General features: G+C 70.6%; 50 protein-coding genes and 1 pseudogene (2 of these 51 cut by a window edge). 31 read left to right on the forward strand and 20 right to left on the reverse strand.

The genetic code is table 11. The annotated features are described in order from the left end of the window. A protein-coding gene (gene gabT / locus ACZ7LS_RS27275) for a 4-aminobutyrate--2-oxoglutarate transaminase (RefSeq protein ID WP_382517049.1) crosses the window boundary here: on the reverse strand, positions 1–742 show its 5' portion. Its footprint begins 593 nt before the window's first position; only the first 742 of its 1,335 coding nucleotides appear in the window; its start codon is at positions 740–742; its stop codon lies off the left edge, out of view. A gap of 297 nt (positions 743–1,039) precedes the next feature. On the opposite strand from gabT, the gene ACZ7LS_RS27280 reads away from it, so the two are divergent. The 5 genes from ACZ7LS_RS27280 to ACZ7LS_RS27300 all read left to right on the forward strand — a co-directional run bounded on the left by ACZ7LS_RS27280 (position 1,040) and on the right by ACZ7LS_RS27300 (position 9,271). Further along, positions 1,040–3,244, forward strand: a complete 2,205-nt coding sequence (locus ACZ7LS_RS27280; RefSeq protein ID WP_385133444.1) for an ATP-binding protein — start codon at positions 1,040–1,042, stop codon at positions 3,242–3,244. A gap of 268 nt (positions 3,245–3,512) precedes the next feature. Continuing rightward, entirely contained in the window at positions 3,513–5,141 is a 1,629-nt protein-coding gene (locus tag ACZ7LS_RS27285) for a PucR family transcriptional regulator (RefSeq protein WP_385133447.1), read from the forward strand. A gap of 186 nt (positions 5,142–5,327) precedes the next feature. Next, a complete protein-coding gene (locus ACZ7LS_RS27290; RefSeq protein WP_385133450.1) occupies positions 5,328–6,773 on the forward strand; it encodes an aldehyde dehydrogenase family protein in 1,446 nt (481 codons plus the stop codon). Between the two features lie 165 nt (positions 6,774–6,938). Beyond that, a complete protein-coding gene (locus tag ACZ7LS_RS27295) occupies positions 6,939–8,912 on the forward strand; it encodes an acyl-CoA dehydrogenase family protein (RefSeq protein WP_385133453.1) in 1,974 nt (657 codons plus the stop codon). Positions 8,913–9,088: 176 nt separating this feature from the next. Next, entirely contained in the window at positions 9,089–9,271 is a 183-nt protein-coding gene (locus ACZ7LS_RS27300; protein ID WP_356511489.1) for a hypothetical protein, read from the forward strand. A gap of 84 nt (positions 9,272–9,355) precedes the next feature. Here the strand turns inward: ACZ7LS_RS27300 and ACZ7LS_RS27305 are convergent, their stop codons facing one another. After that, entirely contained in the window at positions 9,356–10,552 is a 1,197-nt protein-coding gene (locus ACZ7LS_RS27305; protein ID WP_382517039.1) for a glycoside hydrolase family 64 protein, read from the reverse strand. A gap of 195 nt (positions 10,553–10,747) precedes the next feature. On the opposite strand from ACZ7LS_RS27305, the gene ACZ7LS_RS27310 reads away from it, so the two are divergent. The 8 genes from ACZ7LS_RS27310 to ACZ7LS_RS27345 all read left to right on the forward strand — a co-directional run bounded on the left by ACZ7LS_RS27310 (position 10,748) and on the right by ACZ7LS_RS27345 (position 19,507). After that, the gene (locus tag ACZ7LS_RS27310) at positions 10,748–11,239 is read left to right on the forward strand and encodes a nucleotidyltransferase domain-containing protein (RefSeq protein WP_382880069.1); all 492 of its coding nucleotides are present in this window, start codon (positions 10,748–10,750) and stop codon (positions 11,237–11,239) included. Between the two features lie 120 nt (positions 11,240–11,359). Beyond that, positions 11,360–12,151, forward strand: coding sequence for a hypothetical protein (locus ACZ7LS_RS27315; RefSeq protein ID WP_385133458.1), 792 nt, complete (start codon positions 11,360–11,362; stop codon positions 12,149–12,151). 71 nt (positions 12,152–12,222) lie between these two features. After that, a complete protein-coding gene (gene dxr, locus ACZ7LS_RS27320) occupies positions 12,223–13,488 on the forward strand; it encodes a 1-deoxy-D-xylulose-5-phosphate reductoisomerase (protein ID WP_385133461.1) in 1,266 nt (421 codons plus the stop codon). Then, the gene (locus ACZ7LS_RS27325; RefSeq protein ID WP_382517030.1) at positions 13,485–14,786 is read left to right on the forward strand and encodes a M50 family metallopeptidase; all 1,302 of its coding nucleotides are present in this window, start codon (positions 13,485–13,487) and stop codon (positions 14,784–14,786) included. The genes dxr and ACZ7LS_RS27325 overlap by 4 nt, the downstream gene beginning before the upstream one ends. A 162-nt stretch (positions 14,787–14,948) precedes the next feature. Next, a complete protein-coding gene (ispG, locus tag ACZ7LS_RS27330; protein WP_129772149.1) occupies positions 14,949–16,103 on the forward strand; it encodes a flavodoxin-dependent (E)-4-hydroxy-3-methylbut-2-enyl-diphosphate synthase in 1,155 nt (384 codons plus the stop codon). 201 nt (positions 16,104–16,304) lie between these two features. Further along, positions 16,305–17,150: a GNAT family N-acetyltransferase gene (locus tag ACZ7LS_RS27335; protein ID WP_382517028.1), complete on the forward strand. Its 846-nt coding sequence runs from the start codon at positions 16,305–16,307 to the stop codon at positions 17,148–17,150. Between the two features lie 16 nt (positions 17,151–17,166). Continuing rightward, entirely contained in the window at positions 17,167–17,748 is a 582-nt protein-coding gene (locus tag ACZ7LS_RS27340) for a GNAT family N-acetyltransferase (RefSeq protein ID WP_382517025.1), read from the forward strand. A gap of 67 nt (positions 17,749–17,815) precedes the next feature. Beyond that, complete coding sequence (locus ACZ7LS_RS27345) at positions 17,816–19,507, forward strand: proline--tRNA ligase (protein WP_382517023.1); 1,692 nt, start codon at positions 17,816–17,818, stop codon at positions 19,505–19,507. Positions 19,508–19,603: 96 nt separating this feature from the next. Here ACZ7LS_RS27345 and ACZ7LS_RS27350 read toward each other — a convergent pair whose 3' ends face one another. Genes ACZ7LS_RS27350 through ACZ7LS_RS27360 form a run of 3 tightly spaced genes read right to left on the reverse strand, consistent with a single transcriptional unit; the run spans position 19,604 to position 21,542 of the window. Then, positions 19,604–20,530 carry an aminoglycoside phosphotransferase family protein gene (locus ACZ7LS_RS27350; protein WP_385133467.1) on the reverse strand — a complete coding sequence of 309 codons (927 nt, stop codon included), beginning with the start codon at positions 20,528–20,530 and terminating at the stop codon, positions 19,604–19,606. A gap of 32 nt (positions 20,531–20,562) precedes the next feature. Then, a complete protein-coding gene (locus ACZ7LS_RS27355; protein ID WP_385133469.1) occupies positions 20,563–21,030 on the reverse strand; it encodes a DUF4439 domain-containing protein in 468 nt (155 codons plus the stop codon). Further along, on the reverse strand, positions 21,027–21,542 hold the full coding sequence (locus ACZ7LS_RS27360) for a hypothetical protein (protein WP_382517016.1): 516 nt from the start codon (positions 21,540–21,542) through the stop codon (positions 21,027–21,029). The genes ACZ7LS_RS27355 and ACZ7LS_RS27360 overlap by 4 nt, the downstream gene beginning before the upstream one ends. Before the next feature lie 204 nt (positions 21,543–21,746). On the opposite strand from ACZ7LS_RS27360, the gene rimP reads away from it, so the two are divergent. From rimP to ACZ7LS_RS27400, 8 genes are all read left to right on the forward strand, one after another. Continuing rightward, entirely contained in the window at positions 21,747–22,244 is a 498-nt protein-coding gene (gene rimP, locus ACZ7LS_RS27365) for a ribosome maturation factor RimP (RefSeq protein ID WP_382517014.1), read from the forward strand. A gap of 2 nt (positions 22,245–22,246) precedes the next feature. After that, complete coding sequence (gene nusA / locus ACZ7LS_RS27370; protein ID WP_382517012.1) at positions 22,247–23,314, forward strand: transcription termination factor NusA; 1,068 nt, start codon at positions 22,247–22,249, stop codon at positions 23,312–23,314. Positions 23,315–23,472: 158 nt separating this feature from the next. Then, entirely contained in the window at positions 23,473–23,763 is a 291-nt protein-coding gene (locus ACZ7LS_RS27375) for a YlxR family protein (RefSeq protein ID WP_129772252.1), read from the forward strand. Positions 23,764–23,912: 149 nt separating this feature from the next. Then, on the forward strand, positions 23,913–27,032 hold the full coding sequence (gene infB, locus ACZ7LS_RS27380) for a translation initiation factor IF-2 (protein ID WP_382517009.1): 3,120 nt from the start codon (positions 23,913–23,915) through the stop codon (positions 27,030–27,032). 139 nt (positions 27,033–27,171) lie between these two features. Next, positions 27,172–27,465, forward strand: a complete 294-nt coding sequence (locus tag ACZ7LS_RS27385) for a DUF503 domain-containing protein (protein WP_249954225.1) — start codon at positions 27,172–27,174, stop codon at positions 27,463–27,465. Positions 27,466–27,505: 40 nt separating this feature from the next. Beyond that, positions 27,506–27,973, forward strand: a complete 468-nt coding sequence (gene rbfA, locus ACZ7LS_RS27390) for a 30S ribosome-binding factor RbfA (RefSeq protein ID WP_382517005.1) — start codon at positions 27,506–27,508, stop codon at positions 27,971–27,973. Next, positions 27,970–28,869, forward strand: a complete 900-nt coding sequence (gene truB, locus ACZ7LS_RS27395; RefSeq protein ID WP_385136525.1) for a tRNA pseudouridine(55) synthase TruB — start codon at positions 27,970–27,972, stop codon at positions 28,867–28,869. The genes rbfA and truB overlap by 4 nt, the downstream gene beginning before the upstream one ends. 253 nt (positions 28,870–29,122) lie before the next feature. Further along, a complete protein-coding gene (locus tag ACZ7LS_RS27400) occupies positions 29,123–30,064 on the forward strand; it encodes a bifunctional riboflavin kinase/FAD synthetase (RefSeq protein WP_382517000.1) in 942 nt (313 codons plus the stop codon). A gap of 632 nt (positions 30,065–30,696) precedes the next feature. On the opposite strand, the gene ACZ7LS_RS27405 is transcribed toward ACZ7LS_RS27400, so the two are convergent. The 9 genes from ACZ7LS_RS27405 to eccE all read right to left on the reverse strand — a co-directional run bounded on the left by ACZ7LS_RS27405 (position 30,697) and on the right by eccE (position 43,201). Then, positions 30,697–31,710, reverse strand: a complete 1,014-nt coding sequence (locus tag ACZ7LS_RS27405) for an ABC transporter ATP-binding protein (RefSeq protein WP_382516997.1) — start codon at positions 31,708–31,710, stop codon at positions 30,697–30,699. Continuing rightward, entirely contained in the window at positions 31,707–32,699 is a 993-nt protein-coding gene (locus ACZ7LS_RS27410) for an ABC transporter ATP-binding protein (protein ID WP_382876018.1), read from the reverse strand. The genes ACZ7LS_RS27405 and ACZ7LS_RS27410 overlap by 4 nt, the downstream gene beginning before the upstream one ends. Continuing rightward, the gene (locus ACZ7LS_RS27415; protein ID WP_382516992.1) at positions 32,696–33,640 is read right to left on the reverse strand and encodes an ABC transporter permease; all 945 of its coding nucleotides are present in this window, start codon (positions 33,638–33,640) and stop codon (positions 32,696–32,698) included. The genes ACZ7LS_RS27410 and ACZ7LS_RS27415 overlap by 4 nt, the downstream gene beginning before the upstream one ends. Beyond that, on the reverse strand, positions 33,637–34,710 hold the full coding sequence (locus ACZ7LS_RS27420) for an ABC transporter permease (protein ID WP_385136521.1): 1,074 nt from the start codon (positions 34,708–34,710) through the stop codon (positions 33,637–33,639). The genes ACZ7LS_RS27415 and ACZ7LS_RS27420 overlap by 4 nt, the downstream gene beginning before the upstream one ends. A gap of 3 nt (positions 34,711–34,713) precedes the next feature. Then, a complete protein-coding gene (locus tag ACZ7LS_RS27425; protein WP_385136518.1) occupies positions 34,714–36,618 on the reverse strand; it encodes an ABC transporter substrate-binding protein in 1,905 nt (634 codons plus the stop codon). Positions 36,619–36,815: 197 nt separating this feature from the next. Then, positions 36,816–40,118 carry an SCO5717 family growth-regulating ATPase gene (locus ACZ7LS_RS27430; RefSeq protein ID WP_385136515.1) on the reverse strand — a complete coding sequence of 1,101 codons (3,303 nt, stop codon included), beginning with the start codon at positions 40,116–40,118 and terminating at the stop codon, positions 36,816–36,818. 637 nt (positions 40,119–40,755) lie between these two features. Next, positions 40,756–40,989, reverse strand: a complete 234-nt coding sequence (locus ACZ7LS_RS27435) for a DUF397 domain-containing protein (protein WP_030351665.1) — start codon at positions 40,987–40,989, stop codon at positions 40,756–40,758. Positions 40,990–41,138: 149 nt separating this feature from the next. Next, complete coding sequence (locus ACZ7LS_RS27440; protein ID WP_382516981.1) at positions 41,139–41,858, reverse strand: hypothetical protein; 720 nt, start codon at positions 41,856–41,858, stop codon at positions 41,139–41,141. Then, a complete protein-coding gene (gene eccE / locus ACZ7LS_RS27445) occupies positions 41,855–43,201 on the reverse strand; it encodes a type VII secretion protein EccE (RefSeq protein ID WP_382877035.1) in 1,347 nt (448 codons plus the stop codon). Before eccE ends, ACZ7LS_RS27440 begins: the two co-directional genes overlap by 4 nt. 183 nt (positions 43,202–43,384) lie before the next feature. Between eccE and eccB the strand changes: the two genes are divergently transcribed. The 7 genes from eccB to ACZ7LS_RS27480 all read left to right on the forward strand — a co-directional run bounded on the left by eccB (position 43,385) and on the right by ACZ7LS_RS27480 (position 50,723). Then, positions 43,385–44,911, forward strand: coding sequence for a type VII secretion protein EccB (gene eccB / locus ACZ7LS_RS27450; RefSeq protein ID WP_385136510.1), 1,527 nt, complete (start codon positions 43,385–43,387; stop codon positions 44,909–44,911). An 8-nt stretch (positions 44,912–44,919) separates the two neighbouring features. Then, positions 44,920–46,176, forward strand: a complete 1,257-nt coding sequence (gene mycP, locus ACZ7LS_RS27455) for a type VII secretion-associated serine protease mycosin (RefSeq protein ID WP_382968506.1) — start codon at positions 44,920–44,922, stop codon at positions 46,174–46,176. 312 nt (positions 46,177–46,488) lie between these two features. Then, positions 46,489–46,884 (forward strand): hypothetical protein, encoded by a 396-nt coding sequence (locus ACZ7LS_RS27460; protein WP_382516970.1) that lies wholly within the window; start codon positions 46,489–46,491, stop codon positions 46,882–46,884. 7 nt (positions 46,885–46,891) lie between these two features. Beyond that, entirely contained in the window at positions 46,892–48,544 is a 1,653-nt protein-coding gene (locus ACZ7LS_RS27465; protein WP_385136506.1) for a hypothetical protein, read from the forward strand. Positions 48,545–48,569: 25 nt separating this feature from the next. Then, positions 48,570–49,880 (forward strand): S8 family serine peptidase, encoded by a 1,311-nt coding sequence (locus ACZ7LS_RS27470; RefSeq protein ID WP_382516967.1) that lies wholly within the window; start codon positions 48,570–48,572, stop codon positions 49,878–49,880. Between the two features lie 119 nt (positions 49,881–49,999). Then, positions 50,000–50,359 carry a WXG100 family type VII secretion target gene (locus tag ACZ7LS_RS27475; RefSeq protein WP_129772127.1) on the forward strand — a complete coding sequence of 120 codons (360 nt, stop codon included), beginning with the start codon at positions 50,000–50,002 and terminating at the stop codon, positions 50,357–50,359. 64 nt (positions 50,360–50,423) lie between these two features. Next, on the forward strand, positions 50,424–50,723 hold the full coding sequence (locus ACZ7LS_RS27480) for a WXG100 family type VII secretion target (protein WP_382516964.1): 300 nt from the start codon (positions 50,424–50,426) through the stop codon (positions 50,721–50,723). A gap of 79 nt (positions 50,724–50,802) precedes the next feature. Here the strand turns inward: ACZ7LS_RS27480 and ACZ7LS_RS27485 are convergent, their stop codons facing one another. Together ACZ7LS_RS27485 and ACZ7LS_RS27490 are read right to left on the reverse strand one after the other, a co-directional pair. Beyond that, positions 50,803–51,312 carry a DinB family protein gene (locus ACZ7LS_RS27485; protein ID WP_385136502.1) on the reverse strand — a complete coding sequence of 170 codons (510 nt, stop codon included), beginning with the start codon at positions 51,310–51,312 and terminating at the stop codon, positions 50,803–50,805. A 69-nt stretch (positions 51,313–51,381) separates the two neighbouring features. Beyond that, complete coding sequence (locus ACZ7LS_RS27490) at positions 51,382–52,068, reverse strand: class I SAM-dependent methyltransferase (RefSeq protein WP_385136499.1); 687 nt, start codon at positions 52,066–52,068, stop codon at positions 51,382–51,384. Positions 52,069–52,204: 136 nt separating this feature from the next. On the opposite strand from ACZ7LS_RS27490, the gene ACZ7LS_RS27495 reads away from it, so the two are divergent. Continuing rightward, the gene (locus tag ACZ7LS_RS27495) at positions 52,205–52,783 is read left to right on the forward strand and encodes a helix-turn-helix domain-containing protein (RefSeq protein WP_385136496.1); all 579 of its coding nucleotides are present in this window, start codon (positions 52,205–52,207) and stop codon (positions 52,781–52,783) included. A gap of 154 nt (positions 52,784–52,937) precedes the next feature. Here ACZ7LS_RS27495 and ACZ7LS_RS27500 read toward each other — a convergent pair whose 3' ends face one another. Continuing rightward, the gene (locus ACZ7LS_RS27500) at positions 52,938–53,606 is read right to left on the reverse strand and encodes a hypothetical protein (protein WP_385136493.1); all 669 of its coding nucleotides are present in this window, start codon (positions 53,604–53,606) and stop codon (positions 52,938–52,940) included. 354 nt (positions 53,607–53,960) lie between these two features. On the opposite strand from ACZ7LS_RS27500, the pseudogene ACZ7LS_RS27505 reads away from it, so the two are divergent. Next, positions 53,961–54,557: pseudogene (locus ACZ7LS_RS27505) on the forward strand (DUF5753 domain-containing protein); the annotation flags it as partial. Beyond that, positions 54,554–54,757 (forward strand): DUF397 domain-containing protein, encoded by a 204-nt coding sequence (locus ACZ7LS_RS27510; protein ID WP_385136490.1) that lies wholly within the window; start codon positions 54,554–54,556, stop codon positions 54,755–54,757. The pseudogene ACZ7LS_RS27505 and the gene ACZ7LS_RS27510, both read left to right, overlap by 4 nt. A 72-nt stretch (positions 54,758–54,829) precedes the next feature. Here the strand turns inward: ACZ7LS_RS27510 and ACZ7LS_RS27515 are convergent, their stop codons facing one another. The 3 genes from ACZ7LS_RS27515 to ACZ7LS_RS27525 form a co-directional block, all read right to left on the reverse strand. Further along, positions 54,830–55,390 carry a hypothetical protein gene (locus tag ACZ7LS_RS27515; protein WP_385136487.1) on the reverse strand — a complete coding sequence of 187 codons (561 nt, stop codon included), beginning with the start codon at positions 55,388–55,390 and terminating at the stop codon, positions 54,830–54,832. 286 nt (positions 55,391–55,676) lie between these two features. Further along, a complete protein-coding gene (locus tag ACZ7LS_RS27520) occupies positions 55,677–56,195 on the reverse strand; it encodes a hypothetical protein (protein ID WP_382664546.1) in 519 nt (172 codons plus the stop codon). A gap of 119 nt (positions 56,196–56,314) precedes the next feature. Beyond that, positions 56,315–57,135, reverse strand: partial view of a hypothetical protein gene (locus tag ACZ7LS_RS27525; RefSeq protein ID WP_385136484.1) — the 3' end only. 1,432 nt of this gene lie beyond the right edge of the window; 821 of the gene's 2,253 nt are visible here — the last part of the coding sequence; the start codon falls outside the window, past its right edge — the gene reads right to left on this strand; the stop codon is at positions 56,315–56,317.

A 57,135-nucleotide genomic window follows, 5' to 3' on the forward strand; every position in this document is an offset into this window, starting at 1 on the left:
ACTTCGCGAGCGCGGGCAGGAAGCCCTTGGCCGGCTCGATGAAGCCGCCCTCGCCGAGCACCGGCTCGATGATGATCGCGGCGACGTTGTCGGCGCCGATCTGCTTGCTGATCTGGTCGATGGCCTGGGCGGACGCCTCGGGGCCGCAGTTCTCGGGACCGGTCGGCCAGCGGTAGCCATATGCGACCGGCACCCGGTAGATCTCGGGGGCGAACGGCCCGAAGCCGTTCTTGTACGGCATGTTCTTCGCGGTCAGCGCCATGGTGAGGTTCGTACGGCCGTGATAGCCGTGGTCGAACACGACCACCGCCTGGCGCCTGGTGTACGAACGGGCGATCTTCACAGCGTTCTCGACGGCCTCGGCGCCCGAGTTGAACAGCGCGGACTTCTTCGCGTGGTCACCCGGCGTCAGCTCCGCGAGCCGCTCACAGACCTCGACGTACCCCTCGTACGGCGTGACCATGAAACAGGTGTGGGTGAAGTCCGCGAGCTGGGCGGAGGCACGGCGTACGACGGCCTCGGCGCTGGCACCGACCGAGGTCACGGCGATCCCGGAACCGAAGTCGATCAGCCGGTTGCCGTCCACGTCCTCAAGGATCCCGCCGCCGGCTCGGGCGGCGAACACGGGCAGCACGGACCCGACGCCGCCGGCGACCGCGGCGGTACGGCGGGCCTGCAACTCCTGAGACTTCGGCCCTGGGATGGCGGTGACGAGGCGGCGCTCCTGCGGAATGGCGGTCATGAGGGGCTCCTGGGGGTGTTTCCGGGGTCTTTTCTTCGGCTTTCTTCGCAGGCTAGGGGTGGCGGAGGGGTGCGGGCATGCGCCGTTCGGTAGAAACCGGGGCGTGTCGTTGTCCGTGACGGACAGATGGCGCCCGCGGCAGGGCCGGGAGGCACGGCGGGGCGGCCCGACACCCGGTGGGCGGGGAACGGTGAACTACCCGTGCGCGGGCACTAGATTGACGCTTGCACACGAGATCGACGCTTGCACACGGCGGACTGCACAGCGCGGGCCCGACTGGTCAGGGGGCAGGGGTTCATGGACACCGACGGCACGCACGACTCACAGGGCACGCGCGCCACCCCTGTGCCGCGGCCGGCGGGGCCGCCGCCCACGCCGCCGCCGATGCCGACGTCCTCGCCGTCGCCGCCGGGCCTGCCGCCGGGTCCGCCGCCCGGTGCCTTCGAACCGTCCGGTGCCTTCGCCCACGGCGTCTTCGAAGCGGCTCCACCGGCTCCACCCGCGCCGGAGCGCGCCCCGGACAGCGGCCCGACCCTGGGCGAGTGGCTGCGGGTACCCCGCGTCGCGGACGCGCCCGGGACATGGGCGTACGGACACCGGCCGCGCCCCCCGGAGGAGCCGGAGCGCACGCCGGTGCGGCAGCTGGTCAGCGGAGCGCTGATCTCGCTCCTCGCGGGCCTGCTGCTCTGGTCGCTGCTGTGGAACGGCTATCTGGGCGGTTTCTGGCTCTGGCCGCTTTATATGTTCACGCCCGATTCCTGGCGCGGCACGATGGCCTCGGTCGTTGCCTCCTACATCTACTACGCGCTGGTCATCGGCGGGCTCCTGGTCCTCTTCGGACGGCTCGGCCGCTGGCCCGAGCTCGCCCGCCGCGTCGTCGGCCGGGTCCCCGGGGTCGCGCCCAAGGAGACCGCGCCACCGCCCCCCGAGCCCGAGGACGATCTCGCCGAGTGGCCCCAGCTCCGGGCCGCCGGCCAGGGCGAGACCGCCACACGGCTCGCCGCCGAGGTGCGGGACGGGCGGATGAACGACGTCGACTACGCGCGGATCCGGCGCGCCTGGCACTCCGTACGGGCCGATCCCTCCCGGCTCACGGCGTTCGCCGAGGCCGTACGGGCCCAGGGCGCCGCGGCCTGCGTCCACCCCTCGGGCACGCGCGACCTGCCCGTCCGCGCCGCCCGGCACGATCTGCTCGTACGGCAGGTCCGGCTCGGCACGGTCCACGACGGGGAACGCAACCCGTATCCCCGGCGCGGCACCGGGATCGCGCTGGACCCGGTCCTGCTGGGGACCTCTCTGCTGGCCGTGGGACCGCCGGGCGCGGGCAAGACCCATGCCCTCGTCCGGCCGGTCGTCGAGTCGCTCTCCCTCCAAGCGCTCGCGGGACAGGCCGTCGTCATCGCCGTCTGCGCCGCCGGAACCCAGCTCGGCCCCGACAGCGCCTACGACGTCGTGGTCCGGCTCGGCGACCCGCGGTCGGTCTACGACCTCGATCTGTACGGGGGGACGAACGACCCGGACGAGGCCGCCGCCGTACTCGCCGAGGGCCTCGTCGGCGATCTCACGGACACCGACGGCAGGCGGGCCACCACCGCGCTCGCTCAGCTGCTCGGCCCGTTCCGCGCCGCGCACGGCCGGCTGCCCGCCGTACCGGAGCTGCGCGAGCTGCTCGACGGCACGCCCGCCGCGCTGGCCGCCCTGCGCGAGGCGCTCGACGCCGGGGGCCACCACGCCATGCGGCGCGAACTCGACACCAGGGAACGCCAGTCCGCGGCCCCCGGGGACGCGGGGAGCGCGCTCGCCGACCGGATCGCGCTGCTCGACCGCCCGGCGTTCGCGGGCTTCTTCGACACCAGCGGCAGAACCCGGCCGTTCTCGCTGCGCACCCTGGAACATCCGCTCCGGGTCCGTATCGACCTGCCGGAACGCGGGCACGCCGAGGCCTCGCGGATGCTGGCCAGGCTCGTCCTCGCCCAGTTCACGGCGAACGCCGCCGTACGCGCCGACCGCTCGCTCTTCGCCTGTCTCGTCCTGGACGACGCGACCCGCACCCTCACCGGCCAGACCCTGCGCGGGGTGCAGCGGCTGCGGTCGGTGAACGCGGGCGCGCTGCTCACCCTGCGCACGCTCGACGATGTGCCGGAGGCGCTGCACACCGCGCTGCTCGGGGCCGTCGGCTGCCGGATGGCCTTCTCCGGGATCACCACCTGGGACGGCAAGCGCTTCGCGGAGGCCTGGGGGACCGAGTGGGTGGAGACCCGGGACGTCACCCAGCGCACGGTCTTCGCCGACCAGCCGCTGACCCGGGCCATCCACGCCTTCCGGAAGCTGGTCACGGGCAAGGCCGTGACGACGGACGCGGTGACCGTACGGAAGGTCGAGCGCGAGCGCTGGTCGGCCTCCGAGCTGGCGCACTCGGTGCCCGCGGGGCACGCGGTGCTGTCCCTGCGGACGGTGGGGGGCGACCACGCGCCGCCCCTGCTGGTGGATCTGCGGAACTGATCCCGCGGCACCGGCCACGCGGAGCCGGTGCCGCCGGCCACCGCCACCCCGGCCACCGCCACCGCGGACGCCGCAACCCGGCCACCGCCACCCCGGCCACCGCCACCGCGGACGCCGCAACCCGGCCACCGCCACCACCCCGGCCGTCGGCTCGTACAAGCTGGCAGAATTGAGGGATGCCGTTCATACGGGACGGCGTAATCGTCCGAGGTGGCGTCTTCCGGCCGCCGCCCTGCCCCTCCATCGCCGAAGGCCCTACGGTTCGACCATGCCGCCCACCCTCGCCTCGCTCGTCCAGCATTCGGCGCTCAACCTCACCGTGCGAGCGGGGGAGGACCGGCTCCAGACGCCCGTGCGCTGGGTCCACGCGAGCGAGCTGGCCGACCCCGTGCCGTACATGGAGGGCGGGGAACTGCTCCTCATCACGGCGACGACCCTGGACGCCGCCGATCCGGAGGCCATGCGGCGCTACGTCCGCAGGCTGGTCGGCGCCGGGGTCGTCGGGCTCGGCTTCGCCGTCGGCGTCAACTACGAGGACATCCCGGAGGCGCTCGTCGAGGCCGCGCGGGAGGCCGGGCTGCCGCTGCTGGGCGTTCCGCGGCGCACCCCCTTCCTCGCCATCAGCAAGGCCGTCTCGGCGGCTCTCGCGGCCGACCAGTACCGCGCGGTCACCGCGGGGTTCGAGGCGCAGCGCGAGCTGACCAGCGCCGCCCTCGCCGAAGGGCCCGCGGCGCTGCTGGCCCGGCTCGCCGCGTATGTGGACGGCTGGGCGGCGCTGTACGACGCGTCGGGCGCGGTCGTCGCCGCCGCGCCCGAGTGGGCCGCGCGCCGGGCCGCCCGGCTGACCGGCGAGGTGGAACGGCTGCGGGAGCGGCCCGCGCCCGCGAGCGCGGTGGTCGGGGCGTCGGGAGACGCGGCGGCCGAGGCACCGGGCGGCGCCGAGGACCGCGTCGAGCTCCAGTCCCTGGGCACGGGCCGACGGATGCGCGGCGCGCTCGCCGTCGGTACGGGAGCCGCGCTGGGCACCGCGGAGCGGTACGCGGTCCACTCGGCGATCGCCCTGCTGACGCTGACCACGGAGCGGTCGCGGGCCCTCCAGGCCGCCGAACAGCGGCTCGGCGCGGCCGTGCTGCGGATGCTGCTCTCCGGCCAGCCCGACCACGCGCGCGCCGTGGCCGGTGATCTCTACGGGGGCCTGCTCGACGCCCCGTTCCGGCTGCTGGTCGCCGAATCGGCCGAATCGTCGAAACCCGCGAAGCAGGCGAAGCCCGTGCCAGATCCGGAGACCGACCATCCGCTCCAGCTGCTCACGGAGGCGCTGGAGGCAGCGGCCGCACGGGCTGGGGAGGCGCTGCTCGCGGTCCCGGACGGCGAGGAACGGCTCATCGTGCTCGCCGTGGACGGCGGGGCGGTGGTCACGGCTTGCGAGGGCTACGCCCGGCGCGAGGCCGAGGACGCGGGGGCCGTCATCGGACTCTCCGCGCCCACGGGCCCGATCGCGGCGGCGGGCGCGTACAAACAGGCCGAGCAGGCCCTCTCGGTGGCGCGCAGACGCGGCCGGGCGCTGGTCGAGCACGAGGAACTGGCGGCGGGATCGATCCTCCCGCTGCTCGCGGACGACGCCGTACGCGCCTTCGCGGACGGCATGCTCCGCGCCCTGTACGAGCACGACGCGAAGGGCCGCGGGGATCTGGTGGCCTCGCTGCGTGCCTGGCTCTCCCGGCACGGCCAGTGGGACGCGGCGGCGGCCGACCTCGGGGTCCACCGCCATACGCTGCGCTACCGCATGCGCCGGGTGGAGGAGATCCTCGGCCGCTCGCTGGACGACCCGGACGTACGGATGGAGCTGTGGCTGGCCCTGAAGACGACGGCGTCCCCCGTACCCGCGAGCGACTAGATCCGGCCCGGGAGCCGGCGCATCCGTCGCGACGCGTCCGTCCGCGACCCCGCGCGGCGGGCGCTTACGACAATGCGTAGCACGCCTCCCACCTCACCACTCCACCCCGGACAAACGACCACCCGCGTCCGCACCCCTACCGTGGAACCAGACACCCCCATCTCTTCGGAAGGGCCCGGACTCGCAATGACTTCCACCCACGCTTTCTGGCTCGCCGGCCGCCAGGCCACCGGCGAGGACACCTTCGACGTCACCTCCCCCTGGGACGGCCGGCTCGTCGGCACCGTGGCCGTGCCGACCGAGGACCAGGTCGAAGAGGCCGTGGCCGCCGCGCACGCGGTCCTGGACGAGTTCGCCGCGACACCCGCGCACGTACGGGCCGCCGCGCTCGACCACGTCTCCCGCAGGCTCGTCGAGCGCACCGAGGAGATCGCCCGGCTGATCTCCGCCGAGAACGGCAAGCCCCTCAAGTGGGCCCGTGGCGAGGTCGGCCGCGCCGTCTCCGTCTTCCGCTTCGCCGCCGAAGAGGCCCGCCGCTTCAACGGCGGGGAGGCCCAGCGCCTCGACACCGACCCGGGCGGCGCCGGCCGTCTCGCCCTGACCCGCCGCTTCCCCCGTGGCGTCGTGCTCGGTATCGCGCCGTTCAACTTCCCGCTCAACCTCTGCGCCCACAAGATCGCCCCGGCCATCGCCGTCGGCGCCCCGATCATCCTCAAGCCCGCCCCGGCGACCCCGCTCTCCGGACTCCTCCTCGGCGAGCTGCTGGCCGAGACCGACCTGCCGGCCGGCGCCTGGTCCGTACTGCCCGTGCCGAACGACCGGATGCCCGCCCTCGTCCAGGACGAGCGGCTGCCGGTCATCTCCTTCACCGGCTCGGACAAGGTCGGCTTCGCGATCATGGACTCCGTCCCGCGCAAGCACTGCACGCTCGAACTCGGCGGCAACGGCGCGGCCGTCGTCCTCGCCGACTACGCGAGCGAGAAGGACCTGGACTGGGCCGCGACCCGGATCGCCACCTTCTCGAACTACCAGGGCGGCCAGTCCTGTATCTCCGTCCAGCGCGTGATCGCCGACGCCTCGGTGTACGAACGTCTCGTCCCCAAGGTCATCGCCGCCGTCGAGGCCCAGGTAACCGGCGACCCCGGCGACGACGCCACCGATGTGGGGCCGCTCGTCAGCGAGGACGCGGCCAAGCGCGTCGAGTCGTGGGTCGACGAGGCGGTACGGGCCGGCGCCCAGCTGCTCACGGGCGGCAAGCGGGACGGAGCGACGTACGCGCCGACCGTCCTGTCCGAGGTCCCCGCGGACGTCACGATCTCCTGCGAGGAGGTCTTCGGGCCCGTCCTCACCCTGCGCCGCGTCGAGAGCGAGACCGAGGCGTTCGAGAAGGTCAACGACTCGAAGTACGGCCTCCAGGCCGGGGTGTTCACCCATGACGTGCAGGCCGCCTTCCGCGCCCACCGCGCGCTGGAGGTCGGCGGCGTGATCATCGGCGACGTCCCCTCGTACCGCGCCGACCAGATGCCGTACGGCGGCGCCAAGCAGTCCGGCGTGGGCCGCGAGGGCGTGCGGTTCGCGATGGACGACTACACATACGAGCGCGTCATGGTGCTCACGGGCCTCGCGCTCTAGGAGGGCCTCCCGGGGGCGCTCCCGGAGCGCCCCCGGCACCCTCGCCACGTACCCGCGGCCCGCGCCACGACTGGTGGGGGTCGCGGGAATCGGGTAGATACGGACGAGTAGACCAGGTCGGCTGAACCGTCTCTGGACCCGACTCCGCGGCGAGGTGAGTTCCTCATGTCCGCCCCATCCGCACCCTCAGCAGCATCCGCACCGCAGGAACCCCAGGGCAACCCCAGGGTCTCCGAGCGGGAAGCCCGCCAGGTCGCCGAGGCGGCCCGGGAACAGGGCTGGCGCAAGCCGAGCTTCGCCAAGGAGATGTTCCTCGGCCGCTTCCGTCTCGATCTCATCCATCCGCACCCGATGCCGGCGTCCGAGGACGTCAAGCGCGGCGAGCAGTTCCTCGCGAAGCTCCGTGAATTCTGCGAGACGAGGATCGACGGCGCGCGGATCGAGCGCGAGGCCCGGATCCCCGACGAGGTGATCAACGGCCTCAGGGAGCTGGGCGCGCTCGGTATGAAGATCGAGACCAAATACGGCGGGCTCGGCCTCACCCAGGTGTACTACAACAAGGCCCTGGCCCTGGTCGGCTCCGCCAGTCCGGCGATCGGCGCGCTGCTCTCCGCCCATCAGTCGATCGGCGTACCGCAGCCGCTGAAGCTGTTCGGCACCCAGGAACAGAAGGACACCTTCCTGCCGCGCCTGGCCCGCCACGACATCTCGGCCTTCCTCCTCACCGAGCCCGACGTGGGCTCCGACCCCGCCCGGCTCGCCACGACCGCCGTCCTCGACGGCGACGCGTACGTCCTCGACGGCGTGAAGCTGTGGACGACCAACGGAGTCGTCGCCGATCTGCTCGTCGTGATGGCGCGCGTACCGAAGACGGAGGCCGGGAAGGGCGGCATCACGGCGTTCGTCGTCGAGGCCGGCTCCCCGGGTATCACGGTCGAGAACCGCAACGCGTTCATGGGCCTGCGCGGTCTGGAGAACGGCGTGACCCGCTTCCACCAGGTCAGGGTCCCCGCCGCCAACCGCATCGGACCCGAGGGCGCGGGCCTGAAGATCGCCCTCACCACCCTCAACACCGGCCGGCTCTCGCTGCCCGCGATGTGTGTCGGCGCGGGCAAGTGGTGTCTGAAGATCGCCCGCGAATGGTCGGCGGCCCGGGAGCAGTGGGGCAGGCCGGTGGGCCGCCACGAGGCCGTGGGCGCGAAGATCTCGTTCATCGCGGCCACCACCTTCGCGCTGGAGGCGGTCGTGGACCTGGCCTCCCAGATGGCCGACGAGGACCGCAACGACATCCGGATCGAAGCGGCCCTGGCCAAGCTGTACGGCTCCGAGATGAGCTGTCTGATGGCCGACGAACTGGTCCAGATCCGGGGCGGCCGGGGCTTCGAGACCGCGGACTCCCTGGCCGCGCGCGGCGAACGTGCCGTACCCGCCGAGCAGATGCTCCGCGATCTGCGCATCAACCGGATCTTCGAGGGCTCCACCGAGATCATGCATCTGCTGATCGCGCGCGAGGCGGTCGACGCCCATCTGGCGGTCGCGGGCGACATCATCGATCCGGACGCGTCGCTGTCGGACAAGGCGCGGGCCGGGGCGCAGGCGGGCCGGTTCTACGCCCGCTGGCTGCCGAAGCTGGTCGCGGGACCGGGGCAGCTGCCCGGCTCGTACGCGGAGTTCCACCCGGCGGGCCACCCCGACCTGTCGACGCATCTGCGCTATGCCGAGCGCAGCGCGCGCAAGCTCGCCCGCTCCACGTTCTACGCCATGTCGCGCTGGCAGGGCCGGATGGAGACCAAGCAGGGCTTCCTCGGCCGGATCGTGGACATCGGCGCCGAGCTGTTCGCCATGAGCGCCGCCTGTGTACGGGCGGAGCTGATGCGGACGAGCGGTGACCACGGCCGCGAGGCGTACCAGCTGGCGGACGCCTTCTGCCGGCAGGCCCGCATCCGCGTCGAGGAGCTGTTCACCCGGCTCTGGTCCAACACGGACGACCTGGACCGGAAGGTCGTGAACGGCGTCCTGGCCGGTACGTACACCTGGCTGGAGGCCGGGGTCATCGACCCGAGCGGCGAGGGCCCCTGGATCGCGGACGCGACCCCGGGACCGTCCCAGCGGGAGAACGTGCACCGTCCCGTCCACTGAGCCGCCGAGGTCATGAGGCCGGCGGGTCGCGTCCGCGTGAGGACGCGACCCGGCCGGTCCGCACGTTTGACCGAATTGTGATTAAAATGTAGGTGAATATGTAGGAATGTGGAGATGCCTACGGAATCTCCCGCCCGCGCCGGGCGGGGTTCATCGACCTCTGTGAGGGGGTTGCCATGGCCAGGGACGCCGACTTCTACGCACATGGCCGGCCGGAGAACCCGCGGCTCCCGGAGGACAGGCCGCGCGGAGGCGGGCCGAAGGGGCCGCCCCCGGTCCACAGCACGGCCTGGAAGGTCATGGCCGTCGCCATCGCGATCGTCGTGATCATCCTGGCGGGGATCCTGCTGTTCCCGTGAGGGCCTCTCGCCCCGCCCACCGCCCCGTCCCGTGACCGGAGTCAACCGACCGGCCACGGGACGGTCACGTTCGCCCGGCCGCTGTCAGTTGAACGGGTCGAGCGTGATGTACGCCTGCTGCGGGTCGCCGTCGTGCACCAGCGACTCATGGGCGCCGACATCGTCGAAGGCGAAGGCGTACGCCTTGCCGTCGGCCATCTGCGCGTGGATCTTCCTGGCGTAGTGGTTGGTCACCGAGTCCTGGTAGAAGTTCGCCGCACTCGTGTCCGGCTGGTTGGGGTTGACCAGGAGCGTGGAGCGGTTGAACCCCGCGCAGAGGGTGCGCGAGATCGGGCCGCGTACGAGGTCGTTCGGCGCGTCGAGCAGCTTGTAGCAGCCGAAGATCGAGTCCGCGTCGGGCTTCTGGAACGAGGTGACGACCGCGCCCGCGCTGTTGGTGAAGTTCATGGTGTTGCCCGAGACCCGGCCGAAGTACTTGGTGTTCGGCTGGTCCGCGAACGGGGTCACCGTCAGCGTCGACGTGCTGTACCTGCTCCACACCCGGTTGATGTAGTCGTCCATCACGGACGCGGGCAGATTTCCGGCCCCGATGCCGTGACCGGGTGAGAGGGCGCGCAGGATCGTGCCGTCGGACCGGGTCTGGATCAGATTGGCCCAGCCGCCGGGCTGGCTCCTGAGGGAGTCGAAGAATCCCTTGTAGCCGCCCGCCTTGAGGTGGCCGGTGGTCTTGGTGGTGCCGTTCGGGGCCTTGACGCCGACGGCGTAGGGCGCCGAGAACATATCGACCTGTGTGCTGTTGATCCACAGCCCAGCGTCATTGAGTGTGTACTCGGTCCAGTTGAAGAGGATGTTCCGGTTCGGGTCGGACGGGTTCTGTACGGCGGGCTGCACCAGCCCGCCGGTCGTCAGCCTGAAGTCGAGCTTCTGGCCGTACGAGAAGTAGACCCTGCCGGAGAACTTCGGCATCCGGATCGTCTTGGACTGCCCGTTGGCGGGCCCGGCGATCGACGCGTCGGGCGCCGGGGTGGGGGGATTGCCGCCCGCGGGCCAGGCGTGGAACGTACCGTTCGCGTCGGCCCAGCCCTGCTGGCCCGTCGTGAGCAGCGTGCCGAGGTTGTAGATGTAGACCGGGTCCGTGCGCCCGGAGCTGTTCGTGATGGTGAGCGGAATGGTCGTGGGAACGGCGGCCTCCGCGGGAGCCGCGGGGCCGGCGGCCGTGAACCCCGTTGCGAAGATCGCCGCGGCGGCGAGTACCGCGAGCAACTTTCTGGTACCAAGCACGCTCTACCTCCTGATGTGTGGGGATGAGAGCGCTCTCATCCCCACAGGCAGGGGGTGAGAGCGCTCTCAGAATCGGGCCGCGGGTGAGGTGTGTCAATGCGCCCGGCCCAACTCGTCGGCGGCGGCCGGCGCGTTCCGGGGCCGCGAAAACGGTTGGCGGCGTCCGGAGTTGGCGGCGTATCGTCCCGCCGCGTGATGACCGCCGCCGACGTACTGTCCGTGCTGGCCCTGCTGCGGGAGGCGGACGCGGACGTCTGGATCGCCGGAGGCTGGGGCATCGACGCCCTGCTCGGCGCCCAGACCCGCCCCCACCGCGATCTGGACCTCCTGCACCGCGCCGGCCAGGAACCCCGGGTCGTCGAGGCGCTGTCCGGCGCGGGCTTCGCCGAGACCCTGGACTGGCGCCCGGTGCGGTTCGTCCTCGCCCGCCCGACGGGTGAGGAGATCGACTTCCACCCCCTCTCCTTCGCCCCGGACGGCTCGGCGCTCCAGTCGTCACCGGACCCGGAGAAGCCCTACGTGTACCCGGCGGAGTGCTTCACCACGGGCACCATCGGGGGGACGGCGGTCCGGTGCATCTCGGCCGGGCGGCAGGTCCTGTTCCACCAGGGGTACGAGCCGGCCGACCGGGACCGCCACGACATGGCCATGCTCCGCGAGAAGTTCGGCATCACGACGCACTTCTGAGCGCCGGCTCCGGGCGCCGGCTCCGAGCGCCGGGCCGGGCCCCCCGGGATGTCGTCGCATGCCCCACAATCGGGAGTCGCGCCGTCAACTCGGCGCGGTGGACCGACAACGGGGGCAGGCATGTTCGAGGCCGGGAAGCGGCGGGTACGACGGACGCGGCGGGGGCTCGGGGCGGTGGCCGCCGGGCTCGTACTGGCCGGGGCGGCCGCGTGCGGCGGGGACGGGCAGGGCGCCGACGACGCCAAGGGCGGGAAACCGGGCGGGAATACGGCCGGCAAGCCCTCCGCCACCGCCTCCGGGCCCGCCCCGCTCACCGAGGAGCGGCTCACCGCCGCGTCCCTCACCGAGGGCGAGCGGATCGGCGCGTACACCGCCTCCGAGTACGCCCTCGGCGCGCCGCTCGGCGACGACTACACCGCCGATCCCGCCGTCTGCCAGCCGCTCGTCAGCCTCGCCGAGGGCGCCACCGCGTTCGACCCCGTCGCCGAGGTCCAGCGCAAGGCCGACATACCCGACGAGCTGCTCGGCCTCACCGTCTCCGTACAGCTGCGTTCGTACACCGCGCCGGACGCGGCCGGTGTGATGAAGGCCCTCGGCACGGCCGGGCGCGAGTGCGCGGGCGGATTCACCGAGGACCGGGCGCTGGCGCGAGCGCGGTATCTGAAGGTGGAGCCCGCCGGAGCGCCGGACGTGGGGGACGAGGCGAGGGCGTTCCGGCTCACGCTCCTCGACGTGAAGGGCACGCTGAAGCTGTACGAGTATCTGACCGTCGTACGCTCCGGCTCCACGACGCTCGCCTTCCGCGCCGAGATCACCGGTACGAAGGACGTCGGGGGAGTGCCCGGCGAGATCGTCCGGGCGCAGTGGCAGAAGTTCCGGTCGGCGGTCGGGGACGCGGCGGAAAAGCGGTGAAGACGGGCGCGCGGGGGCACCTGCCGGGGCGCGCTGTCCTTCCGGCGCGGGGATGAGGCGAGAATGGGGGCATGAGCGACTGCCCAGCCCCTCTCGCCGATCCGCACATCGCCTTCGATCCGACCGAAGGCCGCCGGGACATCGTCGTCCTCGGCTCCACCGGATCCATTGGCACACAGGCCATCGACCTGGTCCTGCGCAACCCCGACCGCTTCTGTGTCACCGCGCTCTCCGCCGCGGGCGGTCGCGTGGACCTGCTCGCCGAGCAGGCGCGGAAGCTGCGGGTCCGCACCGTCGCGGTCGCGCGCGAGGAGGCCGTGCCCGCGCTCCGGGAGGCGCTCGCCGGGCGGTACGGGACGGCCGAACCGCTTCCCGAGATCCTCGCGGGACCCGACGCCGCCACCGAGCTGGCGGCGTCCGACTGCCACACCGTGCTCAACGGCATCACCGGCTCCATCGGACTCGCGCCCACCCTCGCCGCCCTCACCGCGGGCCGTACGCTCGCGCTCGCCAACAAGGAATCGCTGATCGTCGGCGGCCCGCTGGTGAAGGCCCTGGCCAGGCCCGGCCAGATCATCCCCGTCGACTCCGAGCACGCCGCGCTCTTCCAGGCGCTGGCCGCGGGCACCCGCGCCGATGTGCGCAAGCTGGTGGTGACGGCCTCCGGCGGGCCCTTCCGCGGCCGTACGAAGGCCGAGCTGGCGCATGTCACCCCCGGGGACGCCCTCGCGCACCCCACCTGGGCCATGGGGCCGGTGATCACGGTCAACTCCGCGACCCTCGTCAACAAGGGCCTCGAAGTGATCGAGGCGCATCTGCTGTACGACATTCCCTTCGAACGCATCGAGGTCGTCGTACACCCCCAGTCGTATGTCCACTCGATGGTGGAATTCAACGACGGCTCGACCCTGGCGCAGGCGACCCCGCCCGATATGCGCGGGCCGATCGCCGTGGGTCTCGGCTGGCCGCACCGGGTGCCGGACGCCGCGCCCGCCTTCGACTGGACCACGGCCTCGACCTGGGAGTTCTTCCCGCTTGACACCGAGGCGTTCCCGTCCGTGGGACTCGCCCGGCACGTCGGGACCCTGGGCGGCACGGCCCCCGCGGTGTTCAATGCCGCGAACGAGGAGTGCGTGGACGCGTTTCTGGCCGGACGGCTGCCGTTCAACGGCATCATGGATACGGTCACAGAGGTCGTCGCGGAGCACGGCACCCCCCGTAAGGGAACCTCGCTCACCGTCGCGGACGTCCTCGAAGCGGAGACCTGGGCCCGCGCCCGGGCCCGTGAAACGGCAGCGGAATTCAGTGAAGAACAGCCAGCGGAGGCTCGCGCATGACGATCCTGTTGACGGTCCTCGGCATTGCCGTCTTTGTCGTGGGGCTGCTCTTCTCCATCGCCTGGCACGAACTGGGCCATCTCTCCACGGCCAAACTCTTCGGCATCCGCGTGCCCCAGTACATGGTCGGCTTCGGGCCGACCATCTGGTCGCGCACGAAGGGCGATACGGAGTACGGGATCAAGGCGATCCCGCTCGGCGGCTACATCCGGATGATCGGAATGTTCCCGCCTGGCCCCGACGGCAGGATCGAGGCACGCTCCACCTCGCCGTGGCGCGGGATGATAGAGGACGCGCGCTCCGCCGCCTTCGAGGAGCTGGGACCGGGCGACGAGAAGCGCCTCTTCTACACGCGCAAGCCGTGGAAGCGCGTGATCGTGATGTTCGCGGGTCCGTTCATGAACCTCGTCCTGGCCGCCGTGATCTTCATCGGTGTGGCGATGAGCTTCGGCTTCCAGACCCAGACCACGCAGGTCGCAGGCGTCCAGCAGTGTGTGATCTCGCAGAGCGAGAAGCGCGACACCTGCGAGAAGAAGGACCCCGTCTCGCCCGCGCGCGCGGCCGGTCTCCAGAAGGGCGACAAGATCGTCGCCTTCAACGGGCAGCGGGTCGACGACTGGTCGACGCTCTCCGGCCTCATCCGCGAGACGATCGGCCCCGCCACCATCACCGTCGACCGCGACGGCACCGAGCGGGTGCTGCACGCCACGCTCGCCAAGAACATGGTGGCCGAGAAGGACTCCGACGGAGAGGTCGTCCCGGACAAGTACGTACCGGCCGGCTATCTCGGCTTCGCCGCCTCCACCGAGATCGTCCCGCTCTCGTTCCCCCAGTCCGTGGACCGGATGGGCACCATGATCGGGGACGGTGTCGAGTCGATCGTCGCCCTGCCCTCCAAGATCCCCGACCTCTGGAGCGCGGCCTTCGGCGACGGCCCGCGCAAGGACGACTCACCGGTCGGTGTGGTCGGCGCGGCGCGCATCGGCGGCGAGGTGATGACGCTGGACATCCCCGCGCAGAACCAGATCGCGATGATGCTGTTCCTGCTCGCGGGCTTCAACCTCTCGCTCTTCCTCTTCAACATGCTGCCGCTGCTGCCCCTGGACGGCGGGCACATCGCGGGCGCGCTCTGGGAATCGCTGCGGCGCAGGCTCGCACGGCTGTTCAAGCGGCCCGATCCGGGCCCGTTCGATGTGGCGAAGCTGATGCCCGTCGCCTATGTCGTGGCGGGGATCTTCATCTGCTTCACCCTGCTCGTCCTGGTCGCCGACGTCTTCAACCCCGTCAAGATCAGCTGATACGAACCGATTCGCGGCGGCCGGACACCATTCGTGTCCGGCCGCTTATCTTTGGGTGGAGTTTTCGCGTGGATGTGCTCGGCCCGCACACCGTGGCGTAATCTCGGGGCTGGAGCCCGCCGATCTCGGGACCTCGATCCACACCTTGGGGTTGCACAGCAGATGACTGCAATTTCTCTCGGAATGCCGTCCGTTCCGACGAAGCTCGCCGACCGACGGGTCAGCCGTCAGATCCAGGTGGGGTCGGTGGCGGTCGGCGGGGACGCACCGGTCTCGGTGCAGTCGATGACGACGACGCGTACGTCCGACATCGGCGCGACGCTGCAGCAGATCGCGGAGCTGACGGCGTCCGGCTGCCAGATCGTACGGGTCGCGTGCCCGACCCAGGACGACGCCGACGCGCTGGCGACGATCGCGCGGAAGTCACAGATCCCGGTCATTGCGGACATCCACTTCCAGCCGAAGTACGTGTTCGCGGCGATCGACGCGGGCTGCGCGGCGGTGCGGGTGAACCCGGGCAACATCAAGCAGTTCGACGACAAGGTCAAGGAGATCGCGAAGGCGGCGGGCGAGACCGGCACCCCGATCCGTATCGGCGTGAACGCCGGGTCGCTGGACGCGCGTCTGCTGGCGAAGTACGGAAAGGCCACGCCGGAGGCGCTCGTCGAGTCGGCGCTCTGGGAGGCGTCGCTGTTCGAGGAGCACGGCTTCCGCGACATCAAGATCTCGGTGAAGCACAACGACCCGGTGATCATGGTCAACGCCTACCGGCAGCTGGCGGCGCAGTCCGACTACCCGCTGCACCTCGGCGTCACCGAGGCGGGACCCGCGTTCCAGGGCACCATCAAGTCCGCGGTGGCCTTCGGCGCACTCCTCAGCGAAGGCATCGGCGACACGATCCGGGTCTCGCTCTCCGCCCCGCCGGCGGAGGAGGTCAAGGTCGGCATCCAGATCCTGGAGTCGCTCAATCTGCGCCAGCGCCGGCTGGAGATCGTCTCGTGTCCGTCCTGCGGCCGCGCCCAGGTCGATGTCTACAAGCTGGCCGACGAGGTGACGGCCGGTCTTGAGGGCATGGAGGTCCCGCTGCGCGTGGCCGTCATGGGCTGTGTCGTGAACGGCCCCGGCGAGGCCCGTGAGGCCGATCTCGGTGTCGCGTCCGGCAACGGCAAGGGACAGATCTTCGTCAAGGGCGAGGTCATCAAGACCGTCCCGGAATCGAAGATCGTGGAGACCCTCATCGACGAGGCCATGAAGATCGCGGAGCAGATGGAGAAGGACGGCATCGCCTCGGGCGAGCCCGAGGTCTCCGTCCGCTGACCGCGCCTCTCGTGCCGGCCACCGTGTCCGCCTGCGGACATATGTGCGTAACGGGTCCCGCAGCCACCGCCCCCGGGCCTCGGCTGCGGGACCCTTCGCGCTCTGACCTGCGGCGATACCGGATCCTGCTCCGATGAGCGGCATACCGGGAAGGCGCCGGGTACAGTGCGGGGATCGGCAGACGTATGGTGAGGCCCCCTCGTGTTGACGCAGACCACCACCCGGGTCCTCGAACCCAGCGAACTCGACGCCGCGCTCGCCGTCCTGGAGAGCGAGCCCGTCGAAAACGCCTTCGTGACGTCCCGCGTACAGGTCGCGGGGCTCGACCCCTGGCGCCTGGGCGGCGAGATGTGGGGCTGGTACGCGGACGGGCGGCTGCGCTCGCTCTGCTACTCCGGCGCCAATCTCGTACCGATCTGCGCCACCCCCGAGGCCGTGCGCGCCTTCGCCGACCGGGCCCGCAGAACCGGCCGCCGCTGCTCCTCGATCGTCGGCCCCGCCGAGCCCACCGCCCAGCTGTGGCGGCTGCTGGAGCCGCACTGGGGGCCGGCCCGCGAGATCCGCGCCCACCAGCCGCTGATGGTCACCGAGCAACCGCCCGCCACCGTCGCGCCCGACCCCCTCGTGCGCCGCATCCGCAAGGCCGAGCTGGACGTGATCATGCCCGCCTGCGTGGCGATGTTCACCGAGGAGGTCGGTGTCTCACCGCTCGCCGGTGACGGCGGACTGCTCTACCAGGCGCGCGTCGCCGAACTCGTCGGCGCGGGACGCTCGTTCGCCCGGATCGACGACGGCAGAGTCGTCTTCAAGGCCGAGATCGGCGCCGCCACCCCCCGGGCCTGCCAGATCCAGGGCGTCTGGGTCGACCCCGAATTCCGCGGCCGCGGCCTGTCCGAGGCGGGCATGGCGGCGGTCGTACGGTACGCGCTGGCCGATGTGGCGCCCGTCGTGAGCCTGTACGTGAACGACTACAACACCCCCGCCAGAGCCGCGTACCGCCGGGTGGGTTTCCGTGAAGTGGGCGCCTTCATGAGCGTGCTGTTCTGAAAGTAGGGTTCGGCCCATGCTGAGCATTCCCGGGGGCAGCCCCCGCACCCCCGACGTACAGGTAGGGCCGGTCGACCTCGCCGCACGCGTCGACGAGGCGCTCGCCGTACAGGCCCTCGCCTTCGGGCTCAGCGACGACGAGATCGAGGTACGCCGCCACATCGTGCTCCGGCATCTGCTGCTGCGCGGCTCCCGAGCCCTCGGCGCGACCACCGTGACCGGCCGGCTCGTCGGCTTCGTGTACGGCCTGCCCAACGACCGCGCCCACTGGTGGTCCACCGTCGTCGAGCCCTATCTGCGCACCACCGGCTCCGAGGGCTGGCTCATCGACTCCTTCGTGATCACCGAGCTGCATGTCCACCCGGAGTTCCAGGCCCGGGGCATCGGCCGCGCCCTGATCACCGCGATCACCGACAGCGCGGGCGAACCCAAGTCGATCCTCTCCGCGATCGACATCGAGAGCCCGGCACGCCGCCTCTACCGCGCGCTCGGCTACGCGGACCTGGCCCGCCAGGTCCACTTCCCCAGCGCGCCCAAGCCGTACGCCGTGATGGGCGCCCCGCTGCCGCTGCGCAGGGCGGTCGGCGCGGACAACTGATTTCCGCCCGCGGGCGTGCCCCGGTTAACCTCCAGGCATCAGCCGAGAGAACGCAGGAGTGCTCCCCATGTCCCAGGTCCAGCGCATGTCCCGTTTGATGGTCAAGACATTGCGCGACGACCCGGCGGACGCCGAGACGCTCAGCCACAAGCTGCTCGTCCGCGCGGGGTACGTCCGCCGTACGTCCGCCGGTATCTGGACCTGGCTGCCCCTGGGCAAGAAGGTCTTCGACAACGTCTCGCGCGTCGTCCGCGAGGAGATGGACGCCATCGGCGCGCAGGAGGTGCTGCTGCCCGCGCTGCTGCCCAGGGAGCCGTACGAGGCCAGCGGCCGCTGGGAGGAGTACGGCGACCTGCTGTTCCGCCTCAAGGACCGCAAGGGCGCCGACTATCTGCTGGGCCCCACGCACGAGGAGATCTTCACCCAGGTCGTCAAGGACCAGTGCACGTCCTACAAGGACCTGCCGGTGATGCTCTACCAGATCCAGACGAAGTACCGGGACGAGGCCAGGCCGCGCTCCGGCGTGCTGCGCGGCCGTGAGTTCCAGATGAAGGACTCGTACTCCTTCGACACCACGGACGAGGGCCTCGCCGAGTCGTACGCGCTGCACCGTGAGGCGTACCAGAAGATCTTCGCGCGCCTCGGCCTCGACTTCCGTATCGTCTCGGCGGTCTCCGGCGCGATGGGCGGCTCCGCCTCCGAGGAGTTCCTGGCGCCCGCCGCGGCCGGCGAGGACACCTTCGTGGACTGCCCCGCCTGTGACTACGCGGCCAACACGGAAGCGGTCACCTTCGCGGCGTCCGTGCCCGCGGCCACCGAGCCCGGCCCGGTCGAGGAGCTCGACACCCCCGACACCCCGACCATCGAGACGCTCGCCGCGTTCCTCGATGTGCCGGCCTCGGCGACCCTGAAGAACCTGCTGGTCAAGGTCGACGGCGAGATCACGGCCGTCGGCGTCCCCGGTGACCGCGAGGTGGACCTCGGCAAGCTCGGCGAGCACCTCGCGCCCGCGGTGGTGGAGCTGGTGACGGCCGAGGACTTCGAGGACCGGCCCGAGCTGGTACGGGGCTACGTCGGCCCGCAGGGCCTCAAGATCCGCTACATCGCGGACCCCCGGATCGCGCCCGGCACCGCCTGGATCACCGGCGCCAACAAGCCCGGCACGCACGCGCGCGACGTGGTCTGCGGGCGGGACTTCGAGGTCGACGACTACCTCGACGTGGTCGTCGTCGAGGCGGGCGACCCCTGCCCGGCCTGCGGTACGGGCCTCAAGCTCGACCGCGCGATCGAGATCGGCCATATCTTCCAGCTCGGCCGCAAGTACGCCGACACCTTCCAGCTCGATGTCCTCGGCCAGCAGGGCAAGCCGGTCCGCGTGACCATGGGCTCGTACGGCATCGGCGTCTCGCGCGCGGTGGCGGCCCTGGCCGAGCAGAGCGCCGACGAGCAGGGCCTGTGCTGGCCCCGCGAGATCGCCCCGGCGGACGTCCATGTCGTCGCGGCGGGCAAGGCGCTCCAGACGGAACTGGCGCTGGACGTCTCCGAGCAGCTGTCGGCGGCCGGTCTGCGGGTGCTGGTGGACGAGCGTCCCGGGGTCTCGCCCGGCGTGAAGTTCACCGACGCCGAACTGATCGGTGTCCCCAAGATCCTGGTGGCGGGCCGCCGCTCGGCCGACGGCGTCCTGGAGCTGAAGGACCGCCGTACGGGCGAGCGCGAGGAACTGACCGTCGCGGAGGCGATCGCCCGCCTGACCGCCTGACCAGTGCTCATCGTGGGATGGGCTCGCGTACCGGGCCCGTCCCACGACAAGCCCCCGGCCCGTCCGGAGCGTGAATCCCCGGAGTGCGGCAGGGCCCTACAGCCAGCCCGCGAACTCCAGCAGCAGCTCCGCGCTCTGCCGACGGCCCGCCCGCAGCGTGCGCACGCCCGACTCCACCGCGCGGAACAGCGTCCACCCACGCACCCGTTCCCGGTCCAGGTCCAGCGAATCGGCCAGCCTGTTGACCCGGCGGCGGGCCGAGGACGCCCCCGACGACGCCGCCACCAGGTCCTCGACCCGGTCGCGCACCAGCCGGGCCAGATCGTAGGCGCGCTCACCGACCAGCGGCTCCGGGCCGACCGCGAGCCAGGGCGCGCGGTCGCCCGCGAGCACCTTGCCCTGGCCGAAGGCGCCGTGCAGGAGCCGTACTTCGGCGGCGGAGGCGCAGAGTTCGTCGCGCGCCGCCAGCGCCGCCGACACCAGCGGCGCGAGCGTGTCGTCGGCCGTCGACCGCAGCGCCGCCGCTTCCCGCGCGGTCCGCTCGGCCACCGTCTCGAAGTCATGGTCCCCGGGCGGCTCGACCCACAGCCGGCGCACCGTACCCGCCGCTTCGAGCAGGGACTTCGCCTCCGGCAGGGAGCGCAGCGACACCTCCGGATGCAGCCGCTCCAGGAGCAGCGCGCCGCCGGCCGTGTCCGGGGCGTCCGTGCCGTCGGCGTCCCCGGCGTCGAGCAGCTCCGCCGCCCCCCAGCCCTTCCAGTGCGCCAGCGCCGCCCGCTCCCGCGAGGGAGCCGCGAACGGCGGGACGATCTTGAGCGTCGCGGGGGAGCCGTCGGACCGCCGTACGAGCAGCACCAGCCCGCTCCGGCCGCCCGGCGCGATCACCCGCTCGACCTCCAGCCCCCGCCGGGCGACCGCCTCACCGGTGATGCCGGGCAGTCGCTCCAGCCACTCGGCGGCGGCGGTCTCCCCGTACCTCTCGCCGAGCGTGCGCACCAGACGCCGCGGCGGTTCGAAACCCATACGTGCGTAGTTCCCTTTCCGAGCTCACGGGCTCACGCGCGCTCGGCGAGCCCAGGAAAGGCTACGCCGGTCCCGCGCCAGCGCACCGCGCGCACGGCGGCCTCGCGCAGCGCGCCCGCCGCCTCGCGCCGCAGGGGGCCCTCGGAGGCCCGTACGAGATCGGAGTAGACGCCCGCGACGCGGTCCTCCAGATGGGCGGCCAGCCGTACGGCGGCGGCGGAGTCCGGTACGGGGAAGGGCAGGGCGTACGCGGGAGCGGCGGCAGCGGGTGTACCGCCCAGGTCCCGTACGGTGCGCGCCAGCGCGTCGCGCCGGGCCCGGTGCGCCGCGTGCGCGCTGGTGGCCTCGCTCCGGCGCGCGTCGCCGACGCGACCGCCGACGACCCCGTACCCGTACACGGCGGCGTGCTCCGCGGCGAGTGCGGCCTGCGCGGCGTCCAGCGCACCGTCGTTCGCCCCGGTCGCCGTGCCCGTCGTCCACGCCGTCCGCGCCGTACTCATGAGCGGGATCCTTCCGTCAGCAGATAGGCGTGCGCGGCGCTCGCCGCCGCGAGTGAGGCCAGCAGCCGGGCCAGTTCCGGGGGCGCTTCCATGAGCGCGCCGGTGTGCGCGTCGCTGGTACGGCGCTCGGTCGCGGCCAGCGCCCTGAGGGCCTCCGCCGGTTCCTCCGGAACGGCGGGCGAGCCGGGCACCGGGGCCGCGGCCGTGACGGGCGCGGACGGAGCGGTGGACGCCGGGGGGGACGGGCTCGCGGACCCGGACAGCTCCGGGGCCAGCGCCGCCAACTGCCGTACGACCGCCGCCCGTAGCGGAGCCAGCCGCTCGCGCTGCCCGGGGTGCCGCTTCAGCACGGCGTCGTACCGCCCCAGCAACTCCCGGTTGGTGCCTGCCGCGCGCACCCGCAGCGCGCGCTCGGTCTCGGCCGCCCGCGCGATTCCCGCCGGGCTGTCCGCGGCCGGCGAGTCCTGGGAACAGCCGGTCAGCAGACCGGCCGTCGTGGCGCCCGCGGCCATCAGAGCATGCCTCCGTGTCGTCCCCGTGCGCCCCACGCGTCTCTCCTCGGGCCTCGCGATGATCACCGCAGGCGAGCGTACCCGCGGGTCACCCCCAGGTGGACGGCAACACCCCTTGGGACCGGATACCCTTTGATCTGACACGCGACTTGATCTGACACGCGACGATCCCACAACAGCACACGCGGCCGAGGAGTCACCCGGATGAGCACCACCCAGAGCGAAAGGCTGCGCGGACTGCTGGAACCGCTCGTCAGCGCGAAGGACCTGGATCTGGAAGAGATCGAGGTGTCCCGGGCGGGCAGGCGTCGTGTGCTGAGGGTCGTGGTCGATTCCGACGAGGGCGTGGACCTCGACGAGTGCGCCGAGCTGAGCCGCTCCATCTCCGACAGGCTCGACGAGACGGACGCGATGGGCGAGGACGAGTACCAGCTCGAAGTGACCTCCCCCGGGGCGGAGCGCCCGCTCACCGAACACCGCCACTACGTGCGCGCCGTGGGCCGGCTGGCCAGGTTCCAGCTCCACGAGGACGGCGAACTGGTGGCACGCATCCTCACCGTCGACGACGAGGGGCTCGACCTCGAAGTCCCGGGCGTGAAGGGGCGCAAGCCCACCGCCCGCCGGGTCGGGTTCGCGGGGATCGACAAGGCGCGCGTGGAGATCGAGTTCAGCCGCAAGGACAAGAAGGAAGAGGAGGCGTAGCCGTGGACATCGATGTGAAGCTCCTGAGGGGCTTGGCACAAGAGAAGGAGATTCCCTTCGACCTGCTGGTCGAGGCGATCGAATCGGCGCTCCTCATCGCCTACCACCGCACCGAGGGCAGCCACCGGCGCGCCCGGGTCGTACTGAGCCGGGACACCGGCCATGTCACGGTCTGGGCCAAGGAGGACCCGGCCGATCTGGAGGAGGGGCAGGAGCCCAAGGAGTTCGACGACACCCCGTCGGACTTCGGCCGGATCGCCGCGACCACCGCCCGCCAGGTCATCCAGCAGCGGCTGCGGGACGCCGAGAACGACGTCACCTTCGGCGAGTACGCGCGCCGGGAGGGCGATATCGTCGCCGGTCTCGTCCAGCAGGGCAAGGACCCGAAGAACGTCCTGGTCAAGCTGGACGACAAGCTGGAAGCCATCCTTCCGGTGCAGGAACAGGTGCCGGGCGAGGAGTACACCCACGGCCTCCGGCTGCGTACGTACGTGGTGAGGGTGGCCAGGGGGGTGCGCGGGCCGTCCGTGACGCTGTCCCGTACCCACCCCAATCTGGTGAAGAAGCTCTTCGCGCTGGAGGTCCCGGAGATCGCGGACGGCTCCGTCGAGATCACGGCGATCGCCCGCGAGGCCGGCCACCGCACCAAGATCGCCGTACGGTCGACACGTTCCGGTCTCAATGCCAAGGGCGCCTGCATCGGCCCGATGGGCGCGCGTGTGCGCAATGTCATGGCCGAACTGCTGGGCGAGAAGATCGACATCGTCGACTGGTCGGACGACCCGGCCGAGATGGTGGCGAACGCGCTGTCGCCCGCCCGGGTCACCAAGGTCGAGGTCGTCGACCTGGGCGCCCGCTCCGCGCGGGTGACCGTGCCCGACTACCAGCTGTCCCTGGCGATCGGCAAGGAAGGGCAGAACGCCCGCCTCGCCGCCCGGCTGACCGGCTGGCGCATCGACATCCGGCCGGACACGGAGCCCACGGACGACGACCGGGACCGCGGCGACGACCGTGACCGGGGCGACGACCGGGGCCGTGGCCGCGACGACCGCGGGCGCGACCGCGGCTGAGTATCCGGCTCCGACGATCGGGCAACGACCGGCGGTGGCGGGCCTGTCGCACGCAGCGGCGACCCGGCCTCGCCGGACATCGACACGATCTTTCGGGCGGTGGGCGTTCGAACCTTGCCCCAAAGGGGTGATGTCGGCGCGGGGAGGTAGACTTGAACGTGTCTGGCCGGACGATCGACCGTGCATGCCCTGAGCGCACCTGCGTGGGCTGCCGGGAGCGAGCGGCCAAGAACGATCTGTTGCGCATCGTGGTGACCGGAGAACAATGTGTTCCCGATCAACGCGGTACGCTGCCCGGCCGGGGTGCGTATGTGCACCCCGCCTTGATCTGTCTCGATCTGGCGGTCCGCCGCCGGGCGTTCCCCCGGGCCTTCCGGGTCCAGGGACCGCTCGACAGCGCGGAGCTGCGCCGTGTGGTCGAGGCGATCACAGTGCAGGCAGCACTGTAGGAAGAAGTACGGCACGGAGCCCCGTGCGGTTCAGGTACCTCGCGAGTTGGAAGTAGGTCGAGATTGCGATGAGCACTCGATGAGTACGCGATGAGTACGCCCATGAAGTAGCGACGGTCCGGCGGTAACCCGGACCTAAAAGGAGCGAAGTGGCTAAGGTCCGGGTATACGAACTCGCCAAGGAGTTCGGCGTGGAGAGCAAGGTCGTCATGGCCAAGCTCCAAGAACTCGGTGAATTCGTCCGTTCGGCGTCGTCGACGATCGAGGCGCCGGTTGTACGCAAATTGACTGACGCTTTGCAGGGGCCCGGCGGCAACGCCGGCAAGTCCGCTGCCAAGCCCGGGGCGCCCCGCAAGGCGACCCCCGCCAGGCCCGCCGCGCCCTCCCCGGCGCAGGCGGCACGTCCCGCTGCCCCCAAGCCCGGTGTCCCGGCCCCCAAGCCGGCCGCCGCCGAGGCCCCCAGGAGCACCCCCTCCGCCGCGCCGACGCCCGGCCCGCGTCCGGCTCCGGCCCCGCGGCCCGCGGCCGCCGCGCCGAAGCCGGCGCCCGCCGCGCCGGCGGCCCCGGAGTTCACCGCGCCCCCGTCGGCCCCGGCCGCCGGTCCCCGGCCCGGTGCCACCCCCGGCCCGCGTCCGTCCAACCGCCCCACGGGCGGCCAGGGCGACCAGCGCCAGGGCGAGCGGCAGAGCGATCAGCGCCAGGGCGACCAGCGCCAGGGCGGCCGCTCCGGCGGCGCGCGTCCCGGCCAGGCCCCGCGTCCCGGTGCCCGCCCCGCGGGCCCGCGTCCTGGCAACAACCCCTTCACCTCGGGTGGCTCCACCGGAATGGCGCGCCCGCAGGCGCCCCGTCCCGGCGGCGCCCCGCGTCCCGGCGGCCCCGGTGCCCCCGGTGGTCCGCGCCCGCAGGGCTCCGGTCAGGGCGGTCCCCGTCCGCAGGCCGGTCCCGGTGGACAGACCGGACGTCCCACCCCCGGCGGTATGCCGCGTCCGCAGGCGCCCCGCGCCGCGGGTCCCGGCGGTGGCCCCGGTGGTAACCGTCCGAACCCGGGCATGATGCCGCAGCGTCCCGCCGCGGGTCCGCGTCCCGGCGGTGGCCCCGGCGGTGGCCGCGGTCCCGGTGGCGGCGGTCGTCCCGGCGGTGCCGGTGGCGGCGGCGGTCGTCCCGGTGGCGGCGGCTTCGCCGGCCGTCCCGGTGGTGGCGGCGGCGGTGGCGGCTTCGCCGGTCGCCCGGGTGGCGGCGGCGGTGGCGGCGCTCCGGGTCGTCCCGGTGGCGGCGGCTTCGGTGGCGGCGGTGGCCGTCCCGGCTTCGGCGGACGTCCGGGTGGTCCCGGCGGCCGTGGTGGCACACAGGGCGCGTTCGGCCGTCCCGGCGGGCCCGCCCGTCGTGGCCGCAAGTCGAAGCGGCAGAGGCGCCAGGAGTACGAGGCCATGCAGGCCCCGTCGGTAGGCGGCGTGATGCTGCCGCGCGGCCAGGGCCAGACGGTCCGGCTGTCGCGCGGTGCGTCGCTCACCGACTTCGCGGAGAAGATCAACGCCAACCCGGCGTCGCTCGTCGCCGTGATGATGAACCTCGGCGAGATGGTCACCGCCACGCAGTCCGTCTCCGACGAGACCCTCCAGGTCCTCGCCGGCGAGATGAACTACGTCGTCGAGATCGTCAGCCCCGAGGAGGAGGACCGCGAGCTGCTGGAGTCCTTCGACATCGAGTTCGGCGAGGACGAGGGCGGCGAGGAAGCCCTCGTGTCCCGTCCGCCGGTCGTGACCGTCATGGGTCACGTCGACCACGGTAAGACCAGGCTGCTGGACGCGATCCGCAAGACGAACGTCGTCGCGGGCGAGGCCGGCGGTATCACGCAGCACATCGGCGCGTACCAGGTCGCCACGGACGTCAACGGTGAAGAGCGCAAGATCACCTTCATCGACACCCCGGGTCACGAGGCGTTCACCGCCATGCGTGCCCGTGGTGCCAAGTCCACCGACATCGCGATCCTGGTGGTCGCGGCCAACGACGGTGTGATGCCCCAGACGATCGAGGCGCTGAACCACGCCAAGGCGGCCGACGTGCCGATCGTGGTCGCGGTCAACAAGATCGACGTCGAGGGCGCCGACCCGACCAAGGTGCGCGGCCAGCTCACCGAGTTCGGTCTGGTGGCCGAGGAGTACGGCGGCGACACCATGTTCGTCGACATCTCCGCCAAGCAGGGCCTGCACATCGACAGCCTGCTGGAGGCCGTGGTCCTCACCGCGGACGCCTCGCTCGACCTCCGGGCCAACCCGGAACAGGACGCGCAGGGTATCGCCATCGAGGCCCACCTCGACCGCGGTCGCGGCGCTGTCGCCACCGTCCTCGTCCAGCGCGGCACGCTGCGCGTCGGTGACACGATGGTCGCCGGTGACGCGTACGGCCGTGTCCGGGCGATGCTCGACGACAACGGCAACAACGTCGAGGAAGCGGCGCCGTCGACGCCGGTCCTGGTCCTGGGTCTCACCAACGTCCCCGGCGCCGGCGACAACTTCCTCGTGGTCGACGAGGACCGCACCGCCCGGCAGATCGCCGAGAAGCGTGCCGCCCGTGAGCGGAACGCGGCCTTCGCCCGCAGGGGCGTCCGGTTCTCCCTGGAGAACCTGGACGAGGCCCTCAAGGCCGGTCTGGTGCAGGAACTCAACCTCATCATCAAGGGCGACGCGTCCGGTTCGGTGGAGGCTCTTGAGTCCTCGCTGCTCCAGCTCGACGTCGGCGACGAGGTCGACATCCGGGTCCTGCACCGCGGTGTGGGTGCGGTCACCGAGTCGGACATCGACCTGGCCATGGGCTCCGACGCCATCGTGATCGGCTTCAACGTGCGCGCCGCCGGGCGCGCCGCGCAGATGGCCGAGCGCGAGGGTGTGGACGTCCGGTACTACTCGGTCATCTACCAGGCGATCGAGGAGATCGAGTCCGCCCTCAAGGGCATGCTCAAGCCGGAATACGAAGAGGTCGAGCTCGGTACGGCGGAGATCCGCGAGGTCTTCCGCTCGTCCAAGCTGGGCAACATCGCGGGTGTTCTCATCCGCTCCGGCGAGGTCAAGCGGAACACCAAGGCCCGGCTCGTCCGCGATGGCAAGGTCATCGCGGAGGACCTCAACATCCAGGGTCTGCGCCGCTTCAAGGACGACGTCACCGAGATCCGCGAAGGCTTCGAGGGCGGTATCAACCTCGGAAACTTCAACGACATCAAGATCGACGACGTCATCGCGACGTACGAGATGCGCGAGAAGCCGCGCGGCTGACGCACGGCAACCGGTCCGGGGCCGGTCGACGGGACGCATATTCCGTCGATCGGCCCCGGCCGTTCCGTGTACGGTTCTTGTGCCCCTGCCAAGCGCTGGCAGGGCATCTGAACCCGTACCGGCGGGGATCCGGAAACGCATGTATGTGGGGACGCTGTCCTTCGATCTGCTCCTCGGCGACGTACGGTCGTTGAAGGAGAAACGCTCCGTCGTCCGGCCCATCGTCGCCGAGCTGCAGCGGAAATTCGCGGTGAGCGTGGCGGAGACCGGCGGTCAGGATCTCCATCGCAGGGCCGAGATCGGTCTCGCGGTGGTGTCCGGTGACTGGGCGCACCTCACGGATGTGCTGGACCGCTGCGAGCGCATGGTCGCCGGCCACCCCGAGGTGGAGCTGCTGTCGGTACGACGGCGGCTGCACGGCGATGAAGACTGACCAGTACACAAGGAAACCCAGAAGGAAGAGTGACGGACCGGTGACCGACAACGCGCGGGCCCGCAAGCTGGCCGATCGCATCCAGGTCGTGGTCGCGGAGACCCTGGACCGCCGTATCAAGGACCCGCGACTGGGCTTCGTGACCATCACGGACGCCCGCGTCACCGGCGACCTGCGGGAGGCCACGGTCTTCTACACGGTCTACGGCGACGACGAGGAGCGCGCGGCCTCCGCGGCGGCCCTGGAGAGCGCCAAGGGCGTCCTCCGCTCCGAGGTGGGCCGTCAGACCGGCGTCCGCTTCACCCCGACGCTGGCGTTCGTCCCCGACGCCCTGCCGGACAACGCCCGCACCATCGAGGACCTCCTCGACAAGGCGCGCGCCAAGGACGCCGAGGTACGGCAGGTGTCGACCGGCAAGACCTACGCGGCCGGGGCCGACCCGTACCGCAAGGACGACGAGGACGACACCGACGACACGGACGACACGGACGGCGCCGCCGCGGAATGACTCAGCAGAACACCACGCCCGACGGGCTTGTCATCGTGGACAAGCCGTCGGGCTTCACTTCGCACGACGTCGTCGCCAAGATGCGCGGGATCGCCAGAACCCGCCGCGTCGGCCACGCCGGCACCCTCGACCCCATGGCGACGGGCGTCCTCGTCCTCGGCGTGGAGCGGGCCACGAAGCTCCTCGGACACCTCGCGCTGACCGAGAAGGAGTACCTCGGCACCATCCGCCTGGGGCAGGACACCGTCACGGACGACGCGGAGGGGGAGATCACCTCCTCGGCCGACGCCTCCGCCGTGAAGCGCGAGGCCATCGACGCCGGGATCGCGGCACTGACCGGCGCCCTCATGCAGGTGCCCTCCAAGGTCAGCGCCATCAAGATCGACGGCAAGCGGTCGTACGCGCGCGTGCGCGGCGGCGAGGAGTTCGAGATCCCGGCCCGCCCGGTGACCGTCTCCTCGTTCCGGCTCTACGACGTCCGCGAAGCGGTCGCGGAGGACGGCACTCCGGTCCTTGACCTGGTCGTCTCCGTCGTCTGCTCCTCCGGTACGTATATCCGCGCCCTCGCCCGCGACCTCGGCGCCGGCCTCGGGGTCGGCGGGCATCTCACCGCGCTGCGCAGGACCCGGGTGGGGCCCTACGCGCTCGACGCGGCGAAGACGCTCGACCAGCTCCAGCAGGAGCTGACCGTCATGCCGGTCGCCGAGGCCGCCGCCGCGGCGTTCGCGCGCTGGGACGTCGACGAGAGGCGGGCCAAGCTGCTGATCAACGGCGTACGGCTGGACATGCCCTCGTACGCCACGGCCCCGGTGGCAGCGTTCGACCCCGAGGGGCGCTTCGTGGCGCTGGTCGAGGAGCAGGACGGCAAGGCCAAGAGCCTCGCGGTCTTCGGCTGACCCTCCACCGTGGGGCGGACAGGCACGCCTGTCCGCCCCACGGTCCCCCTCCCGGAGGGGTGTCTGTCCACACGGCACCCGCCGCGCACCTCACGGACCGGGCGCTCGGAGCGCACCACCGGTGCACGGGGAGCGTGTTCGGCCCGCGGCCGGGTTCTCCGGTGCCGGTGAGGGCCGTGGGCGCCGGGCATGGCAGTCTTAGAGCTGCGTAATCGGCAATGAAGTACACAGTTTCGGGCGAGGAGCGGTCACAGTGCAGCGCTGGCGTGGCTTGGAGGACATCCCCCAGGACTGGGGGCGCGGCGTCGTCACCATCGGCTCCTACGACGGGGTGCACCGCGGTCACCAGCTGATCATCGGACGGGCCGTGGAACGGGCACGCGAGCTGGGGGTGCAGTCGGTCGTCGTCACCTTCGACCCGCACCCCAGCGAGGTCGTACGCCCCGGCAGCCACCCGCCCCTCCTCGCGCCCCACCACCGGCGCGCCGAGCTGATGGCGGACCTGGGGGTGGACGCGCTGCTGATCCTCCCCTTCACCCTTGAGTTCTCCAAGCTGTCGCCCGCCGACTTCATCGTGAAGGTCCTGGTCGACAAGTTGCACGCCCGCGCGGTCATCGAGGGCCCGAACTTCCGCTTCGGCCACAAGGCCGCCGGCAATGTCGCCGTCCTGGCCGATCTGGGGGTGACCTACGACTACGAGGTCGAGGTCGTCGACCTCTATGTGACCGGCGAGGCGGGCGGCGGCGAGCCCTTCTCCTCCACCCTCACCCGCCGACTGGTCGCCGAGGGCGATGTCGCGGGCGCGGCGGAGATCCTGGGCCGGCCGCACCGGGTGGAGGGCGTGGTCGTACGCGGCGCGCAGCGCGGACGTGAACTCGGCTTCCCGACGGCGAACGTGGAGACCCTGCCGCACACCGCGATCCCGGCGGACGGGGTGTACGCGGGATGGCTCACGGCGGACGGGGAACGGATGCCGGCGGCGATCTCGGTGGGCACGAACCCGCAGTTCGAGGGCACGGAGCGGACGGTCGAGGCGTATGCGATCGACCGGGTGGGGCTGGATCTGTACGGGCTTCATGTGACCGTGGACTTCTTGTCGTATGTGCGGGGGCAGCGGAAGTTCGAGTCGATCGAGGCGCTGCTGGAAGCGATGGGGGACGACGTGAAGAAGTCGCGAGTGCTGCTGGGAATGTAGCCGGGGGTTCGTCTGGCGGGGTGCGTTTCGGCTGGGGCCGGTGGTCCGGTGCGCGTTGTCGCCGGGTGGCGCTCCGGGGCTCGCGCCCGGGACGGCATGCTGTGCTTTCCCGGGGGACACCCCCGGACCCCCGTACGGCGCGCAGCCGGCCACAGCCAGGAAACGGGCGTTCGCGCGCCACACATCACGCTTCAGTGTCCCGGACACGATCCCTGCACGCCCCCCTTCACCGCCCGCACAAGCGACCCGGCCGTGCGCGCGGGCGGGTGGGGGAGGCGGCGGCACACTCCCGCACCCGACGCCACCAGGGCGGACGGGCGAGGTGGCAGCGAACGGCAGGCCGCACCAGCCCACTTACCTCCGCCGGGACGGCGATTGGCCGGGCCACCGGGCCGCGCCCGACTCCACACCCCCACCAGGGCGGCGGCTTGCGGCGACCCACCGGCGGGAGGGGACCGGGGGCGCAGGAGGTGCGTGTTCGGACACTGAAGCGTGATGTGTGGCGCGCGGACGCCCGAACCATCGATTGGGCAGGGTCGCGCCGTAAATCATGCCGTCCGGACATGTGCCTCCGGAGGCCCCGGGCCCCGGCCCATGACAACGCAACCGCAACCCGCCGCCCCACACTCCACCTAACCCGCCCCCACCCAATGGCACGCCACCTGCGTAGCCGCCCCACCCCCCAGCACCGGCAGCACCCCCGTCCTGCACCTCTCCGCCACCCCCGCCCTCTCCGCCTCCCCCGATGCCAGCACCTGGCACCGCGCGTGGAAGCGGCAGCCCGCCGGGATGCGTGACGGGTCCGGGGGTTCGCCCGTGAGGATGACCGGGGGGCCGTCCGCTTCCGGGAGGACGGACAACAGCGCCCGCGTGTAGGGATGCTGAGGGTTCGTGAGCACGTCCTCGACCGGGCCCGTCTCCACGATCCGGCCCAGATACATCACCGCCACCCGGTCCGCGATGTTCCACGCGAGGCCCAGGTCGTGCGTCACGACCAGCGCGGAGAGGCCGAGTTCGTCGCGCAGGGACAGCAGGAGCGCCAGGATCTCGCCCCGTACGGACGCGTCCAGGGACGCCACCGGCTCGTCCGCGACGATCAGTTCGGGGTTCAGTACCAGCGCGCCCGCGATGACGACGCGTTGGCGCTGGCCGCCGGACAGCTCGTGCGGGTAGCGGAGGAAGAAGCGCTCGGGCGGGCGCAGACCGGCGCGGGAGAGCGCCTCGGCGACGGCTTCGCGTTCGTCTCCCCGGTAGCCGTGGATCCGCAGGCCCTCGGCCACCGCGTCGTACACGGTGTGGCGCGGGTTGAGGGAGCCGCTCGGGTCCTGGAGCACGAGCTGGACCCGTTTGCGGTACGCCTTGAGGGCGCGGGAGCCGTACCCCAGCGGTTCCCCGGCGAAGCTGACCCCGCCGCCCGTGGGCGGCACCAGTCCGAGCAGGGTCCGCGCCAGCGTGGTCTTGCCGCAGCCGGACTCGCCGACGAGCGCGACGATCTCGCCGGGGCCGATGTCGAGGTCGACCCCGTCGACGGCGTGCGCGGGCGGCGCGCCGCGCCGGCCGGGGAAGGTGACGTTCAGCCCGGTGGCCGACAGCAGGGGGGCAGCGGGCACGGGTGGCTCCTGAGGGGTGGTCGTGGGCGCCGTCATGGCCGTACCTCCGCGGTTACGGCCGATCCCACCCGTACGCACGCCGCCCGGCGGTCCTGGCCCGCGTCCCGCAGCTCCTGGTCGTCGGTCGCGCAGGAGTCCAGGGCGACCGGGCAGCGCGGATGGAACGTACAGCCGGACGGCAGCGCCGACGGGTCCGGCGGGTCGCCGGGCAGCCCGCGCGGTGCGCGCCGCGACGCCAGGTCACCGACGCGGGGGAAGGCGGCGGAGAGCGCCCGGCCGTACGGATGCTCGGCGGCGTCGTACACCGTGCGCGCCGGGCCCTCCTCGACGATCCGGCCCGCGTACATCACGGCGAGCCGGTCGCAGGTGTCCGAGAGGACCGCCAGGTCGTGACTGATCATCAGCAGGCTGATGCCCTGGTCAGCGACGAGTTGTTCGATCAGGCGCAGGATCTGCGCCTGGATCATCACATCGAGGGCGGTGGTCGGCTCGTCCGCGACGATCAGCCGCGGATCGCAGGCCAGTGCCATCGCGATCATCACGCGCTGACGCTGGCCGCCGGAGAGTTCGTGCGGATAGGCGTCCGCGCGGGCGGCCGGCAGCCCGACCTGCTCCAGCAGTTCGCCGGCGCGCGAGCGGGCCGCGGCCGGGGTGGCGTGGCGATGCAGCAGTACCGGTTCCGCGATCTGGTCGCCGATCCGGTGCACCGCGTTGAGCGAGTGCATCGCGCCCTGGAAGACGATGGACGCCCCCGCCCACCGCACGGCACGCAGCCGGCCCCACTTCATGGTGAGGACGTCCTCGCCGTCGAGCAGGATCTCGCCGGAGAGCCGCGCGGAGGCGGGCAGCAGCCGGAGCAGCGCCAGCGCGAGGGTGGACTTGCCGCATCCCGACTCACCGGCGATGCCCAGCTTGCGGCCGGATTCGAGGGTGAGGTCGACGCCTCGTACGGCGGGCACGGCGGAGGGACCGGAGCCGTACGTCACCTGGAGATTCTTGATTTCCAGCAGTGTCGTGCCGGTCAACGGGACACCCCCAGCTTCGGGTTGAGCACGGCCTCGATCGCGCGGCCGCAGAGTGTGAAGGCGAGCGCGACGAACGCGATCGCGATACCGGGCGGTGCCAGATACCACCAGTGTCCCGAGGAGACCGCGCCCGCCTCGCGCGCGTCCTGGAGCATGCCGCCCCAGGAGATGATGAGGGGGTCGCCGAGGCCGAGGAAGGCGAGGGTCGCCTCGGTCAGGATGGCGCTGGAGATACCGAGGGTGGTCTGGGCGAGCACCAGGGGCATCACATTGGGCAGTACATGGCGGGTCATGATGTGGCCGTGGCCGCCGCCGAGCGCGCGGGCGCGCTCGATGTACGGGCGGGACTCGACGGCGATGGTCTGGGCCCGGACCAGCCGCGCCGTCGTCGGCCAGCTGGTGACCCCGATCGCCAGGATCACCGTCCAGATGGACCGTGACATGACCGTCGCGAGGACGATCGCCAGCACGAGCGTCGGCATCACCAGGAACCAGTCGGTGATCCGCATGACCACGGTGGCGAACCAGCCGCCGTAGTGCCCGGCGACAACCCCGACGAGGGTGCCGATGGCCACCGACAGCGCGGCGGCCAGCAGCCCCACGGTCAGCGAGATCCGGGCGCCCCAGATCAGCAGGCCGAGCAGCGAGCGTCCGAACTGGTCCGTGCCGAGCGGGAATTCACCGCTCGGCTTCTCCAGGGCCGTACCGGGCGCGTTGGTCACGCTCTGCACGTCGCCGCCGACGAGCAGCGGCGCGAAGAGGGCGATCAGGGCGATGAACGCGAGCCCCGCGAGCCCGAGGAGCCCGGCGCGGTGTGTCCGGTACTCCTTCCAGAAGCGGGTCGCCGAGCCGCGGCGGCGGGCCCAGGCGAGCGAGGACGCCGAGGGCGGCGCGGATCCCGGGCCCGGTGCGGCGGCCGGCGGGGTCTTCTCCAGGGTCATCGGCCCACCCGGGGATCGAGGAGCGGATAGAGCAGGTCGGCGAGGAGGTTCATCAGGATCATCGCCCCGGCGAAGACGACGAACAGCCCCTGGACGAGGGGCAGATCGGGCACGCTCAGCGCCTGGTAGAACAGTCCGCCGAGACCCGGCCAGGAGAAGACCGTCTCGACGAGGATCGAACCGGCCGCCACATGGCCCAGGTTGATGAAGACCATGGTGACGGTGGGGAGCAGGGCGTTCGGCACCGCGTGCCGGCGTCGTACGAGATCGTCCCGCAGCCCCTTGGCCCGTGCCGTCGTCAGATAGTCGCTGCCCATCTCGTCCAGCAGCGACGACCGCATGACGAGCAGCGTCTGCGCGTATCCGACCGCGACCAGCGTGGTCACCGGCAGCACCATGTGGTGTGCCACGTCGAGGACATAACCGAAGCCGGACGAGTCACCCGACTCCATACCGCCGGTGGGGAACATGCCGGGGACCGGGCCGATGCCCACCGAGAAGACGATGATCAGCAGCAGTCCGAGCCAGAAGGACGGGACGGACCACAGCGTCAGCGCCACACCGGTGTTGAGGCGGTCGCTCAGGCCGCCGTTGCGCCAGGCGGAGCGCGTGCCGAGCCAGAGGCCGAGCGCCGAGTAGATCACCACGGCGACGCCCGTGAGCAGCAGTGTCGCGGGCAGTTTCTCGGCGATCAGCTCACCGACCGGCGCGCGGAACTGGTACGAGGTGCCGAGATCGCCGGTCAGCGCCCGGCCGCAGTAGTCGGTGAACTGCTGCCACAGCGGCAGATCGAGCCCGAACTGCTTGCGCAGCGTGGCCAGTTGCCCGGCGGAGGTCGGCACGCCATGGGTCATGGCCTTGACCGGGTCGCCGGGGATGATCCGGAAGAGGAAGAAGCTGGTGACGAGGACGGCGAGCAGCGAGACGACGGCGCCGCCCAGCTTGCCCGCCACATAGAGCGGATACGCGGTCCTGGTGCCCGAGGCCGTGGGGGCGGAGCCGGACGGCCCGGTCTGCACCGGGCCGTCGACGGCGTCCCGCACCACACCCGGGGTGCTTGCGGTGCTCATCGGTTATTCACGGTCTTCCGCGGTGGAACGGCGACGCATCGCGACGAAGAGACCGAGGGCGGCGACGACCACGACAGCGGCCCCGATCCCGATCACCACACCGGTCGAGGAAGAGCTGCCGGAACCGCCGCCGTCATCGGCCGGCACCGCGGACCACCAGCTCCAGTAGCCGTCCTGGCCCCAGAGATTGCCGGCGGCCTCCGGCATCGTCGTGATCGACTTGATCTGGTCGGTACGGTACGCCTCGACCGCGTTCGGGTAGGCCATGACATTCATATACCCGGTGTCGTACAGCCGCGATTCCATCTGCTTGACCAGTTCCGCGCGCTTTGCGGGGTCGTACTCCGCCGACTGCTCGGCGTACAGGTCGTCGTACCGCTTGTCGCAGATGAAGTTGTCCGTGGCGCCGCTGTCCTTGGGCGTGGCGGGGAGCGCGCCGCACGTGTGAATGGAGAGGACGTAGTCGGGATCCGGGTTGACCGACCAGCCGTCGAACGCCAGGTCGTAATCGCCCGCGAGCCAGGGGTCGGAGACATTGTCCAGACACTCGACCTTCAGCCCGATGCCGAGCTGTCCCCACCACTCCTGGAGATATTTGCCGATGGCCTTGTCGTTCGGGTCCGTCGCGTGGCAGAGGATCCGGAAGTCGAGCGGCTTGCCGTCCTTGCCGACGCGCTTGCCCGCGGCGTTCTTCGGGTAGCCGGCCGCGTCCAGGGTCCGGGCCGCCGCGGCGGGGTCGTACGCGATCGTCTGCTCGGCCGAGGGCTCCCAGAAGTACGCGTCGAACCGCGGCGGGATATAGCCCTTGCCCTCGACGGCGTGGCCCTGGAAGACCTTGTCGATGACGGTCTTGCGGTCGACGGCCTGGAACAGCGCCTTGCGGACCGCCGGGTCCAGCAGCGCGGCGTGCCCGTTGCCGAACTTCTCGCCGTCCTTCGAGCGGGCACCGGGGTTGGTGGCGAGCGCGTAGAAACGGCGCCCGGGAGCGTCGTTGACCTTGATGTTTTCGGCGTTCTTCAGGGCCGCGGCCTGTGCGGGGGTGAGGCCCGCGGTGAAGGACACCTCGCCCTTCTGGAGCGCCGCCACGGCCGCGTCCCCGTCCTTGTAGTACTTGAGGACCAGCTCGTCGAACTTGGGCGCGCCGCGCCAGAAGTCCTTGTTCGGCTTGAGCTTGATGTACTGGTCGACCTTGAAGTCCGTGACGATGAAAGGCCCGTTGCCGACGATCGGGAACTGCTTGTCGTTGGTGAACTTCGAGAAGTCGCCGACCTTCTCCCAGATGTGCTTGGGCACGATCGGCACATCGAGCGCCGTCATGGTGGCCTGCGGCTTGTCCAGCTCGATGACCAGCGTCTCCGGGTCGGGCGCGGTGACCTTCTTGAAGTTGGAGGTGAAGCTGCCGTTGGCGGTGGCCGCGTTCTCGTCCGTCATCATCTTGTTGAACGTCCAGGCGGCGTCCTCGGCGGTCGCCCGCACGCCGTCCGACCACTTCGAGTCCTTGCGGATGGTGAAGGTCCACGTCAGCTTGTCCGCGGAGGGCTGCCAGGCGGTGGCGAAGCCGGGGACCGTGTGCGCGTCCTTGGGGTCGTAGTTGGTCAGATACTCGTACGTCAGCCGGTGGATGCTGGTACTGACCAATGACTGGGCCAGGAACGGGCTGAGGGAGTCGACGCTCTGGCTGACCGCGACGGTGAGGACCTTCTTGCCGTCGGCGGCCTGGGCCTGCTGGGGCGCGGGGAGCAGCGGGTTGAGGGGGATCACGCTCCCGGCCACGAGGGCGGCGGAGGCGGCACCGGAGGCCAGGAGCAGACGGAGACGGGGGCGTTGCCGTACGGGCTGCCGGGCGGGCTGCCGACGGGGTCGCCGACCGGATTGCCGGGGCGTGCGCGGGAAGACTCTTTCGACCATGGGACGGTGACCTCGTGTTATCACTCGCGCGGAGAAGCCGGGTTGCTGCTGATTCGCCAACTGGTGAAGCGAAGGTTTATCAGCGCCCGTCCGGCTGCGTCAACGGCCGCCCATACCCCGTGTGGTCTGCGGGAATACGGCGAGGGGCCGCACCGTGAAGACGGTACGGCCCCTCATTGGTCTCTACCTCTGATGCCTTACTGCTGAGGCGCTGGCGGTGCTGGTGGGGGCTGCTGCTGCGGCCAGCCGCCGGGCGGCACGGGCCCCTGCAAGTCCGCCCGGCCGGCTTGGTCCGGCTGTCCCGGCTGATGGGGTTGGGCGGGCTGATGGGGTTGGGCGGGCTGTTGGGGGTGACCGGGCTGTTGAGGGTGACCGGTCTGGTGGGGGTGACCGGGCTGCTGGCCGGCGGGCGAGGGCTGCTGTTGCTGCCAGCCCTGCTGAACACCGGGTCCTGCGGGCGGGCCCCCCGGCTGCTGGGGCGGGTAGGCATAGGGCTGCTGCTGGTACGGATGCGGCTGGTGCGGCTGCTGCGGCGGGTAGTGCTGGGGATACTGCTGGGGCGCGTACGGCTGGCCCTGCACCGGCTGGCCGTACGGCGGCTGTCCCGGCATCGGCTGCTGGCCGGGACCCGGCATCGGCGGGACGAGGTGCGGCGGCGGCTGGCCGTCCGCCGTCCACAGCCCCTGCGCCTGCTGGGCCCGTACGAAGTCCTCCGCGACCATCGCCGAGAGATTGAAGTACGCCTCACGCGTCTTGGGCCGCATCATGTCGAGATCCACCTCGGCACCGGCCGCCAGATGTTCGTCGAAGGGCACCACGATCACCCCGCGGCAGCGGGTCTCGAAGTGCTGCACGATGTCATCGACCTTGATCATCTTGCCGGTCTCGCGGACCCCGGAGATCACCGTGAGGGAGCGCTGCACCAGGTCGGCGTAGCCGTGCGCGGACAGCCAGTCGAGCGTCGTCGACGCGCTGCTCGCGCCGTCGACGGACGGCGTCGAGATGATGATCAGCTGGTCGGCGAGGTCCAGCACCCCGCGCATCGCGCTGTAGAGCAGACCGGTACCGGAGTCCGTGAGGATGATCGGGTACTGCTTGCCCAGGACCTCGATCGCGCGCCGGTAGTCCTCGTCGTTGAACGCCGTCGAGACGGCCGGGTCCACGTCGTTGGCGATGATCTCCAGACCGGACGACGCCTGCGAGGTGAACCTGCGGATGTCCATATAGCTGTGCAGATGCGGGATCGCCTGGACCAGGTCGCGGATGGTCGCGCCGGTCTCGCGCCGTACGCGGCGGCCGAGCGTGCCGGCGTCCGGGTTGGCGTCGATCGCCAGGATCTTGTCCTGCCGCTCGGTGGCCAGGGTGGAGCCGAGCGCCGTGGTGGTCGTGGTCTTGCCGACACCGCCCTTGAGACTGATGACCGCGATCCGGTAGCAGGAGAGCACCGGCGTACGGATCAGTTCGAGCTTGCGCAGCCGCTCCGCCTCCGCGGCCTTCCCGCCGATCTTGAAGCGCGAACCGCCGGACGGATTGCGGCTGCTCTTGGCCTTCGGCTTGGTGTTCCGCAGCAGCCGGTCGGAGGAGAGCTCCACGGCGGCCGTATAGCCGAGCGGAGCGCCGGGCACGGACCGCTCGCGGTGGTCGTGCGAGACGGCGGAGGGCCAGGCGGCGCCGGTACGGGGATCCACCGGAGGTGCCCCGGGCGCGGGCTGCTGGTGCGGTTGTGGCTGGGTCTGCGGGGGCTGAGCGGCGTGCGGGGCCTGCTGGGCAGGGAGGTTCGGGGCGGCGGGTACGGGCAGGTGGGACGCCTGCGGAGGCAGCGGCGCGGAGGCGCCGGTCCCCGGCTGACCGGGGTGCGCCTGCCGGCCGGGGATTCCCGGCTGTTCCGGCTGGCCTGGGTGTCCCGGCTGGCCGTGCTGCTGGCCCTGCTGTCCCGGCTGGCCTTGCTGGGGGAATCCGTAGCCGCCCTGCGCTCCCTGCTGGCCAGGCTGGTTCTGTTGCGGGAAGCCGTAACCGCCCTGCGGGCCGGGCGAGTACGGGCTCGGCTGGCCCTGCTGGTGCGGGAATCCGTAACCCGGCGGCGGGACGGGGGCGTCGGGGCCGGGCGCGGCGGGCGGCAACGCGGCGGGCGCGGGGTGCCCGGACTGGCCGGGTTGGCCGGACTGGCCAGGGTGTCCGGCGTGTCCGGCGTGTCCGGGGTGCCCCGGGTGATCCTGCCAGCCGGGGTGCGCCTGCTGGCCCGGCTGGGCCTGGTGGCCTGGCTGGGCCTGGTGGCCTGGCTGGGCCTGGTGGGGGAAGCCGTATCCGCTCTGGGACGGCTGTCCGGGCCAGGCGTTCGGAGCCTGCGCGGGGTTCTGCGGCTGGGACTCGGGCCCCGGTTGCGCGTGCGGCTGGGCCTGGGCCGGGGCCTGTACGGGCCACTGCGGCGCGGCCGTTGGCGCGGCGGGCTGGTACGCGGGCGGCAGTGGAGGCAGTCCGGGGGTTTGCGCCGAGGCCGGCTGAACGGCCCAGGGCTGGGCCGGCGCGGGAGCCGGGGGAGCGTCCTGGGGCTCGTCCGCGTCCGCGGGGGCGGGTGCGGGGGCCGGGGGAACGGTGTCGGTGACCGCGTCCGCGGGCGCGGGGCCGGCCGGTTCCTCGGCGACGGCGGTCTCGCCGCCGTCGCGCTCGTCGTCCTCACGCTCCCGGGAACCCTCGGCCTCTCCCAGGGGCTCGGACACCGCGGGAGCATCGGCCTCCGGGGCCGGGGCGGCCGCGGGCTCCGGTACGTCCGGCGCCCCGGCTTCCTCCGTGTCGTCGGCGACCGCCACGGGCGTGGACGCCGGCGCGGACTCGGAATCCGGCGTGGCCTCGGGCTCGCTCGCGCGTACGGCCTCGACGCTGTCCGGTCCCTCCGGAGCGCTGGATTCCGGGCTCTCCGCGGCCCTGTCCCTCGCCGCTTCCTGCTCGGCGATCTCCCGCTTGAGGGACGCCGGGGAGAACCGCATGGTCGACCCGCTCTCGATGTCGCCGCCGCCGAACGGCTCCGGCGCGGCGGCAGCGGGCTCCGAAAACGAAGCCGAGGCCGAAGGAGCCGACGTCGACGTCGAAGCCGAGGCCGAAAGCGGGGCAGCGTCCGGTGCGGGTGCGGGTGCGGGTGCGGGTGCCGCCGGTGGGGCAGGCCCTGGCGCGGGCTCGGGCGGCGGCAGCTGAACGGGCGCCTGCACCGGGGGCGCCGGCTGCTGCGCCGGTGCCCAGTTGGGCTCGAAGCCACTGCCCGAGGGCAGCCCCGGTACGGCGACGGGCGCACCGTCCGGCGGCGGGGGAGGGGTTGTGAACGACGCGGGCGGCGGCGTGCTCGCCGCGCCACCACCGGACGTGTCCCCCGGCGTGTTCTGCGTGTACCAGGCCGGCGGGGTGTAGTCGATGGTGAACTCACCCGTCATCTCGGGCTCCACGTCGGACTGATCGTCCGCGGCAGGCCGGTTCCAGCCCCCGCGCGTCTCGTCCCGATCGCCCTTCACTTTGCCTCCTGATGTGGTCGAGCACCCTTGTGCCGTGGTGGGTGGGGGCGACCGAATCTGTACGTCCGGTCCGCCCGGCTCTTCCCCTTACGACGCGGTCGGCCTGTCCACAAGTTCAACGCTGCCGCGCCCACACCCACCCTAATCGTCAACGGCGCCGACACGTCAGGCCGGACCCGGTCCGTCAACGGCCGTCCCATACAACATGTACCGCCCTCGGCCTGCCCTCAAGTGAACAGTGCGGGGCGGAGAGTGAACGGGACGAGCGGTCAAATCCGTACATCCCTGTACGAGATCCTGGCTGAATCCACACCGGACGGGTGCACCGACTGCCCGCGCCCCGGTTCCGGCCCGTCCGGTGTGCGCCGCCCAACAATCCGGTCTCGGTGTCGAGTCCCGAGCCGTCGTGAAACGCGAATCCGCGCCGCGCGTCCGGACGCACGCGTAAGGGGCGCGCTCCGTCCGAAGCGCGCCCCTGCCTTGTACGTCCCGCCTGTACGTCCCGCCTGTACGTCCGTCCAGGCGTCCCGCCTGTACGTCCCGTGTCCCGGCGTCCCGTGTCCCGGCCGCTCAGTACCCGGGCCGCGCGGCTTCCGTGGTTCCCGCGACCTTCGCGGCCTCAGCGGCCTCAGCCGCCTCAGCGCAGATCGAACTCGCCGTCACGCGCGCCGAGTACGAACGCCCGCCACTCCGCTTCGGTGTAGCGCAGCACGGTGTCCGGGTCGATGGACGACCGCATCGCGACGGCCCCTTCGGGCAGATAGGCGATCTCGACCCGCTCCTCGTCCGCGCTCGTGCCGGGGGCGCCGATCCACTCGACACCCGAGATGTCGAGGGCGTACAGCTCTTCCTTCTCCTGTGCGCTCCCCATCAGTCAAGCTTCCCTTCGGTAACGGCCGACGTCACTTCGGACATCTTAGGACAGCCCCCTCAAGCCGGCAGGGCGCTCGGATAAGTTCGACGCCTGTTCGCGCGGTGCGCACACGACGTGAAGATCCGGTGCCGAATCCGGACGCGGAATCAGTCCATCCGGCGGGCGACGCCGAGCAGTCCGGTCTCGGCGTCCGTGGCGCCCGTCATCACCCAGTGGCGCTCACGCCCGGCGCACCAGAGCGTCACACCGTCCGCGAGCGTGGGCAGGGCCTCGCGCTCGACCTGGGACAGCCCCAGGATCCTGCCGATCTGCTCCGCCTCCTGCGGTGACACCCGCTGGACACCCACCAGCGTGGCCGCCCGCATCAACCGGGGCGCGACCGGGCTCACATACGGCAGGAGGGTCAGCACCGACTGCCACGGCGAGGACACCACACGCCCGCGCGGCGGCCGCATTCCGCAGTCCCGGACCACCACGACCGGGCTGCCCACCGTCGCACCCATCGGCGGGACACGGCCCACCTCGTGGAGCGTGATGCAGTCCAGCCCGGCGCCCGCGGCCTGCGCCAGCCGGGTCCACGCCTGGGCGCGCCCGGTCTCGACCGCCACCCGCGCGCCCGTGCCCGCCGCGCGCAGCGCCAGCACCTGAGCCGTCCACAGCCCGCCGATCAGCAGCACGTCGTACGGTGTCGAACGGTGGAACCCCACCAACTGGGGGCGGCCCTCCGCGTCGTCACCGATCACCACCCCGTCGTCCCCGACCGGCAGCGACAGCGCGCCCAGATCCTCGATGGCCAGCGTGTGTCCCGCGTGGCGCGGGCCGCGCAGCCCCCGCAGTCCGCCTGCCGTCCCGTTTCCGGCGGTCATCGCGCTCCTCCCAGGGGCAGCGTGGCCAGTACGCCGGGCAGCTGCTCTCGGTCGAGCCGTACGAGACCGACCTTCGCCGCCCGCGCCGCCTGCTCCAACGACCTTCGCACCCGCACCAGTCCGGTGTCGGTGCCGCCCGTGATCCGCACATGACCGGACATGGTCATCGAGCCCCGGTGCGAGCCGCGCCGCAGGGTGAGGCTGAAGGTCGTCGCGTACGCCGGCGCCGCCGTGAGCAGCGCGGCCAGCTTGGGCAGCGGGGTCGCGGCCCGTCCCAGCTCGGGCCAGCGCGCCACCGCGTAGGTGGTGTGCCAGCGGTTGTCGCACCGCCATACGCGAGGCGTCTCGGCCGTCCGCCGACGAGGCGCGCTCTCCGGCCGTCCTGTGCGCGCCGACAGCGCCGGACTCGCACACGCCGACGTCGCCATGGTGGAGTTCAGCTCGTCCTGGTCCAGCACCACGGCCCGGAACCCCGCGCCGGTGATACGGCTCGCCAGATGGTCCGCCGTCCGCACCAGGCAGCGCTGGGCGCCCTCGATGCCGCCGCCACGCGCCTCGACGGCCTCCCGGCACAGCTCCGGGTCCAGCTTCACCGCCACCCAGGTGAGCCGCAGCGCGGGCGCCCCGGTCCGCTCCTGGAGCGGGGCGTACGAGAGCCGGGCCACCGACTGCTCGGGAAGATGCGGCGCGGGCGCGGCCCGCACCTGCTGCACCAACTGCACCGACTCCAGCGCGATGTCGTCGACCTCAAGGGCGTCGCCCAGGAGGGAGAGCGGGAGCGACCGCGCGCCGAACACCGGGCGCAGCGCGTCGCTGCTCGCCTCGACCCGTACCACCGCCGTCAGGAACGAGCCGTCACCGAGCATGCCGACCGTACGGCGGTCCCGGTCGACGTAGGTGAACGCACGGAATCCCGGCACGCTCTCCACGACCGGGACCAGCGACGGATCGACTTCCCAGGCACAGGGCTCCGCGGCCCGTCTGCGGGAGTGGAGGGCGAGCGCCGTGGACACCCAGTCCTGTACGGCGTGACCGCGGCGGCGTATGACGGCGACCAGCACCAGCACGGCCGCGATGACGAGCGTGGGCACCAGCCAGAGCCCGCCGAGCGCCCCGCCGATCAGGGCGAGCGCGACCGCCGCCTCGACCAGCACCAGTTGACGCAACTGGAAGGGACCGACCCGGCTGGTACGCGACAGGGGGCGCGGAGTGGTGGCCGCGGGGACGGCCGACGGAGGCGTCACCGGCCGTGCGTTGCTGCGTTGCCGTCGGGAATTGCTCCGCGACTGGTCAGGGGGTTGTCCGGTGGTCCGCCCATTGCGCTCGCGCGTCGCCGTACCCATCGCCGCGTTGCCCCCTCGTGTCCGTAATTACCAAATTTCCTACGGGCGTTGACCGGCGGATCACCCTACCTGAGCAGTGCGACGGAAGCGCCAGCATGCATAGTAGGGGGCTGGTACGACAGCAGGCCCGCTCGGCGAGTGTGGGAGCCTGGTCGCCCTGTGGGGGAGAGGGACAGCGGACAGATGGCATCACGACGGGACGAACTCAACGCATACACCTTCGCGAAGCGAAGGCTGATCGCGCAGTTCGTACAGCCCAGCCCGACCGGCTCGGAGGAGGGCGCGCCGCGACCGCTTCGTGCGGTGGTGCCCGGCGCGATCGTCGGTGTGGTGGTTCTCGCGGTGTTCGGCGCCTGGGGGATGTTCAAGCCGGTAGCGCCCAAGGACTGGGCGAAACCCGAGGAGAACGTCATCATCGCCAGCAAGTCCACCACTCGCTACGTGGTGCTGAGGACCGGCGACAGGACCCAGCTCCACCCCGTCCTCAACATGTCCTCCGCCAAGCTCCTCCTCGCCCCCGACAAGGGCAAGGTCATCAACGTCGACGAGTCGGTGCTCGACAACGGCAAGATCCCGCACGGCGCCACGCTCGGCATCCCCTATGCCCCCGACCGGCTGCCCGACGCCAAGGAGGCCGGGGCCACGAAGCGCTGGGCGGTCTGCGAGCGGCCGGGCGAGGGCGGCAGGGCGATCCAGAAGGCGTCCTTCGTTCTCGCCGAACGGGAGCAGAAGAAGACCGAGGGCGCCGGCCGACTGCGGGGCGGCGAACTGCTGTATGTGGAGGGGCCCGACCGGACGCGCTATGTCGTGGACGCCGAGGGCAAGGCGTACGAGGTGGCGAAGGACAGTCTGCTGGTGAGCCAACTGGTGGGCACGGGCACCAAGCCGCAGCGGGTGTCCACCGGCTGGCTGGACACCCTGCACAAGGGGGACCGGATCACCTTCCCGGAGGTCGACGGAATTCCTGGGTCCGACGCCGACGCCCCCGGTGAACTGGACGCCGAGACCAACAAGGTGGGCACGGTCCTCACCGCCACCGACGGCACCAGGAACCAGCACTACCTGGTCCTGGAGGGCCGGGTCGCCCCCGTCTCGGACTTCACGGCGAAGCTGCTGCTCAACAGCAAGGACTTGATCGACGTCGGCCAGGCGGGAAAGGCAAGGCCGGTCAGCCGCGCCGCGATTCAGCCGGGCGAGGCGTTCGGACAGGACCGGGACTGGCCCGAGAACGCTCCGGAGTCCATCAACTCGGCAAGCGGCGGTGACGACAGCCGTAACACGGTGTGCAACGTGCTGCACGAGGTGGACGAGGACAACGGCACCACCACGCTCAGCACATGGGCGGGCACCGACTTCCCCGCGACGCTGCCGACCGGGTCGAGCAGCGGCTATGTCACCCCCGGATCCGGCCAGCTCTTCCGCCAGTTCAAGGGCTCGACGACGGAATCGGGCTTCGTCTTCCTGGTCACCGACACCGGACTGCGCTATGCGATGCAGTCGAACGGGGACAGCGCGACGGACGACTCCGGGATCGGCTCGTCCGGTTCGGCGGAGCAGAAGCAGGCGGCGCAGCAGGAAGCCCAGCAGGCGCAGAACCGGCTCGGGTACAAGGACGTGGACCCGGCGCCGATTCCCGCCGCGTGGTCGGCGTTCCTGCCGACCGGACCGCGTCTGTCGACGGGGGCGGCCCGTCAGCCGCAGGGCTCGTGAGGGTGACCATGCCACACACGCACACGCAGGCCTGTCGGCGCCTCTTCGCGATCTCGGCTGCCACGGCGGTCGCGCTGATCGGCCTGCCCGTGTCGCCCGCCGCCGCGGACTCGACCACTCAGTGCACCTTCCCCTCGAAGAAGTACGCGGGTCGCCCCTGGTCGCTGCAGCGCCTCCTGCTGGACGAGCTGTGGTCGCAGTCCACCGGCAAGGGGGTACGCGTCGCGGTCATCGACACCGGTGTCGACGTCAAGAACCCGCAGCTGAAGGACGCGGTGGACACCAAGAGCGGCAGGAACATGATGGACCCCGGCCTCAAGGACGACAACGGCGACAAGCTCGAACGCGGCAAAGAGGACGGCACCACGGACACGGTGGGACACGGCACCAAGATCGCGGGCATCATCGCGGCCCGTCCCGCGGCGGGCACGGGTTTCGTCGGGCTCGCGCCCGAGGCGACGATCATCCCCATCCAGCAGAACGACGCCGAGGGCAACGGCACCGCCAAGACCCTCGCCCAGGCCATCGACTACGCGGTCGACCAGGCGGACGCCGACATCATCAACATCTCCCAGGACACGGCCGACGCGGTGAAGCCCACACCCCTGCTGGAGCAGGCGGTGAACAACGCGCTCGACAAGGAGGTGGTGGTCGTCGCCTCGGCGGGCAACGACGGCCTGGGCGGCAACGTCAAAGAGACCTACCCGGCGTCGTACGAGGGCGTTCTGGCCGTGGCCGCCTCCGACCGCAACAACGAACGCGCGGCCTTCTCCCAGTCCGGCGAGTTCGTCGGCATAGCGGCCCCCGGCGTCGACATGGTTTCCACGGTCCCGGGCGGCGGCCACTGCGCCGACAACGGCACCAGCTTCTCCGCCCCGTATGTCGCGGGCGTCGCCGCTCTCGTCAAGAGCAAGCACGAGGACTGGACGCGGGAACAGATCGTCGCGCAGATCCAGCAGACCGCCGAACGGTCGGTCGCCGGCCCTGACAGGCTGGTGGGCTGGGGAGTCGTCGACCCGGTGCGAGCCCTGACGGAGGACGACAAGCCCATCGAGAAGCCGGTCGCCCACGAGGGCCTCGACAAGGCGGAGGCGCCTACTCCGGCCCAACTCCACCTGGGAGAAACGGCGGAGGAGCGCAATGCCCGTCTCGCGACCTATGTGGTCGTGGGCGGCGGCGTCCTGGTCGCCGCGATCGCGGGCGGCGCGGTGGCACTCCGCGACGCGCGGCGGCGAACCCGCCGGTTGGGCGGGGCGGGCGGCTAGCGGGTCGTCAACGCGGAGGAAATATCGCTGAAAGGGCCGCAGCGCGGATCGCAACCGTGTGGGTTGTGAGGATCGTCGTAGGAGGAAGTCACGTCATGGATAAGACACTTGGGGCTGTCAGACCCAGTCGATAGAGTGGCTTTCATGTGATCAGTGATGTTCACGTCACCGCGATCGCGATGTGCGGGGGGTGAGCAAACGGGGAGGTACGGCATCGTGTCAAATGATGCAGGCAGCGGTGGCGGGGGCGGAACAATCGCCGGGAGCGACCTGGAGAAGGGCGTCGGAGCGCTGAAGCGCTTCCAGACGCGTGTGAACGCGCTGCTGACGGAGCTTGAGAATGGTGCGGCAGGCAACAAGAAGGTGGCCGCCCACCGGATTTCGAGGAGTTCCTTCAGCGGTGGGAACCTGCCGTTCGCGGAGGCGGACGGGTTCTTCACGCAGTACAACCGTGTCCATGCGGAGATCGTCAAGCTCTCCAAGTCTCTCGGCGATCAGATCGAGATGCTGAGCATCGGGGTGCACGCGGCGGAGGTCGGCTTCAACAACGTGGAAGAAGACCTTCGGCAGCGTTTCCACACGATCCAGACTCGGCTTGACAACGAGATTGCGGCGCGGGAGAAGCGGGACACGACGCACGGGGACAAGAACGCTGAATCCGGGCAGCCGCGTGGCGAGGCCGCGACCGTCACGAAGGACATGGGGTGAATAGCTGATGAGTGGCGAAAAGCAGCCAGAACTGACCCCTGAGCAACAGCAGGAGCAGGACTCGGCCCTGATTCAGGGCAAGTTCACCGCGGCTGACGCCTTCGAGCAGGTCGCGGCGATGATGGAAGGCTTCGGGTTCGGCGGCAGCGGCCCGGGTGGGTTCTTCGGCAAGACGAGCTTCGAAGGCGCCCAGCTCAACGCGATGCTCGACTTGGTCGAGGCTTCGAACCCGTCGGATCTGGAGGATGCGGGCGAGGCGCTTGTCGCCGCCAAGGACGCCCTCAACAAGGCCGCTGAAGAACTCAACGACTACGTCATGTCCGTCGAGTGGAAGGGCGAGTCCGGCACCGAGTTCCGCAGGTTCGGGGGAGAACTCGCGAAGCACGCCTGGGCCCTGGGCACGTTCGCCAACGCGGCGGGCACGCAGATGAAGGTCGCGAGCACGGGCCTGACCTCGGTGCGCAACTCGGCGCCTCCGCGTGACGGCCGGGCGGTCCCGAAGAAGGTGGAGGACTTCCCTCTGCCGGAGCGCACGGACGACAACCCGGAGTACGTCAAGGCCGTGAAGGTGGAGAAGGACCGCCAGGAGGCCATCAACCAGATGAACCGCCTGGCCTCGTTCTACGCGGTCTCCGAGGAGTCCTTGGCCGGGCAGGAGCCGCCGAAATTCCCCGGGATGCTGAATGCGGCCGTGCCGCGGCCGAAGGGAGACCGTGATGTGGGGGCGGACTCCGGCGGGACTGGGACGGAAACAGGGGCACAGGGCACCACCGTGCAACAGCCGCCGTCGAGCCGTGCGGATCTCGGGAACGGAAGCAGCGGTCCTCGGGCCGAGGCCATCGGTGCCGTCGCGCCCCTTCCGGTTGCGGACACGTCGATGCGGATCGACAGCGTCACGGCACCTCCGGCTCCCACCACGGCCCCCAGCGTCACACCCGTTACCTCTCCCACTGGGACGCCAACCCCCAGCGGTGGTCCCGTCCCTCCGATGGCGCCCGGACTGGTCAACCCCACGCGAAGCGGTACGTCGCGAGCGTCGGGTCCGACCGGAGCACCGAGAGCCGGCGGCCCGCCTCTGGGGAGGGTGGCACAGGCAGGCGCTGCAGGAGACCGCTCTCCGGCGGCCGGGCGTCCAGGAGTGACGGGCGGCGGTCCCCCGGTGGGGCGCGCCGGCGCCCCTGGCCAGACACCCACAGCCGGTAGACCGGGAACGACAGGTCAGCCTGCTGCGGGCCGTACGAGCGGCATCGTGGGCGGTACGCCTCAGCAGCGCCCCACCTCAGGTTCCTCGGGCTCGCGCATTCCGCGCGGAACCGTCATCGGAAGCGGCGGGACATCGGCGGGGCGCCCTCCTGCCGGGCGAGTCGGCCAGCCCGGGGTCATCGGCGCGAACTCGAATGGCGCACCTCGGCCCGGAGGCCGCGGCACTGCCAGTTCGAACGGCGTGGTGGGCACCCCACGCGGCAGCGCTTCCGGTTCACGGCCCGGCGCTGGCGGTTTCACCCAGGGTGGCTCCGGACTCGTACGTGGTTCCGGTCGGAACCGGCCCAGGGATGAAGAGCAGGAGCGCACGGGGTCAGAGCGTCCTGACTATCTGACGGAAGACGAAGAGACGTGGGCGGCTCGACGGCGTGGTGCCGTGCCGCCGGTCATCGAATAGGCACACGGAAGGTGCGGAAGTCAGGATGACGGCAGGAATGAGCCGGGCCCGGAAGCACGGAGCGCCTCATGAAGTGCGGCGTACGCTGCTCCGCGCGCTGGCTGTGGCCGGCGCGTGCACCTTGGGCATTACCGGAGTGGCCCCGGCCGCCGTTGCCGCGGATGGTGTGCAGTCGAAGCAGTGGTACCTGGACGCGATGAACACCGAGGAGATCTGGAAATCCACCACCGGGGAGGGCATAAAGATCGCCGTCATCGACTCCGGAGTTAACGCGTCCACCCCGTCGCTCAAGGGACAGGTGCTCAAGGGATTCGATGCCACGGGCACTCCTGGCGAAGCCACGGATGACTACAGCGGCCATGGAACAACCATGGCTGAACTGATCGCCGGTACAGGAAACGGTGGTGGGCTGCGAGGCCTGGCACCAGGCGCGAAGATCATCCCAATGCGCATCGCGGACACTGAGATGCAGAACAATCAGTCGGTCAATGCTTTTGACTCAGAGGACGCCATCCGAGCAGCGGCCGACAGTGACGCGCAGATCATCAGTATGTCGTTTGGCAGCGAGTTCTCGTCTCCGAAGGAACGGGAGGCGGCGAAGTACGCTGAAAGCAAAGGGAAGCTGTTCTTCGCGGCCGTTGGAAACACCGGCGCGAAAGACAACAAAAGAGAGTACCCCGCCAGCTATCCGCAAGTTGTCGGTGTCGCCGCCACAGAACCCGAGGGTCGCGTAGCCGACTACTCCCAGCATGGGGACTTCGTCGACATCGCCGCCCCCGGCAGTGACATTCCTCGTTGGTGCGACGAGAATTTCACCAAGTACTGTGACGGTGACGGCGGAACCAGCGCGGCCACCGCGATCGCGTCCGCCTCCGCCGCCTTGATCTGGTCCGCCAATCCTGACTGGACAGCGAACCAGGTCCTCCGCGTCATGTTCGAGTCCGCCGGCCGAGGCGAGGACTGGAAACCGGGCACGGTCAGCAACTATGCCGGCCACGGCGTCGTGCGCCCCGGCGCCCACATCAACCGTGGAGTGGGCAAGCCCGGTGACCCCAACCTCAGCCCTCTGACCAACGAGCGGACGCCGGGCTCTCCCGGCGCGCCCGGCTCGTCCGAGTCCTCCGCCTCCTCCGAGCCTTCCGGGTCGGCATCGGCACCGGCCTCGGGGGCTTCGAGCGCCCCGGGCGACGGGGACGGGGACAAGGCCGTCGCCGCGGGCGCCGGCAAGAGCACAGAGGACGACAGCCAGTTGGGCCTGATCCTCGGTGGGGCCGCGGTCGTGGTGGTCCTCGCGGGCGGAGCCTTCTTCATCCTCCGCAAGCGCCGCGCCGCCTGACCGTATGACCCGCACCTACCTCACCACACCGCCCCGGCCCCGGCATCCACCCGCCGTCGAGGCTCACGCACGGCCCGGGGAGACACACACCCACCGGGATCTTCGAGAAAGGAAGACCAATGGCAGTCCAGAAGGTCAATGGCGTTGCCCTCAAGTCGCTCCAAGGCGAGCTCACCAACAGCTTTGACGACGTCAAGGGGCAGCTGCACGCGCTGCAGGCGACGATCGACAGCCTCGAAGGCGCCTGGCGTGGTATCGGCGCCGGCGCGTTCAACGCGAAGCAGACGCAGATCAACAACAACATGGTGGGCATCGGCAAGCTGCTGCTCAAGTTCCAGGAAGCGATCGAGGCCGCTCGTACGATCTCCGGCAACACCGAAGATGAGGTCGAGGCGGCCCTGAAGGGCATCGACGTGGTCGACGGCTACTCCGGCGACGCCACCGCGACGGCTCAGACGTCGAACCTCAGCAAGTTCTGATACCTGATGGCCGTCCCGCGAACTCGGCCATCGCACCACACCCAGGCAGTAGTTGGAGGACACCATGGCATATGACGACGGCACGATGATCGTCACTTACGCTTCGCTTGAGGCCGCCGCCGGCGACATCAAGAAGCAGGCGGACAAGCTCGACCAGAGCCTCAAGGCCATCCAGGCGAAGATCCGTTCCGTGTCCGATCTCTGGGAAGGCGAGGCGCGTGAGGCGTACAACGTCGCCCAGGCCGACTGGGACCGGAGGGCCACCGAGATCCACAGCAACCTTCTGAAGATCTCGTCCGCGGTCCGCGAGGCAGCCCCCGCCTACCAGAGTGGCGACAAGCGGTCCGCCGCGAACTTCCAGTAGGCACAACGGCGGTAGCCGTCACAGGTCAGGGTGGGCACGCACGGGAGGTGCCCACCCTGACCTGTGTCCGACGACGACCTCAGCGACCGGTGGATCCGTCGATCTGCTCGCGGAGGATGTCGGCGTGGCCGGCGTGCCGGCCGGTCTCTTCGATCATGTGCACCAGCACCCATCGCATCGACGGTGCCGACCCCCTGTGCGGCGGGCGCGGGGCGGGAAGGGCCAGATCCGGGCAGGCGTCGATGACCTGGTTCGCTCGCTCGACGGTCTCGCGGTAGTCGGCGAGCACGCAGTCGACGGTGTCCTCCGCCGACGGCCGCATGGTCGCGGACCAGTGGTCGGCATCCTCGCCGAGGAAGTACAACCGTTCGACGAACGCCAGATGCTTGAGCAGCCCGAGAAGGCTGGTGCCCGAGGGCACTCCACTTGTCCGGACCTGGGGTTCCGGCGTGCCCTCGACCTTGTCCGCGATCGCGTTCCGCAGATAGTCGAGGAAGCCCCGCAGGGTGGCCTTCTCGTCGGCGCCGGTCCTCGGCGGGCCGGTGTCCCGCGACCGGGTCCGAAATCGTCGCGCAGGTTCTTCTGGCATCGAATCAGTCCCTTCCGATGTGACGTCGTGTGGTTCGGGAAGCCGTACGGCGGTCATCCGGTCGTCCGGTCATCCGGCGGTGCGCTGGACGAGCAGGACGTTGTCGACGACGGTGGCGGTCTCGTCGGCGGGCCCGGTGGCGAGACGCCGGGGCATGTCGGCGCGCAGGACGGACCAGTGAGCGGGGTCGAGATCAAGCTCGGCGGCGATCTCGGTGGGGGTGGGGTAGTGGATGTCGGGGTTCTGGTTCCATGACCAGGGCGCGGTGGAGCCGTGGTCGACGATCAGCAGGAGACCGCCGGGGTGCAGAGCCCGTGCGGCCCTGCGCAGGACCTGGCCGCGGAGCAGCGGGAACGGCGTGTGGAAGTACTGGGCGGAGACCAGATCGAACTGGTCGTCCGGGAAGCTGCCGGCCAGATCGTGCCGCTCGGTGGCGACCCGGTCCGCGACGCCGAGACCGTGGGCACGTTCCCGTATCCGTTCGAGGGCGGTGGCGGAGATGTCCACGGCGGTGACGTACCAGCCCTGCTGCGCGAGCCAGATGGTGTCGCCGCCGGCGCCGCAGCCCAGGTCCAGGGCCGTGCCGGGGCTCAGCGGGGCGGCGGTCTCGGCGAGCAGCGGGTTGACGCGTGCGTCCCAGTCACGCCGGGTGCGGTAGTGCCGCTCCCAGAGCTGCTCGGCGCCCTCGCCTGCCGCGCCCTGGTCGCCCGCGTCGTCGGCGGTGGCGGCGGGTGGCTGGGGTCGGGTGGAATCCATCTGAGGTTGCCCCTTCGTCAGCCGGCATGCCGAGCGCGATCCGATACGCACCTTCGACGCCGGTGGGTTGTACCGCCAGCATCGCCACCACCGTTTCGCCCTTGCAAGAAAAGTTGCGGATCCGCATTATCGACTCATGGGGAACCTCGCGGAAGACGTTTTGGCAGGAGTCGGACCGCGTCTGCGCGCCCTGCGCCGGGCGCGGGGCGCCACGCTGGCGGCGCTGGCAGACGAAACAGGCCTCACAGCGAGCACTCTGTCCCGTCTTGAGAACGGCAAGCTCCGCCCCACGCTGGAACAGCTCCTGCCCCTGGCGCGGGCGCACGACGTCCCGCTCGACGATCTCGTCGCGGCGCCGCCCACCGGCGACCCGCGCGTCCATCTACGGCCGGTGCGGCGATCCGGGCTGGTGATGGTGCCACTGACCAGGCGGGCCGGCGGTATCCAGGCCTACAAGGTGATCTATCCATCGGCCGGCCGGGCACCCACGATGAACCCGCAGACCCACGAGGGATACGAGTGGTTCTACGTCCTCGACGGACACGTCAGGTTCGTGCTCGGCGAGCGGGAGTTCCGGCTCGGCGTCGGCGAGGCCGCGGAGTTCGACACCCGCGAACCGCACTGGATCGGCAGCGCCGACAGCCGGCCCGCGGAGCTGCTCGCCCTCTTCGGCGCGCAGGGAGAGCGCGCACATCTGGCACCGTCCGGCCACTGACCATCTCGGCCCGGCTCGACCGTCCGCCGGCCGGCACATCCGACAGGGCACACGGGCACACGGGCACACGGGGACAGGCAACACCGTCAAAGTGGAGTGATCGCCGCCGGCGCCCCGCACGCATGGCTGCCCGTACTGGCACGGACTTTTCGTTTCAGGCTCCGAGCGTGGCCGTCGGCGTCTTGCCGTCCTGCGCTTCCCGCGCGCGTTCCGAGAAGGTGGCGGCGAACTTCGTGATCAAAGTGTCAGCCATGTCCACCTTGGGAGCGGCTTCTCCCGTGACCAGCACGATGACGGCGCCGACGCGCACTTGAGCGATCGCCCCCTTCGACCCTTCGTCCATGGACGCGTTCAGTCCCCGCACGGCGTCACGGCGCTCGCCGATCGCACCGAGGTTCAGCTTCCTCGCCTCGGGCGTCCTCTCCTTCCACGCCTCCCACACCGATTCGTACGCCGATTCAGCGGACGCCGTGTCCTTGTACGCGAAGGCAAGGAACGACACAACGGGTTTCCTGTCGGCCAGGAAGGTTGAAGCACCTGTGAATTGGACGTTGTCGCAGGAGTTCCCTTCCTCTCCGGGGCAACGCGTCACACCCTTTGATACGGCTTCCTCAAGGGGATACGCCGTGGGAGCGAGCGAGACTCGCCAACCGGGCATAGCCTTCGCGTCCGGCAGTATCGCCTGTGTCTCCTGCGCGTTGAGGGGCTTGCCGTCGCTCCCTCCCGCCTCCGGTTCCGAGTTCCCGCCGCAGCCGGCGAGGAGGACCAGGGCGACACAAGCGATGGCGACACAGCTGCCTCGACTGTCGGTCAGTTTTGACATAGGGCTGCCTTCCGGTTGATGCGAATGGGTTGGACCGGGGGTCCGAGATGCGTTGGGCGGCCCGGTCGGCGATCAGTCGAGCCGCGCACGCGGACGATGCGATGGGCCCGCCGATTGCGAAACCGATACGCATGGTCAGGGCGCGGTGCAAATGCGGGATGTTCTCGCCCGCGCGCCCAATGTCACGCGCTGGAGAGGCAGTTCACCACGACGATCATCCGTACGCCGGGCCGCGTACGGATCCGTGAGGTGAACAGTACGCGTAACGCCCGGTGACCGTGTGTGGTGAGAGAGTGCGTGGCGGGGCGAACACGCGAAAGGTGGCCGGACGTGACGGCTGGCACGGACGGTGGGGCGGCGCGGCATCTGTCACGGCAGCCGGGGCTGGCGAGTTGGTTTCGGCAGTGGGCACTGCTGGAGGCGGAGGCGGTCAACCTCTACACCTACGAATGCCGGTTGATCCCGGGGCTGTTGCAGACGGAAGCGTATGCGCGGAAACTGTTCGCCGATCGGCTCCCGCCCCTGGGCGATGACGAGATCGAGACCCGACTGGCCGCCCGTACGGAAAGGCAGCGCCTGCTGCGGGAACGGCCCAACACCGCGTACAGCTTCATCATCGAGGAGCACCTGCTCCGGCGACGCACGGGCGGGACGGCGGCCGTGAGGGAGCTCATCGACCGCATCCTCGAACTTGCCGAGCTGCGGAACATCGAGATCCAGATCATGCCGTTGGCGCGGGAGAGCCACGCAGGCATGGACGGCCCGGTGCAGCTGTTGGAGACGCCCGAGAACAGGTGGTTTGCCTACTGCGAGGCACAGGAGAGCGGGCAGTTCATCTCTGACCCGAAAGTGGTCAGCATGCTCCAGATGCGGTATGCCAGGATGCGTTCACAGGCTCTCTCTTTGGAGGACTCCGTGAGCCTGTTGCGGCAGATGCGAGGAGCGGCATGAGCAGCACGGAACTGGCCTGGTTCAAGAGCAGTTACAGCGGCAGCTCTGGCGACAGTTGCGTAGAGGTGGCGCTGTCCATCCACGACACGGGACAGGTCGGCACCGTGCATGTCCGGGACTCCAAGGTGCGACAGGGCCCGCAACTGACCCTCGCCCCCGGGACCTGGAACAGCTTCCTGCGCTACGCGACCCGAGCCTGATCCGTAGCACGCACGCTCGCTCGCGACACCACCTGCGCCGCGGACGCCGCGTGGGCACTGTCGTGGTGCACGTCAGAGATCGACTTTGCATTCACCCGCCGCGGGAGCGGCGGACGTGTATGCCTCGATCAACTTCAGCACCGCGGAAGCGTCCGCAGGGTCGCCGCCGACCCGTACGGTCGCGTAGAGGTCGCCGTCGACGTCTTTGTCGATCGTGGACGGCTCCTCGCACCGCATCAGCCCGACCCCGCCCTTGCCCGAGTAGCTGTACCGCTTGTCGGCGGTGACCTTGTCACCGGGATCCGCGCCGATTGTCTTCGAGGCGATCTCCGCTACCGGGGTCCCGGCCTCGTACCACTCGACGGACGTCGACAGCGCGACCTTGTCGTCCACCGACACGTAGCAGCGCTTGACGCCACTGGCCGTCCGGGAGCGCTCAGAGACCTTCTCCCCCTCAGGAAGCAGCGGATCCAGCACCTCCGCCGGCACGCCGACGCCGCAGAGCGCCGTGGGGGTCTCGTACGGCTGTGCCGGTTCCGAGCACGCGGAGACGAGCAGGACGAACGAGAGGACCCCCAGGTCCGCGGTGAGCCGACGGCATGCGGCGTGCGGGCGGTTCTCATGGCTTCTCATACGTTCCCTTGTGTTCTCTCCCCTCAGTGCCAGGCAACAGTGTCCACCAGGCGAGGCAGTTCGAGAGCATACAGCGATGCGGTCGTCAAACTGACCGCCGAGAGTGCCGCGATCGGAATCAGGAACTTCTTCGACATGACAGTCACGCGATTATCCCTCTATTTGGTGACGACATCGCGGCAAAGCGCAGATCAGTCGGGAGCGAAAGCGGTGACCTGGGGCTGGACGGCTACTCAGGGAGCTCGGAAGAGAGGTTGTACTTCTTGAACTCCTGGAGCCGCTAATGCTATGCACGTGAATCGTGAGGGCACTCATCCGATTGTTCGACCGCCTTGGTGTAGGCGGGGATCAGAGATTTCATCGAGGATTTGTCGTCTCGGTTGGATGTGAATACCTGGATGACGGTGAAGAGATTCTGATCGGGATGTGTCGAATCGGTGCAATCCTCTGTCCTACCGACGGCTCCGGTACCTGAGTAAAGGTACATATTGTCATCCGTGACTTGTCCGGGGTCCACCTTTGCATGTACGGCGGCCACGTCGCTGACGCCACCCCCTCTCGCCCACCATATGCGGCTCGCAATGACGGCGATTTTTCCGTCCACGATAATGTTGCATTGCGTAGTTCCGCCATTGGGTGATTCTTTCTGCGTGGAGATCTTCTCTCCGGGCGGCAAGAATGGTGACAGCAGATCGGATTCTACGGTTACGCCGCACAGGGATTCCGGGACAGCATACTTCCGCTCTTCGCTCTTTGGTGTTGAGCAGGCTGCCAGTACGGTTCCGAAGGTGATAGCTGTCGCCAAGAATGCAATTTTCCGAGGTGTCAGTGAGGGACTGGCCTGGGAGTATATCAAGACTAAAGACCTCTCTGGGCTGGGTGCGAATTACTCAAGGTGGGAGATCAATTGCTGACGGTGTGGCATCAGATATCCGTCTTGAGGTCCGGGGCCATGGAATTCACGCTCGCTTCGGATGCCCTGAACCCGCTCTGTGCTCCAGTACGCGCCCATTCCCCCGCATCCGCAAGATCATCCCTCGTATGCGCCGCTACCGCGAGTTCGGCCGCCATCTCGGTGTACTTGGTGTTTTTCTGCAGACCGCTTTCCCAATACTCACCCATGACGGGTCCTGCTTCGTCCTTGGCCTTGCCCTCGGCGTCTTTGAACAGCTCTTCCAGGACCGTACTGGTTACGGTGCCTGCGGCCCCCCCGGCCGCGGCCCCTCCAGCTGGGCTGGCGATGAAGGACGTGCCGACGCCGACGCCGGTGCCGACCACGCCCGATATCCCGTTCTTCCACTGGGCCACGGAGTGCTCGTAAGCCTTGTCCTTCTCTTCGGCCTCCCCTGCGACGGCCTCGGCGCGCGCTTGCGCAAGGGTTCCTGAGACTTCGCCCGATCCATGAGCAACTTGTTCAACGACAAACTGCGGATCTTTCGAGTAGCGCAAATCTTCTGGAAGATCAGGGTTCAGGTGATAGTCCATCAGGTTTGCCATATAGGCTTGCTGGCTCACTTCAACCGCTGCGTATCCCTCTTCGTTCTGGCCCACGGTGAACAAGAATCGCGTCACATCGCGATGCTCCATTTCAGCCTGCGCGCCGGCGAGCGGGAAGAGCCTGTCCGTGTCCTTATCGACGTCATCAGTCATCGCTCGGTTGATATCCGGCAGGTATTCCGACGCGATCTGCCCCATGCTGTCGGACATGAAACCATACTTGGTGAGGCGCTCGTTATCTTCTGAGA

Source organism: Streptomyces sp. NPDC039430, assembly GCF_055639435.1.

What these genes read in the sequence shown, in the direction of transcription:
- ACZ7LS_RS27355 (WP_385133469.1), bottom strand. Translation starts at nt 21,030, where the DNA reads ATGAGTACGGCGCGGACGGCGTGGACGACGGGCACGGCGACCGGGGCG.
- ACZ7LS_RS27470 (WP_382516967.1), top strand. Translation starts at nt 48,570, where the DNA reads ATGACGGCAGGAATGAGCCGGGCCCGGAAGCACGGAGCGCCTCATGAA.
- rimP (WP_382517014.1), top strand. Translation starts at nt 21,747, where the DNA reads ATGAGCACCACCCAGAGCGAAAGGCTGCGCGGACTGCTGGAACCGCTC.
- mycP (WP_382968506.1), top strand. Translation starts at nt 44,920, where the DNA reads ATGCCACACACGCACACGCAGGCCTGTCGGCGCCTCTTCGCGATCTCG.
- ACZ7LS_RS27495 (WP_385136496.1), top strand. Translation starts at nt 52,205, where the DNA reads ATGGGGAACCTCGCGGAAGACGTTTTGGCAGGAGTCGGACCGCGTCTG.
- ACZ7LS_RS27480 (WP_382516964.1), top strand. Translation starts at nt 50,424, where the DNA reads ATGGCATATGACGACGGCACGATGATCGTCACTTACGCTTCGCTTGAG.
- ACZ7LS_RS27285 (WP_385133447.1), top strand. Translation starts at nt 3,513, where the DNA reads ATGCCGCCCACCCTCGCCTCGCTCGTCCAGCATTCGGCGCTCAACCTC.
- ispG (WP_129772149.1), top strand. Translation starts at nt 14,949, where the DNA reads ATGACTGCAATTTCTCTCGGAATGCCGTCCGTTCCGACGAAGCTCGCC.
- ACZ7LS_RS27340 (WP_382517025.1), top strand. Translation starts at nt 17,167, where the DNA reads ATGCTGAGCATTCCCGGGGGCAGCCCCCGCACCCCCGACGTACAGGTA.
- dxr (WP_385133461.1), top strand. Translation starts at nt 12,223, where the DNA reads ATGAGCGACTGCCCAGCCCCTCTCGCCGATCCGCACATCGCCTTCGAT.
- ACZ7LS_RS27300 (WP_356511489.1), top strand. Translation starts at nt 9,089, where the DNA reads ATGGCCAGGGACGCCGACTTCTACGCACATGGCCGGCCGGAGAACCCG.
- ACZ7LS_RS27435 (WP_030351665.1), bottom strand. Translation starts at nt 40,989, where the DNA reads ATGGGGAGCGCACAGGAGAAGGAAGAGCTGTACGCCCTCGACATCTCG.
- ACZ7LS_RS27485 (WP_385136502.1), bottom strand. Translation starts at nt 51,312, where the DNA reads ATGCCAGAAGAACCTGCGCGACGATTTCGGACCCGGTCGCGGGACACC.
- ACZ7LS_RS27515 (WP_385136487.1), bottom strand. Translation starts at nt 55,390, where the DNA reads ATGAGAAGCCATGAGAACCGCCCGCACGCCGCATGCCGTCGGCTCACC.
- ACZ7LS_RS27500 (WP_385136493.1), bottom strand. Translation starts at nt 53,606, where the DNA reads ATGTCAAAACTGACCGACAGTCGAGGCAGCTGTGTCGCCATCGCTTGT.
- ACZ7LS_RS27420 (WP_385136521.1), bottom strand. Translation starts at nt 34,710, where the DNA reads ATGAGCACCGCAAGCACCCCGGGTGTGGTGCGGGACGCCGTCGACGGC.
- ACZ7LS_RS27310 (WP_382880069.1), top strand. Translation starts at nt 10,748, where the DNA reads ATGACCGCCGCCGACGTACTGTCCGTGCTGGCCCTGCTGCGGGAGGCG.
- ACZ7LS_RS27405 (WP_382516997.1), bottom strand. Translation starts at nt 31,710, where the DNA reads ATGACGGCGCCCACGACCACCCCTCAGGAGCCACCCGTGCCCGCTGCC.
- ACZ7LS_RS27415 (WP_382516992.1), bottom strand. Translation starts at nt 33,640, where the DNA reads ATGACCCTGGAGAAGACCCCGCCGGCCGCCGCACCGGGCCCGGGATCC.
- ACZ7LS_RS27360 (WP_382517016.1), bottom strand. Translation starts at nt 21,542, where the DNA reads ATGGCCGCGGGCGCCACGACGGCCGGTCTGCTGACCGGCTGTTCCCAG.
- ACZ7LS_RS27290 (WP_385133450.1), top strand. Translation starts at nt 5,328, where the DNA reads ATGACTTCCACCCACGCTTTCTGGCTCGCCGGCCGCCAGGCCACCGGC.
- ACZ7LS_RS27475 (WP_129772127.1), top strand. Translation starts at nt 50,000, where the DNA reads ATGGCAGTCCAGAAGGTCAATGGCGTTGCCCTCAAGTCGCTCCAAGGC.
- ACZ7LS_RS27465 (WP_385136506.1), top strand. Translation starts at nt 46,892, where the DNA reads ATGAGTGGCGAAAAGCAGCCAGAACTGACCCCTGAGCAACAGCAGGAG.
- truB (WP_385136525.1), top strand. Translation starts at nt 27,970, where the DNA reads ATGACTCAGCAGAACACCACGCCCGACGGGCTTGTCATCGTGGACAAG.
- eccE (WP_382877035.1), bottom strand. Translation starts at nt 43,201, where the DNA reads ATGGGTACGGCGACGCGCGAGCGCAATGGGCGGACCACCGGACAACCC.
- ACZ7LS_RS27510 (WP_385136490.1), top strand. Translation starts at nt 54,554, where the DNA reads ATGAGCAGCACGGAACTGGCCTGGTTCAAGAGCAGTTACAGCGGCAGC.
- ACZ7LS_RS27385 (WP_249954225.1), top strand. Translation starts at nt 27,172, where the DNA reads ATGTATGTGGGGACGCTGTCCTTCGATCTGCTCCTCGGCGACGTACGG.
- ACZ7LS_RS27295 (WP_385133453.1), top strand. Translation starts at nt 6,939, where the DNA reads ATGTCCGCCCCATCCGCACCCTCAGCAGCATCCGCACCGCAGGAACCC.
- eccB (WP_385136510.1), top strand. Translation starts at nt 43,385, where the DNA reads ATGGCATCACGACGGGACGAACTCAACGCATACACCTTCGCGAAGCGA.
- ACZ7LS_RS27490 (WP_385136499.1), bottom strand. Translation starts at nt 52,068, where the DNA reads ATGGATTCCACCCGACCCCAGCCACCCGCCGCCACCGCCGACGACGCG.
- ACZ7LS_RS27280 (WP_385133444.1), top strand. Translation starts at nt 1,040, where the DNA reads ATGGACACCGACGGCACGCACGACTCACAGGGCACGCGCGCCACCCCT.
- ACZ7LS_RS27315 (WP_385133458.1), top strand. Translation starts at nt 11,360, where the DNA reads ATGTTCGAGGCCGGGAAGCGGCGGGTACGACGGACGCGGCGGGGGCTC.
- ACZ7LS_RS27440 (WP_382516981.1), bottom strand. Translation starts at nt 41,858, where the DNA reads ATGACCGCCGGAAACGGGACGGCAGGCGGACTGCGGGGGCTGCGCGGC.
- ACZ7LS_RS27345 (WP_382517023.1), top strand. Translation starts at nt 17,816, where the DNA reads ATGTCCCAGGTCCAGCGCATGTCCCGTTTGATGGTCAAGACATTGCGC.
- ACZ7LS_RS27325 (WP_382517030.1), top strand. Translation starts at nt 13,485, where the DNA reads ATGACGATCCTGTTGACGGTCCTCGGCATTGCCGTCTTTGTCGTGGGG.
- ACZ7LS_RS27425 (WP_385136518.1), bottom strand. Translation starts at nt 36,618, where the DNA reads ATGGTCGAAAGAGTCTTCCCGCGCACGCCCCGGCAATCCGGTCGGCGA.
- ACZ7LS_RS27350 (WP_385133467.1), bottom strand. Translation starts at nt 20,530, where the DNA reads ATGGGTTTCGAACCGCCGCGGCGTCTGGTGCGCACGCTCGGCGAGAGG.